The sequence below is a fragment of the Nitrospirillum iridis genome, assembly GCF_014205765.1.
GTDB lineage: Bacteria > Pseudomonadota > Alphaproteobacteria > Azospirillales > Azospirillaceae > Nitrospirillum > Nitrospirillum iridis.
This window is the reverse complement of the sequence record NZ_JACIIZ010000002.1, coordinates 171905-227911: the sequence shown is the minus strand read 5'-3', so window position 1 is coordinate 227911 and position 56007 is coordinate 171905. Positions and strand designations below refer to the sequence as shown.

General features: G+C 66.9%; 55 protein-coding genes and 1 tRNA gene (2 of these 56 only partly in view). 16 read left to right on the top strand and 40 right to left on the bottom strand.

Annotation, left to right across the window (positions count from 1 at the left end):
* The 5 genes from FHS74_RS04035 to FHS74_RS04015 form a co-directional block, all read right to left on the bottom strand.
* Positions 1 to 501, bottom strand: the 5' portion of a protein-coding gene (locus FHS74_RS04035) for a Crp/Fnr family transcriptional regulator (protein WP_184797699.1). It extends 240 nt beyond the left edge of the window; the window shows 501 of its 741 coding nt (coding positions 1-501); its start codon is at positions 499 to 501; its stop codon lies off the left edge, out of view.
* 138 nt (positions 502 to 639) lie between these two features.
* Positions 640 to 1269 carry a hypothetical protein gene (locus tag FHS74_RS04030; RefSeq protein ID WP_184797697.1) on the bottom strand — a complete coding sequence of 210 codons (630 nt, stop codon included), beginning with the start codon at positions 1267 to 1269 and terminating at the stop codon, positions 640 to 642.
* A 214-nt stretch (positions 1270 to 1483) separates the two neighbouring features.
* Positions 1484 to 1969: a 30S ribosomal protein S9 gene (gene rpsI, locus FHS74_RS04025; RefSeq protein WP_184797695.1), complete on the bottom strand. Its 486-nt coding sequence runs from the start codon at positions 1967 to 1969 to the stop codon at positions 1484 to 1486.
* 3 nt (positions 1970 to 1972) lie between these two features.
* Entirely contained in the window at positions 1973 to 2437 is a 465-nt protein-coding gene (gene rplM / locus FHS74_RS04020; RefSeq protein ID WP_184797693.1) for a 50S ribosomal protein L13, read from the bottom strand.
* A 283-nt stretch (positions 2438 to 2720) separates the two neighbouring features.
* A complete protein-coding gene (locus tag FHS74_RS04015; RefSeq protein ID WP_246462906.1) occupies positions 2721 to 3200 on the bottom strand; it encodes a PaaI family thioesterase in 480 nt (159 codons plus the stop codon).
* 105 nt (positions 3201 to 3305) lie between these two features.
* Here FHS74_RS04015 and FHS74_RS04010 point away from each other — a divergent pair, with 105 nt between their 5' ends.
* Positions 3306 to 3749 (top strand): CoA-binding protein, encoded by a 444-nt coding sequence (locus FHS74_RS04010; protein ID WP_184797691.1) that lies wholly within the window; start codon positions 3306 to 3308, stop codon positions 3747 to 3749.
* Positions 3750 to 3753: 4 nt separating this feature from the next.
* Here the strand turns inward: FHS74_RS04010 and cutA are convergent, their stop codons facing one another.
* A complete protein-coding gene (gene cutA, locus FHS74_RS04005) occupies positions 3754 to 4089 on the bottom strand; it encodes a divalent-cation tolerance protein CutA (RefSeq protein ID WP_184797689.1) in 336 nt (111 codons plus the stop codon).
* Between the two features lie 234 nt (positions 4090 to 4323).
* On the opposite strand from cutA, the gene FHS74_RS04000 reads away from it, so the two are divergent.
* Complete coding sequence (locus tag FHS74_RS04000; protein ID WP_184798257.1) at positions 4324 to 4560, top strand: hypothetical protein; 237 nt, start codon at positions 4324 to 4326, stop codon at positions 4558 to 4560.
* Positions 4561 to 4632: 72 nt separating this feature from the next.
* Entirely contained in the window at positions 4633 to 5865 is a 1233-nt protein-coding gene (locus FHS74_RS03995) for a hypothetical protein (protein ID WP_184797687.1), read from the top strand.
* Between the two features lie 75 nt (positions 5866 to 5940).
* Here the strand turns inward: FHS74_RS03995 and FHS74_RS03990 are convergent.
* The 9 genes from FHS74_RS03990 to FHS74_RS03950 all read right to left on the bottom strand — a co-directional run bounded on the left by FHS74_RS03990 (position 5941) and on the right by FHS74_RS03950 (position 14415).
* Positions 5941 to 6017 (bottom strand) — tRNA-Pro (locus FHS74_RS03990).
* Between the two features lie 221 nt (positions 6018 to 6238).
* The gene (locus tag FHS74_RS03985) at positions 6239 to 9133 is read right to left on the bottom strand and encodes a beta strand repeat-containing protein (RefSeq protein ID WP_184797685.1); all 2895 of its coding nucleotides are present in this window, start codon (positions 9131 to 9133) and stop codon (positions 6239 to 6241) included.
* A 136-nt stretch (positions 9134 to 9269) separates the two neighbouring features.
* Positions 9270 to 10055 (bottom strand): MerR family transcriptional regulator, encoded by a 786-nt coding sequence (locus FHS74_RS30265; RefSeq protein ID WP_246462905.1) that lies wholly within the window; start codon positions 10053 to 10055, stop codon positions 9270 to 9272.
* A gap of 3 nt (positions 10056 to 10058) precedes the next feature.
* The gene (locus FHS74_RS03975) at positions 10059 to 10370 is read right to left on the bottom strand and encodes an integration host factor subunit alpha (RefSeq protein ID WP_184797683.1); all 312 of its coding nucleotides are present in this window, start codon (positions 10368 to 10370) and stop codon (positions 10059 to 10061) included.
* 244 nt (positions 10371 to 10614) lie between these two features.
* Positions 10615 to 11589, bottom strand: a complete 975-nt coding sequence (locus tag FHS74_RS03970; protein ID WP_281384604.1) for a beta-ketoacyl-ACP synthase III — start codon at positions 11587 to 11589, stop codon at positions 10615 to 10617.
* Positions 11590 to 11618: 29 nt separating this feature from the next.
* Complete coding sequence (plsX, locus tag FHS74_RS03965; protein WP_184797679.1) at positions 11619 to 12689, bottom strand: phosphate acyltransferase PlsX; 1071 nt, start codon at positions 12687 to 12689, stop codon at positions 11619 to 11621.
* 37 nt (positions 12690 to 12726) lie between these two features.
* Entirely contained in the window at positions 12727 to 12918 is a 192-nt protein-coding gene (rpmF, locus tag FHS74_RS03960; RefSeq protein WP_184797677.1) for a 50S ribosomal protein L32, read from the bottom strand.
* A gap of 237 nt (positions 12919 to 13155) precedes the next feature.
* Positions 13156 to 13809: a YceD family protein gene (locus FHS74_RS03955; protein WP_246462904.1), complete on the bottom strand. Its 654-nt coding sequence runs from the start codon at positions 13807 to 13809 to the stop codon at positions 13156 to 13158.
* A gap of 30 nt (positions 13810 to 13839) precedes the next feature.
* Positions 13840 to 14415: a ubiquinol-cytochrome C chaperone family protein gene (locus tag FHS74_RS03950; RefSeq protein WP_343066850.1), complete on the bottom strand. Its 576-nt coding sequence runs from the start codon at positions 14413 to 14415 to the stop codon at positions 13840 to 13842.
* A 247-nt stretch (positions 14416 to 14662) separates the two neighbouring features.
* Between FHS74_RS03950 and FHS74_RS03945 the strand changes: the two genes are divergently transcribed.
* Positions 14663 to 15154: an outer membrane protein assembly factor BamE gene (locus FHS74_RS03945; RefSeq protein ID WP_184797673.1), complete on the top strand. Its 492-nt coding sequence runs from the start codon at positions 14663 to 14665 to the stop codon at positions 15152 to 15154.
* A gap of 256 nt (positions 15155 to 15410) precedes the next feature.
* On the opposite strand, the gene FHS74_RS03940 is transcribed toward FHS74_RS03945, so the two are convergent.
* From FHS74_RS03940 to rpiB, 12 genes are all read right to left on the bottom strand, one after another.
* Complete coding sequence (locus FHS74_RS03940; RefSeq protein WP_184797671.1) at positions 15411 to 17531, bottom strand: sodium-translocating pyrophosphatase; 2121 nt, start codon at positions 17529 to 17531, stop codon at positions 15411 to 15413.
* Between the two features lie 444 nt (positions 17532 to 17975).
* Positions 17976 to 18455, bottom strand: a complete 480-nt coding sequence (locus FHS74_RS03935) for a GNAT family N-acetyltransferase (protein WP_184797669.1) — start codon at positions 18453 to 18455, stop codon at positions 17976 to 17978.
* Positions 18456 to 18477: 22 nt separating this feature from the next.
* Positions 18478 to 18915, bottom strand: coding sequence for a hypothetical protein (locus FHS74_RS03930; protein ID WP_184797666.1), 438 nt, complete (start codon positions 18913 to 18915; stop codon positions 18478 to 18480).
* Positions 18916 to 19070: 155 nt separating this feature from the next.
* Positions 19071 to 20135, bottom strand: coding sequence for a thiamine-phosphate kinase (gene thiL, locus FHS74_RS03925; RefSeq protein WP_184797664.1), 1065 nt, complete (start codon positions 20133 to 20135; stop codon positions 19071 to 19073).
* A 28-nt stretch (positions 20136 to 20163) separates the two neighbouring features.
* Positions 20164 to 20703, bottom strand: coding sequence for a transcription antitermination factor NusB (nusB, locus tag FHS74_RS03920; protein ID WP_184797662.1), 540 nt, complete (start codon positions 20701 to 20703; stop codon positions 20164 to 20166).
* A 154-nt stretch (positions 20704 to 20857) separates the two neighbouring features.
* Complete coding sequence (gene ribH / locus FHS74_RS03915) at positions 20858 to 21322, bottom strand: 6,7-dimethyl-8-ribityllumazine synthase (RefSeq protein WP_184797660.1); 465 nt, start codon at positions 21320 to 21322, stop codon at positions 20858 to 20860.
* A 10-nt stretch (positions 21323 to 21332) separates the two neighbouring features.
* On the bottom strand, positions 21333 to 22466 hold the full coding sequence (gene ribB, locus FHS74_RS03910) for a 3,4-dihydroxy-2-butanone-4-phosphate synthase (RefSeq protein WP_184797658.1): 1134 nt from the start codon (positions 22464 to 22466) through the stop codon (positions 21333 to 21335).
* On the bottom strand, positions 22463 to 23050 hold the full coding sequence (locus FHS74_RS03905; RefSeq protein WP_184797656.1) for a riboflavin synthase: 588 nt from the start codon (positions 23048 to 23050) through the stop codon (positions 22463 to 22465). Before FHS74_RS03905 ends, ribB begins: the two co-directional genes overlap by 4 nt.
* Before the next feature lie 104 nt (positions 23051 to 23154).
* Positions 23155 to 24279: a bifunctional diaminohydroxyphosphoribosylaminopyrimidine deaminase/5-amino-6-(5-phosphoribosylamino)uracil reductase RibD gene (gene ribD / locus FHS74_RS03900; protein ID WP_246462903.1), complete on the bottom strand. Its 1125-nt coding sequence runs from the start codon at positions 24277 to 24279 to the stop codon at positions 23155 to 23157.
* Between the two features lie 81 nt (positions 24280 to 24360).
* Positions 24361 to 24822, bottom strand: a complete 462-nt coding sequence (nrdR, locus tag FHS74_RS03895) for a transcriptional regulator NrdR (protein WP_145730306.1) — start codon at positions 24820 to 24822, stop codon at positions 24361 to 24363.
* A gap of 43 nt (positions 24823 to 24865) precedes the next feature.
* A complete protein-coding gene (gene glyA / locus FHS74_RS03890; RefSeq protein ID WP_184797654.1) occupies positions 24866 to 26146 on the bottom strand; it encodes a serine hydroxymethyltransferase in 1281 nt (426 codons plus the stop codon).
* Between the two features lie 70 nt (positions 26147 to 26216).
* Positions 26217 to 26651, bottom strand: coding sequence for a ribose 5-phosphate isomerase B (gene rpiB, locus FHS74_RS03885; RefSeq protein WP_184797652.1), 435 nt, complete (start codon positions 26649 to 26651; stop codon positions 26217 to 26219).
* 528 nt (positions 26652 to 27179) lie between these two features.
* Here rpiB and FHS74_RS03880 point away from each other — a divergent pair.
* Positions 27180 to 27623 carry a Ros/MucR family transcriptional regulator gene (locus tag FHS74_RS03880; protein ID WP_184797650.1) on the top strand — a complete coding sequence of 148 codons (444 nt, stop codon included), beginning with the start codon at positions 27180 to 27182 and terminating at the stop codon, positions 27621 to 27623.
* Positions 27624 to 27845: 222 nt separating this feature from the next.
* Here FHS74_RS03880 and FHS74_RS03875 read toward each other — a convergent pair whose 3' ends face one another.
* From FHS74_RS03875 to FHS74_RS03865, 3 genes are all read right to left on the bottom strand, one after another.
* Entirely contained in the window at positions 27846 to 28049 is a 204-nt protein-coding gene (locus FHS74_RS03875) for a DUF6898 family protein (protein ID WP_184797648.1), read from the bottom strand.
* A gap of 29 nt (positions 28050 to 28078) precedes the next feature.
* The gene (locus tag FHS74_RS03870; protein ID WP_184797646.1) at positions 28079 to 28552 is read right to left on the bottom strand and encodes a MarR family winged helix-turn-helix transcriptional regulator; all 474 of its coding nucleotides are present in this window, start codon (positions 28550 to 28552) and stop codon (positions 28079 to 28081) included.
* Positions 28553 to 28828: 276 nt separating this feature from the next.
* On the bottom strand, positions 28829 to 29944 hold the full coding sequence (locus FHS74_RS03865) for an enoyl-CoA hydratase/isomerase family protein (RefSeq protein ID WP_184797644.1): 1116 nt from the start codon (positions 29942 to 29944) through the stop codon (positions 28829 to 28831).
* Between the two features lie 275 nt (positions 29945 to 30219).
* Here FHS74_RS03865 and hemB point away from each other — a divergent pair, with 275 nt between their 5' ends.
* Complete coding sequence (gene hemB / locus FHS74_RS03860; RefSeq protein ID WP_184797642.1) at positions 30220 to 31242, top strand: porphobilinogen synthase; 1023 nt, start codon at positions 30220 to 30222, stop codon at positions 31240 to 31242.
* 69 nt (positions 31243 to 31311) lie between these two features.
* Here hemB and FHS74_RS03855 read toward each other — a convergent pair whose 3' ends face one another.
* Genes FHS74_RS03855 through FHS74_RS03845 form a run of 3 tightly spaced genes read right to left on the bottom strand, consistent with a single transcriptional unit; the run spans position 31312 to position 33657 of the window.
* A complete protein-coding gene (locus tag FHS74_RS03855; RefSeq protein WP_184797640.1) occupies positions 31312 to 31701 on the bottom strand; it encodes a VOC family protein in 390 nt (129 codons plus the stop codon).
* A gap of 38 nt (positions 31702 to 31739) precedes the next feature.
* The gene (locus FHS74_RS03850) at positions 31740 to 32786 is read right to left on the bottom strand and encodes an alpha/beta fold hydrolase (protein WP_211106093.1); all 1047 of its coding nucleotides are present in this window, start codon (positions 32784 to 32786) and stop codon (positions 31740 to 31742) included.
* 10 nt (positions 32787 to 32796) lie between these two features.
* A complete protein-coding gene (locus FHS74_RS03845) occupies positions 32797 to 33657 on the bottom strand; it encodes an alpha/beta fold hydrolase (RefSeq protein WP_184797636.1) in 861 nt (286 codons plus the stop codon).
* 183 nt (positions 33658 to 33840) lie between these two features.
* Here FHS74_RS03845 and FHS74_RS03840 point away from each other — a divergent pair, with 183 nt between their 5' ends.
* From FHS74_RS03840 to FHS74_RS03825, 4 genes are all read left to right on the top strand, one after another.
* The gene (locus tag FHS74_RS03840; protein WP_184797634.1) at positions 33841 to 34974 is read left to right on the top strand and encodes a flagellar motor protein MotB; all 1134 of its coding nucleotides are present in this window, start codon (positions 33841 to 33843) and stop codon (positions 34972 to 34974) included.
* Positions 34975 to 35156: 182 nt separating this feature from the next.
* Positions 35157 to 35891 carry an arginyltransferase gene (locus FHS74_RS03835; protein WP_184797632.1) on the top strand — a complete coding sequence of 245 codons (735 nt, stop codon included), beginning with the start codon at positions 35157 to 35159 and terminating at the stop codon, positions 35889 to 35891.
* 242 nt (positions 35892 to 36133) lie between these two features.
* Positions 36134 to 36595, top strand: coding sequence for a hypothetical protein (locus FHS74_RS03830; RefSeq protein ID WP_184797630.1), 462 nt, complete (start codon positions 36134 to 36136; stop codon positions 36593 to 36595).
* Between the two features lie 149 nt (positions 36596 to 36744).
* Entirely contained in the window at positions 36745 to 39228 is a 2484-nt protein-coding gene (locus tag FHS74_RS03825) for a glycoside hydrolase family 9 protein (protein WP_184797629.1), read from the top strand.
* A 131-nt stretch (positions 39229 to 39359) separates the two neighbouring features.
* Here the strand turns inward: FHS74_RS03825 and FHS74_RS03820 are convergent, their stop codons facing one another.
* From FHS74_RS03820 to recO, 3 genes are all read right to left on the bottom strand, one after another.
* Positions 39360 to 40139, bottom strand: a complete 780-nt coding sequence (locus FHS74_RS03820; protein ID WP_184797627.1) for a CPBP family intramembrane glutamic endopeptidase — start codon at positions 40137 to 40139, stop codon at positions 39360 to 39362.
* Positions 40140 to 40330: 191 nt separating this feature from the next.
* On the bottom strand, positions 40331 to 42583 hold the full coding sequence (parC, locus tag FHS74_RS03815; RefSeq protein ID WP_184797625.1) for a DNA topoisomerase IV subunit A: 2253 nt from the start codon (positions 42581 to 42583) through the stop codon (positions 40331 to 40333).
* 74 nt (positions 42584 to 42657) lie between these two features.
* Positions 42658 to 43443 (bottom strand): DNA repair protein RecO, encoded by a 786-nt coding sequence (gene recO, locus FHS74_RS03810; protein ID WP_184797623.1) that lies wholly within the window; start codon positions 43441 to 43443, stop codon positions 42658 to 42660.
* A 312-nt stretch (positions 43444 to 43755) separates the two neighbouring features.
* Between recO and FHS74_RS03805 the strand changes: the two genes are divergently transcribed.
* Positions 43756 to 46002 (top strand): putative bifunctional diguanylate cyclase/phosphodiesterase, encoded by a 2247-nt coding sequence (locus FHS74_RS03805; RefSeq protein ID WP_246462902.1) that lies wholly within the window; start codon positions 43756 to 43758, stop codon positions 46000 to 46002.
* 59 nt (positions 46003 to 46061) lie between these two features.
* Here the strand turns inward: FHS74_RS03805 and FHS74_RS03800 are convergent, their stop codons facing one another.
* Positions 46062 to 46367 (bottom strand): DUF1801 domain-containing protein, encoded by a 306-nt coding sequence (locus FHS74_RS03800; protein ID WP_246462901.1) that lies wholly within the window; start codon positions 46365 to 46367, stop codon positions 46062 to 46064.
* Between the two features lie 233 nt (positions 46368 to 46600).
* On the opposite strand from FHS74_RS03800, the gene FHS74_RS03795 reads away from it, so the two are divergent.
* Entirely contained in the window at positions 46601 to 47152 is a 552-nt protein-coding gene (locus FHS74_RS03795) for a DUF3237 domain-containing protein (protein ID WP_211106092.1), read from the top strand.
* Here FHS74_RS03795 and cueR read toward each other — a convergent pair.
* Both cueR and FHS74_RS03785 read right to left on the bottom strand, forming a co-directional pair.
* Positions 47137 to 47553 (bottom strand): Cu(I)-responsive transcriptional regulator, encoded by a 417-nt coding sequence (gene cueR, locus FHS74_RS03790; protein WP_184797615.1) that lies wholly within the window; start codon positions 47551 to 47553, stop codon positions 47137 to 47139. The two genes, FHS74_RS03795 and cueR, sit on opposite strands and share 16 nt — an antisense overlap.
* 10 nt (positions 47554 to 47563) lie before the next feature.
* Positions 47564 to 50059 (bottom strand): heavy metal translocating P-type ATPase, encoded by a 2496-nt coding sequence (locus FHS74_RS03785; RefSeq protein ID WP_184797613.1) that lies wholly within the window; start codon positions 50057 to 50059, stop codon positions 47564 to 47566.
* Between the two features lie 502 nt (positions 50060 to 50561).
* On the opposite strand from FHS74_RS03785, the gene FHS74_RS31105 reads away from it, so the two are divergent.
* Positions 50562 to 52139, top strand: a complete 1578-nt coding sequence (locus tag FHS74_RS31105) for an EAL domain-containing protein (RefSeq protein WP_184797611.1) — start codon at positions 50562 to 50564, stop codon at positions 52137 to 52139.
* Positions 52140 to 52181: 42 nt separating this feature from the next.
* On the opposite strand, the gene era is transcribed toward FHS74_RS31105, so the two are convergent.
* Positions 52182 to 53069 (bottom strand): GTPase Era, encoded by an 888-nt coding sequence (gene era, locus FHS74_RS03775; protein ID WP_246462926.1) that lies wholly within the window; start codon positions 53067 to 53069, stop codon positions 52182 to 52184.
* 462 nt (positions 53070 to 53531) lie between these two features.
* Between era and FHS74_RS03770 the strand changes: the two genes are divergently transcribed.
* From FHS74_RS03770 to FHS74_RS03760, 3 genes are all read left to right on the top strand, one after another.
* Positions 53532 to 54557, top strand: a complete 1026-nt coding sequence (locus FHS74_RS03770) for a glycerophosphodiester phosphodiesterase (protein WP_184797607.1) — start codon at positions 53532 to 53534, stop codon at positions 54555 to 54557.
* 258 nt (positions 54558 to 54815) lie between these two features.
* Positions 54816 to 55331: a PadR family transcriptional regulator gene (locus tag FHS74_RS03765; RefSeq protein WP_246462900.1), complete on the top strand. Its 516-nt coding sequence runs from the start codon at positions 54816 to 54818 to the stop codon at positions 55329 to 55331.
* Positions 55328 to 56007, top strand: the 5' portion of a protein-coding gene (locus FHS74_RS03760) for a siderophore-interacting protein (RefSeq protein ID WP_184797605.1). It continues 76 nt past the right edge of the window; only the first 680 of its 756 coding nucleotides appear in the window; it begins with the start codon at positions 55328 to 55330; its stop codon lies beyond the right edge, outside the window. The genes FHS74_RS03765 and FHS74_RS03760 overlap by 4 nt, the downstream gene beginning before the upstream one ends.

Here is a 56007-nt window from a genome sequence, read left to right as displayed (position 1 = left end):
ACGGCGGGCGGCATGTTCCTTCAGCAGATGGGCCGCCAGGCGCTGCGGCAGGGACAGATCGCGTAGGGCGGCCACGGCCTCCACCAGCGCACGTTCGCGGGCGGCCTGCCCCGCCATCAGCGACAGGGCCAGATCAGCACCGCTACCCAGGCGGGCGCGCAACGCCGACGATGGCAGCACCAGCAGACGGACATCGCCAACCGCGCGCACAGTGAGGGACGCCGCCGCACCGGTCAGGGCCTCGGCCAGCAGGAAGGTGGACTCCGGCCCCCGCCGCTGTCCCACTTCGGTATTGCCGGCGACCAGCGCCACCGTGCCGGACAGCAGGACATGGATGTCAGCCAGTGCCGTGCCCTGGCGCGCCAGCAGATCCCCCGGCGCGAAATCCTGAACCCGACAGGCGGCCGCCAGGGCGGACAGCACATCCGGCGTCAACCGGGCGAACGCGGGCAGTCCCGCCAGGCTTGCGGTCACCCCGCCCCTCGTCACATCCACCGTCATCCGACCCAACCCCATCTTGCCCCACCGGGTGTCCCCGCAGGCGGCGGCCACCTTATGCCTTCGGCCAAAATCCCTGTAGTCGAGCCTTTGCCGTAGGCCTTTTGGATACGCGCCGTCTGGAAACGTTCCAGCTTCCAGTCAGCCGTCGCGGCGGCGATAGCGCCTCCGCTCGCGGGCCATGGCCACGCTGCGCAACACCTGGCGCCAGACCATGAGCAGCACGGGAGCCGCGACAGCCCGCACCCCGTGGCCGATGCCGACGACAACCCGCCAGGCAGGCAGCGCCTTCAGACGGTCGATCCATCCCACGATCCAGCCGTGAACCCGGGCGAACCATCGAATGGTCAGCAGCTTGTGCCGGCTGCGCTGGAACAGCCGTTCCACCGTCAACAGCTTCAACACCTCCGCCCCGATGATGAGCAGAAGGCCCGTGCGGGTCTTGCCCTGGGCGATCAGGAAGGCGCCCAGCGGCTTCACCGGCTCCAACACGATCAGGGGCACCAGGAACAACACCAGGGTCGCACGGGGCCCCAGCCGGTCTATCAGACGGCCCAGCGCCTGGAAAGGCGACCACCGCCCCATCCATGCGGCGAACGGCCGCACCAGGGGCAGGAAACAGACATCGACCAGGACATAGAGCAGGGCCGCGACCACCGCCAATGGGGTCAGCAGGCGCCGTATCCACAGGCGCGCCCGCGGGCTGGGGCGCCAGCCGAGCGCGCGGCGTATGCCGCCCGGCTTACGACCCGCCGGTTCGCGATCAGGCATCCGTTCCGTCCTTCCTTGGGTTCAGGGACGAACCCTTGACCTCAGGCTGACGGTGGGCTGAACGCCGGTCCGCGCGCAAGGTCCACTTGGTGGCATTATTGTGGAGCCTTCTCGCACAAATCGCGTGCGCCCAAAAGGAAAAGGCGCCTTCCCCGGTGGGGAAGACGCCTTTCCAAACAGCAATCCAAAAACGCCGGGGCCAGGTGGCCAGTGATCAGCGCTTGGAGAACTGGAAGCTACGACGGGCCTTGGCCTTGCCGTACTTCTTACGCTCGACGACGCGCGGATCACGGGTCAGCAGGCCGGCGACCTTCAGCGACGGGCGCAGGGCCGGCTCGAAGTAGGTCAGGGCCTTGGAGATGCCGTGGCGCAGCGCGCCGGCCTGGCCGGACAGGCCACCACCGGACACGGTGCAGACGACGTCGTACTGCTCAACCCGGCCCACGATCTGGAAGGGCTGGTTGATCATCATGCGCAGCACGGGACGGGCGAAGTAGACGGTGATGTCACGGCCGTTGACTGTGACCTGGCCCTTGCCCGGCTTAATCCAGACGCGGGCGACCGCGTCCTTGCGCTTGCCGGTGGCGTAGGAGCGGCCCTGCGCGTCGATCTTCGGCTGGGCCGGCTCGGCCACCGCCTCAGTCGTCACAACGGCGGCGCCCTGCTTCAGGTCGGCCAGGCTGTTGATGGTCTGTGCCATGGATTAGGCACTCCTCTTATTCTTCGGATTCAGGGCGGCGACGTCCAGCACCTCGGGGTTCTGAGCCTCGTGGGGATGGGTCGAGCCCTTGTAGACGCGCAGGTTGCTCATCTGCCGGCGGCCCAGCGGGCCACGGGTGATCATGCGCTCAACGGCCTTCTCGATGACCCGCTCCGGGTACTTGCCGTCCAGGATCTGGCCCAGGGTGCGCTGCTTGATGCCGCCAGCATACCCGGTGTGCCAGTAGAAGATTTCGTCGCTGCGCTTGTTGCCGGTCAGCTTCACCTTCTCCGCATTGATGACGATGATGTTGTCACCGCAATCCATGTGGGGGGTGTAGGTCGGCTTGTGCTTGCCGCGCAGGCGCATGGAAATGATGCTGGCCAGGCGGCCCAGCACGAGGCCGTCGGCATCGATGAGAAGCCACTTCTTCTCGATCTCAGACGGCTTGAGAGACAAGGTTTTCATCCGCGCACTCACTCAAAATGAGGTCCGGGCCAAAAGAGGCCCCAGGGCACCGCTCCTGGGACCGGCACCGAAGTGGGCGGTTTTTATGTCGGGTCGGGCTGGGTGTCAACGGGAAAAAGCGCCAGTCCGTCAATCGCTTACCATTGAGGTATCATAATACCATAGATCGAATACCATTGATTCCATTGACTATTTTCAAACGACGAAATCGAGACCATCCCCATTTTCCCAATGAAACCAGGGCGTTGGACGCCCGCCCGCGATGGCGCCCAGGGCCCGGGCGTCAGCCCCGTGGAATCGCATAGGTGCCTGTCGCGTGGGCGACCGGGTCGTCCTCCCCCTCGGAATGGAGGGTGACTTCGCCGTACGCCAGGCTGCGCCCCATGCGCACGATGCGGGCGTGGGCGACCAGGGGCTTGGGCGACGGCCGGCGCAGGAAGGTGATGTTCATGTTGCTGGTGACCGCCAGCACAATGTGTCCCGCCATGCTGAGCACGGCGCCGTAGAGCGCCACGTCGGCCAGCGCGAACATCGTGGGGCCGGAAACGGTACCGCCCGGGCGCAGCAGATCATCGGACACCGGCATGGTCAGGGTGATGGTGCCATGCCCCATCTCATGGGTGCGAATTCCGGCGCGGTGGGCTTGGGGCAGGCCCTTTTCCAGCAGGCGGTCGAAATCCGCCGGCGTGAACACGGGCGCCTTGCCCATGGCCGCCAGCTTGTCGTCCATCGTGCCCTGCGCGGTGTCCTCATCGGCCGTCATTCCCATATCCCTCCCCAATCCCATTTATGATGTTCCGGTATACCCGTCCCCGGGCGCCCCTCCCACCCCGTTGGACATCCCCATTTGCCGAAGGATCCGCCCCTGATGAGCGACACGATCACCGACGACGTCCTGCGTGACATCTTCATGAAGACGAAGACAGTGGCCATCGTCGGCATATCGCCCGACCCGGCCAAGCCGTCGCACTATGTGCCAGCGTTCATGCAGCGGGAATACGGGTACAAGATCATCCCTGTGCACCCGGCCCACGCCGGAACCACCATCCTGGGAGAGCCGGTGGTGGCCACCCTCGCCGACCTCCCGGATGGCGTGGACTTCGTGGAAATCTTCCGCGCGGCCCCGGCCATCGGCACCTTCGTGGTGGAGGCGGCTGAACGCGGCATCCCCTACATTTGGATGCCGCTGGGCGTCAGCCACGCGGAGTCGGCGGCCCAGGCACGGGCGCTGGGCGCCACCGTCATCATGGACCGCTGCCCCAAGATCGACCTACCCCGCCTGTTCCCTCACGGGCTGCCGGATCGGGGTTGACAGTTCACGCTTGATCGGTGGCGTCGGGGGCCGCAGACGCGGCGATCCACTCCAGGAAGCCCGGATTGCCCGACACCACCGGCAGAGCGATGACGCAGGGCGTGTCGTAGCTGTGCAGTTCCTTGACCCGTCGGGTCAGGGCCTCGAACCGGTCAGCGCGGGTCTTGGCGATGAAGGCCACCTCCGCCGCGTTCTCCACCCCGTCCTTCCAGCGATAGATGGATTGGATGCCGCCCAGGATATTGACGCAGGCGGCCAGCCGCTCCTCCACCAACGTCCGTCCTATGGTCTCCGCCTCCGCCACCGAGGCCGCCGTCATATAGACCAGGAACGCCGCCATCACCCACCTCTTGCCTTGTAAGGACCGCGGGCTTGAGCCCGCCGGCGCCGCGGCGCCTGACACGCCGGCCGTTTGACGCCCGGTGTCGTCAGGGTAAGATACCGGCAGGCCCGGCGCCATCGCCTAAAAAGGCGCGCGGCCCGATTGATGACGGGGGAAGGCATGGCGCGCGGCAAGGCGGCGGGGCCGGAAACACCCACCCAGGAGACGGCGCCAACCGCCGCCCCCCCGCTCATGCCCACGGCGGTGCAAAAGCGCTGGCTATGCCGAGGCCTGGCGCAAGCCGGAGGCAAGCTGCCCCTGTTCTGGGCGGACGGCAGCAAGGTCAGCGCCGCCACGGTCAAGGCCTGCCTGGCGGCCGGTTGGGCCGCCCCCTGGTTCAGCAACCCCTTGAAACCGGATTGGCTGGTCTGCCGCCTGACCGACGCGGGTCGGGCCGTCTGCGTCGGCGCCCATACACTTAAAAAGTGATATTCATACCGGAGATACCTTCATTCAAGGCGGGCATGGCCGTCCTTGAAATCAGGTTTTTGAGGACGCCCAATGTTCCGACACTCAAGCAAGAACAAGCCTTCAAGCACGCGCCAGCCCGGTCGCGCCAGTCAGCCGGCCGGCGCCCCTGACGCCACCACCGGCATGGCACCGCCTTCCCGGATCGGCGGCGGTCTGGCGGCGATGGGCGCCGATCTGAACCGAGGGCCGTCCGTCACCGCCCTACGTCAACTCACCGCCACCCTCGCCGGCCGCGCGCCAACGCCCGGTCAGGACGTGGTCCAGCGCCAAGTGATCTTCACCGGCGGCAGCCCGGACGAGAGCACCTGGCGCCCCCTGAACATTGAAAGCATGAGCGATGTTCGCCATTTCCTGACGGAGGTCCAAGGGGACATACATTCCCTTGGCTTCAAACTCCAGAATGGGGGGATCGCGCGGGTCCATGAATGGCTGACGGGCGACCAGCCCATCAAGTTCGCCGACAAGGCGGCCCTGATCCAGAAGCTGTTCGAGCTGGATTTCTGCTTCCGTCCACAAAAGCACGCGTCGTCGGGGCCAAAGACTTTAGGCCCCCGCCCCACCTTTCAAGGGGGCGCCAACGCGATGGCGTACGGCAAAGACCATGGCGACACCGCCCGGCGCCATGTGATCTCATCCAGCACGCTTGGATTGGCGATCGAGAAATCGCAGGCCAACCTGCAAGTGGTGAACGGCTTCCTTGAGCGATGGGGAGGACAAGCCGTTCAGGAGCAGACACCGGCCGCCCTCCATGTCGCCAAGCGTCAGGCCTGGACCATCGCGCACAATCACGTCGGAAACCTGTGGGTCGGCCCCTCGCCGATCAACACCGCGATTGGCTTCATCCGCGGCCCATTCCTGGCCGCCGTTAAAATTCTTCAGCACCAGGAGGGGCCGTTCCCCGTGCAGGAGTTGGTCGACTACTATGCCCAACCGCAGGGTCCGATGAACAAGGCCGCCCAGAAGGAATGGCAGGACCTTGCCGAAATCCTCACCCCCGCCCTTGAGGGACTGGCGGATTCGGATGGCAAGATTGAAAGTCCGGAAGAGGCCATCGACCTGATACTGGATTTCGCGCGCAACGCCGATTTGGACATGCCGCAGGAGAAGCAAAACCCCGGGTACCATTCGACGGTGACCGGACTCTATTCGATGATCCTGGGGGCGGTACAGACCGGTGAGGATATATTTCAGCCCGACGCCGCGCTGGACCTGTTCATGCGAACCCGGAACGGCGAGGAAGATACCGCGATGGAGGTGGAGTGAGCGCCCCATGCTGGCGTGGCCCAAAAGCAATCAGCCCCGCCGGGTGACCCGGCGGGGCTGATTGCTTTCGAGAGATGGTCGGAGCGACAGGATTCGAACCTGCGACCCCCAGACCCCCAGTCTGATGCGCTACCAGGCTGCGCTACGCTCCGACCTCTCGAGTGAACCGCAGCGTGGGCTGCTGTTCGGGCGCGGACTATATCCATGAGGTTCCCAGGATGCAACGCCCATGCGTCCTCTAAGTTCAAAAAAATGAATTTTTCTATAAATGTGTTATTTATCAATTAGTTATGATTCATTTTTCAGGCCAACCCCTCCGCTGCCCCCCCAAAAAAGGGGAACGGCGGAGCGAAATCCGCCTATGTCCTGGGCGTCAATGCCAGTAACCGCTGAAGGTGCCGCCGTAATAGGCGTTGTTCGTGCTGGTCGACGTCGTGGTCAGCGGGTTGTAGCCGGCGTGGCCGCCGGCGAAGGTGGTCATCTTACCCAGAAGGCTGGTGACGTCCGTGGGCGTCAGCACCACGCCATCGCTGGCCTTGATGGTGGCGACCTCGCTGCTGGTGCTGCTGAACCAATTCGACAGCTTCACAACCTGGGCCGTTCCCAGCTGATCGACCACCAGGTCATTGCCGGAGCGCTGCAGCCAGACCTTGTCATGGGTGACGATCAGGTCCAGTTCGCCGCTGGGCCCCACACCGTTACTGGAAAGCGCCAAGGTCGCGCCTGTGCTTTTGGCGACGATCGTGTTTCCGGTCCCGGTCAACGCCAGCGTCTCACCCGTCGTCGTCAAGGCGATGGTATTGTTGGCGCCGCTCACGCTGGTGCGGGAATTGGCCGGCGTTGCCACGGTCACAGCGGCACCGTTGGCCGTCACCGTGTCCATTCCCCCGGCAACGGTGACGGTGGCGCCGCTGCCCACGGTCACCGCGACATTGGATCCATTGATGGTCGCCCCGCCGTTCGCCGCGACGGCGACGGTGTCGCCGGCGATGGCGTTGACGACATGGCCGCTACCGCTGAGCTTCAGGGTCGCCCCCGTCGTGGTCAGGGAGATCGTGTCCCCGCTGCCGCTCACCGTCTCGACATAGCCGCTGGGCGTCGTCACGGTCAGCGCCGCGTTGTTCGCCGTGATCACATCGTTGTTGCCGGTGATCCGCACGGTGGCGCCGGTCCCCAGGCCAAGCGTCATGGCCGACCCATTGATGGTGGCGCCGCCACCCGACGCCACGGCGATCGTGCCCCCCAGAGTCCCGTTGACCTGCTGGCCGGTGCCGCTGAGGGCCAGCGTCTCCCCCGCGACCGCCAGGGTGATCAGGTCGTTGGCGCCGCCGATGGTGGTGGTGCTGCCCGTTGGCGCCGCGACCGTCACCGTGGCGCCGGTGGCTGTTATCACATCCCCGGCCCCCGTCACCTTCAGGGCGCCCAAATTGGCCACGCTGATGGTGTTGCCGTCGCCGGCGATGGTTGCCGTGGCGCTGGCGGCCAGGGTGATGGTATCGCCGGCCGCCGTCACGGCATTGCCGCTGCCGCTGAGGGCAAGCGTGTCGCCGCCGACGGTCATGGCGATCGTATTGTTGTTGCCGCTGACCTTTGCGGTCGCCCCGGCCGGCGCGGACACGGTGAGCGACGCGCCCGTCGCGGTGATGGTGTCGCCGCTGCCCATGATCGTCGCCATGCCGCCGCTGGCGATGGTCACCACGTTGTTGGCGCCATAGAGCGTAGCGCTCGCGGCGGCGGCCACGTTGATGGTGCCGCCGGCCGCCGTGGTCACCTGGTTGCCCGTGCCACTGAGGAACAGCGTGTCCCCAGCGCCCTGAACCGTGACAACCGCACCGGTCGCGCTGATGGTTTCCACGCTGTTGGTCGCGGTGATGACCACCGTTTCACTGCTCTTGGCGCTGCCCAATACGGTATTGCGGCCCCCCGTCAGGGTGACCATCCCACCCGTTCCCGTCAGCGACAGGATGGCGCCGGTGTTGGCGATCAGCGTGTCGTTGTTGCCCGTGGCCAACAGCGTGCCGACGCCGGCCAGCGTGTCGGATACTGTCGCACCGGCGGCCGTCGCCCGACCCGTCACCAGATTGATGGTCATGCCGTTGGCGTCGTAGCGGACGGTCGCGGCGGGAGAGCCGGTCAAGGTCGCCCCCGTCCCCGCGCCCACCAGCACCGAGGAACCGGCGGTGGAGGCGACGCTGGCGCCCCCCAGCGCGATCAGGGTGTCGCCCACCCCCGAAACGGTGGCCCTGGCCCCATCGCCGACGGTGACGATATTATTGTTGCCCAGGATCGAGGCCGCGGCGCCCTGGCTTACGGTGACGATGTTGCCGTTGCCGTTGACCGTGTCAGTGCCGGCCACGGTGACGGTCTCGCCCGAGCCCACCAGGCTCTGGCCGCTTCCCGCCAGGGTGAAGGTCGCGCCCGATCCGGCGACCGTCAGGATGGCGCCACTCCCCGACACGGTGATGGACGCGTTGGACGGGTTGGTGAGGGTGGCGGCGCCACCGCTCAGGAAGTTCAGCGACGTGCCGGCACCGTTCACCACCATGGCGGCGCCCGTGGTGATCGTCCCGGACGCGACGTAGATACGGTTGATCGCGGCCTTGACGGCGCCGGAGATGGTGACATTGGTGGCGCCGGCCAACAGGCTGATGGTGTTGCCCACCGCCTGGACCTGCACATTGCTGCCCCCGACCGAAAGCTTGTTGGTCGAGTCGTTCATGAAGATGGTGTCGCCGACACCTGTCACGGTCTCGATCAGGTTGCCACCACTGAAGACGATGGTGGAATTGCGGCCCAGTTCGGTGACGATATTACCGGAACTGCTGAGGTTGAGCGTCGCCGCGCCGTTCAAGGAAACCAGGTTTCCCCCGCCTCCGACGGTCAGGCCCCCGCCGCTGGCGACCGTCAGATAGTTGGCGGCGCCGGTGTAGCGGGACGAAAAGCCCGTGAACAATATCCGGTCACCGGAATAAGCGTCGTAGACGATATTGTTGTTGTCGATCTCAACGGTATTGCCGCCGCCGACAATATTGATCACGTCCGCCGTGGCGGAAACCACCGCCGACCCGCCCCCGACGTTGATCGTGTTGCCAGCAAAACTATCGACGATGGTATTGCCGCTGCCGGTGATGGTAACGGAAGCACGGACGACCGACTGGAGAAGGGTTATGGTGTTGTTCGCACCAACGATCGTGTTGCCGGTGCCTTGCACCACGATGGTTCCGCTGTTGACCAGCGTCGCCTGATTATTCCCCGTGATGCTCGCCATCCTGACATTCCCCTATCGGCATTGGGGAAGCATATGGCCACGAATTTAATCGTTGCATAGGCCATAAGCATATTCGCAGCAGAAATGCGCACATGCGGGAAGCGGCCGATGACGCCCACGCTGGCGACGGACGCGCCTACAGCACCCGGCGCAGGAGATCGCGAATCTCCTCAAGGTCGGCTAGCACCAGGGCCAGGGCCTCACGCTTGGCGGTGGGCAGCCCCCTCTCCACCTTCTCGGTGACCACTCGACGCGCCGCTTCCGGGGACCGGGCCGGCGCCGACACCGCCTCCAACGGGGTTGGCGGGGTACGCGCCCATTCAGGATCGGCTTCGGGATCATGGTCGAACAGACCGATGATGCGCAGCTTGTCCTCCGGCCTGGGGCCTGGCGCGGACGGGAGCGCGGTCGGCGGCGACGCCGACTCCCCTTCCAGCGACGCGGTGGCGTCCGGTTCCTCCGCGCTCAAGGTCGCCGCGGTCGCTTCCACCCCGTCATCGGCGGCCGGCGACATACGGGCGCTCCCGGTGCGCAGCAGGCGCTGCACGCCCTTGATGGTGTAGCCTTCCTTGTAAAGCAGCACCTGGATCCGGCGCAGCAACTCCACATCGTCCGGCCGGTAATAGCGCCGGCCACCGCCCCGCTTCAGCGGACGGATGTGAGGGAACTTGGTTTCCCAGAAGCGCAGCACATGCTGCGGGACATCCAGTTCGGACGAAACCTCGCTGATGGTGCGGAACGCGGTGGGCGATTTGCCACGGCCACGGTCCACCGGCGGCGCCCCGGCATCAACGGTATCGAACTCCGCCCCGTCCTCGCCGCCGCCCGCCCCGCCGACCTCGGGAATACCGTCATCGGGCAGCCCGTCGCTGGTGAGACCATCGCCGGCGGTGAGGGGCTCTGGCGCGGGCGTCCCGGACATGGCTTAGCGCTCGTCGGCCGTCAGGACGTCGTTGATGCGGTTTTTCAGCACGTGGCTGGCGCGGAACACCAGGACACGGCGCGGCAGGATCGGAACCTCCTCCCCGGTCTTGGGGTTGCGGCCGACGCGTTCGCCCTTGGCGCGGACGGAAAAACTGCCGAAGGAAGAAATCTTGACCATTTCCCCCCGCCCCAGCGCGGAGGCGATCTCATCCAGCACGCTCTCCACCAGATCGGCGGACTCGTTCCGCGACAGCCCCACCTCTTGGTAGACAGCCTCGCTCAATTGAGCGCGCGTGACGGTGTGATCTCCCATGGGTGCCCTCCCTCAACCAGTGGCCCCTTTGCCAACTGCGGGAACGGTAATGCCCAGCGGGAAAGCCGTCAATTCCAAAGGTTTGCCAAAGTGTTGTCAGATTCGGATAGACCGTCCGTCCGGCTTGGACGGTGCTGCAGGGCACCCAAGAATGGTGCGCCGCGAAAGCGCCGGGGAACACGAACCCGGAAAAGCCCGCGCCGCGCGGGCCAGCGCCCCAGACTACGAAGGTAAGCCGCCGTCCTTAGAACCGGACCAGCGCCGCGCCCCAGGTGAAGCCACCGCCCATGGCCTCCAGCAGGACCAGTTCGCCCCGCTGGATGCGGCCATCGGTCACGGCCTCGCACAACGCGAGGGGAATGGAGGCGGCGGAGGTGTTGCCATGATGGTCCACGGTCATCACCACCCGGCTGGGGTCCAGCTTCAGCTTGCGGCCGGTGCTTTCGATGATGCGGCGGTTGGCCTGGTGCGGGACCAGCCAGTCCAGGTCGCCGGGCGTCAGGCCGTTGGCCGCCAGCGCCTCCCCCACCACCTCGGCCAGATTGACCACGGCGTGCTTGAAAACTTCCTGCCCCGCCATGCGCACGTGGCCCACGGTCTGGGTGGAGGACGGGCCGCCGTCGACATACAGCAGGTCGTGATGGCGGCCGTCGGAATGCAGATGGGTAGACAGGATGCCCCGATCCTCGGATGTCCCCTGCCCCTCCTCCGCCCGCAGCACCACCGCACCGGCGCCGTCACCAAACAACACGCAGGTGGTGCGGTCTGTCCAATCCAGGATGCGGGAGAAGGTCTCGGCCCCGATAACCAGCACGGTGCGGGCCTGGCCCGCTTTGATGAAATTGTCGGCGACCGACAGCGCGTAGATGAAGCCGGAGCAGACGGCCTGCACGTCGAACGCGGCCCCCCGGGTCATGCCCAGGGCGGCTTGCACCTTGGCGGCGGTCGCGGGAAAGGTCTGATCCGGCGTGGCGGTGGCCAGTACGATCAGATCCACCTCGTCCACCGCGACGCCGCCATGCGCCAAGGCCGCCTGGGCGGCCTTCAACGCCAGGTCCGATGTCTTTTCGCCCTCGGCGGCGATGTGGCGGCTGCGGATGCCGGTACGCTGGGTGATCCACTCGTCGGAGGTGTCGACCGTCCTGGCCAGCTCGTCGTTGGTCACGATGCGGGCCGGCAGGTAAGAGCCGCAGCCCACGATCACGGAGCGCATCACCATCGTTCAACCAGCCGTCATGAAAAGGGCCGTCACTGGGCGACGGCCTGGGGGTCGGTACCGGAAGCGGCGGCCGCTGCCTGCAAGCTCTCCTGAAGCAAGGCCAGTTCCTTGCGGATCTTGTCGTCAAAGCCGTGCTGGACCAGGTCGACCGCCACGCAGATGGCGTTGGCGAAACCCAGCGCATCGGTGCCGCCATGGCTTTTGACGCATACGCCCTGGAGTCCCAGGAACATGGCGCCGTTGTAGCGCCGGGGATCCAGACGCTGGCGCAATTTATTGAAGGCGGTGCGGGCCAGGAGATAGCCCAGCTTGGCCAGCAGCGACGACTGGAAGGTGCGGCGCAGGTACTCACCGAACAGTTTGCCGGTACCCTCAGCCATCTTCAGGGCCACGTTGCCCGTGAAGCCGTCCGTCACCACGACATCAACCGTGCCGGCCGCGATATCGTCGCCTTCCACGAAACCGTGGAAGTTGCGGGCCAGCGGTGTGGCGCGCAGGGCGGCGGCGGCGGCCCGGATGTCCTCATGGCCCTTCTGCTCCTCCGAACCAACGTTCAGAAGGCCGATGGTGGGCTCCAGCAGACCCAGTACCGTTTGCGCGAAGACCGTGCCCAGGACGGCGAACTGCACCAGATTATCGGCGTCGCATTCCAGGTTGGCACCCAGGTCCAGCATCACGCAATCGCCCCGGGTGGTGGGCAGCATGGTGGCGATGGCCGGCCGGTTGATACCCGGCAGGGTCTTCAGCACGAACTTGGCCATGGCCATCAACGCGCCGGTGTTGCCGGCGGAGACGACACAGGCCGCGTCACCGGAGGCCACGGCATCAATGGCCAGGCGCATGCTTGAGCCACGACCAGAACGAAGGGCCACGGATGGCTTCGCATCCATGGCCACGACGTCGGCGGTATGGCGAACCTGGGAGATCGCCTTCAGTGCCGGCCGGCTTTCGAGCAGCGCTGTGATGCGCTGCTCATCACCGACGAACAGGAAGTCCACGTTCGGGCAGCGTTCGCGCGCGATATTCGCGCCGTCCACCACCATGTCCGGGGCGTGATCGCCGCCCATCGCGTCTAGGGCGATTCGCAGGCGTGTGCTCACCGGACAGCGACCTCCTCAAGCACCGGGGCGAACCGGATCAGGCGGCAGCGGCAGCAGTGTCGACGACGACCTCACGGCCATCGTAATGGCCGCAGGAGCCACAGACATGATGCGGACGGGTCAGCTCACCGCAGTTGGAGCATTCGTGGTGCGCACCAGCGGAGATGGCGTGGTGCGAACGGCGCATGTCGCGGCGAGACTTGGAGGTCTTTTTCTTAGGAACGGCCATGATCGTCTACTCTCTACTCGGTTCAGACGACCACCCACGTGCCGTCTTGCTAACCATCGTCAGGCCCCATGCTGTAGCGAAACCGCCATCCTTTTCCCACCCCTTTTTATTGGGGGCGGGCTTGCGGAAAACAACATGAGGCCAAACGACAAGGAACCCGGTCCAGCCCTGGACCGGATGAAACAGGGCGCTTTCATTACTTGAAATCCCAGCGGAGGGCAAGCGCCAAAGACCAAATTAAGTTTTGGGACGCAGCTTCGCAAGGGCGCCAAAGGGGTTGGGCTTCCCGTCCCCGGCATCGCCGGCTTGAGTCGCGGCCCCGGCGAGCGGCGACTCCGGCTCATCCTCCGCCCCGGCCTTTTCGGGCGGTGGCTCGTTGGGCGCATCGGGAAACTCGCCCTCCCCCTCCCAATCCTCGACATGGACGAAGCGTTCGGCGTCCGCCTTGCGGGGATAGGGATCGAGGGCCAGCGACAGGTGCTGGGCCACCAGCTCACCGATGTCGATGCGGCCGTTCTCGATGGCCTCAGGCGGGTCGACCTCATCATCCAGCCCCAGGGTTTCCAGGTCCGCCTCGTCCTTGGGCACGAGATGGGCGGGGGCGAACAGGGCCTGGAAGGTATCGCGGACGTGTGCTGGCAGCGGCTCCAGCGTCACCACGCAGCTCTGGACCACCTGGGCCTCCAGCTCGCCGGTGACGCGCACCATCTGGCCGCCGCGGATGCGGCGCAGGCGCACCAGGGCCGTCAGGCTGTCCAGCGAGACGAGATCCAGGCGCTTGGCCAGGGCCACCCGCTCCGCCGGCGTGGCGGTGATCTTCTCCACGCTTTCGCGGGACGAGACCTTGTCGGCGAAGACGGGACGGGAAAATTCAGGGGTCATGTCAGCCATGACGCGCAACTCCATAAGAAACGAATGGCTTCACAGCCGCGGCGAAGCGGGAAAGGCCGGACCGTCCACCAGCAGGGACTCGCGCGGTTGCGCCGCCAGACGGCCGGCCGCCGCCAGGACATACAGGGCCATCGCGGCCACTTCGGGCCCGTCCGGGAGGGTGGAGCCGAACAGGTTACGGTCCAGCGCCTCCTCCAGCGCCTTCCGGCCGCCCTCCCCCGCCTCCACCTTGAGGGCCGATTCGTAGGCGTCGGCCCGGCCGTAGAAATGCTTGCCCAAATCCTTCACCTTCTTGCCCACGACCATCTCGCTGGCGCCCAGTTCGCGCAGGCTGAAATCCAGGTCGGTGAACATATGGTCGAACAGGGCCTGGTTGAGATCGGCCAGGGCGGCGCCTTCCGCCGCCAGGCGGCGCATGACCAGCCAGGCGTGCAGGGTCACCACCTCGAACCGCCCCTCCACCGTGTCGGGAACGCCCCGGCCTTCGCCCGCCGCCGCCGTGTAGAATTCCGGCTGACGCGCCTGATCGACGATGCCGGCGTAAAGGCGCAGCACGGCCGCTTGGCGGCGGGGGCTGCGGAACAGGCGTTCAATCAAGGCAATCACGGTGAGAAACCCGGCTTTCGTTGACAGGACAAAGCGGCTGGTGCGATTGTCACCGGCCAGATGGGGGGCGGTCGTCCACCGGTCAAGCGCGACGATGGACGTCTCGCCGGACAGGAAAAGGCCAGCGCCCCCTGGCCGATTGGTCCTCTTTACCGGATTATCGCATTCCGTGCGACGGATGACGGATGCCTCAATCGTGGAACGGGCCGACCCGCGATCAACGTTCTTGGGATTAACGTCTTAGACCATGCCGAACAAGACCCTTAAGTTGCTGTCTCCCGCTGGCCTTCTCAGCCTGGGCCTTGTCGGGATCGGGCTGACGGCCTGCACGCCCACGATCAACAATCGCGGCAACCTGGTGGAGGACCGTCGGCTTGCCGACGTGCGTCCCGGTACCAGCACCAAGGAAGACGTGCAGAAGGCGCTGGGCTCGCCCAGCACCACCAGCACGGTCGACGCCAACGTCTGGTACTACATCGGCGCCATCACCGAGAACGAGGCCTTCTTCGATCCGGAAATCGTCCAGCAGCGGGTGGTGCAGATCAGCTTCAACGACCAGGGCGTGGTCAACACCGTCGGCGACGTGGATCTCAGCCAGCAGGAAGAGATCAGCCCCGAGGATCGCGAGACCCCAACGGCCGGTCACGACGTCACCTTCCTGGAGCAGCTCATGGGCAACCTGAACCGCACCAAGAAGAAGGACGACAAGAAGAAGAAGGGCGGCGGCGGCGGGGGTTGATCCCAGCGCGCCCCTGAAATGAGGAAAAGCCCCGAGGACGACGCCCCGGGGCTTTTTTTGTCGGAAAATGGATAATACCAGTGGTACGAGATTCTGAGCTCGTGCCGCTGTAGCCCGCGACGGCGGGCGCCGGAGATTCGCGGGGAGCCGAAGGCGGACTGGAAATCGAGGAAGCCAAGCGACCGGATGGTCGCGCCCGGCGATTGAGGGACGGCATTTGACCGGTCAAGGTCAAATGCCGTCGGTATAAGGCCGCTCAGCCGTGGGCCAAGATGGCCAGCAGCAGAAGCGCCACGATGTTGGTGATCTTGATCATCGGGTTCACCGCCGGGCCGGCCGTGTCCTTGTAGGGATCGCCCACGGTGTCGCCGGTGACGGCCGCCTTGTGCGCGTCCGACCCCTTACCGCCATGGTGCCCCTCCTCGATGTACTTCTTGGCATTGTCCCAGGCGCCGCCGCCCGAGGTCATGGAGATGGCGACGAACAACCCGGTGACGATGACGCCCAGCAGCATGGCGCCCACCGCCGAGAACGCGGCCCCCTTGCCGGCGATGGCGTTGATGACGAAGTACAACACCACCGGCGCCAGCACCGGCAGCAGCGAGGGGATCACCATCTCCTTGATGGCGGCGCGGGTCAGCAGGTCCACCGCGCGGCCATAGTCGGGCTTGGACGTGCCGGCCATGATGCCGGGATTTTCCCGGAACTGGCGCCGCACCTCCTCCACCACCGAGCCGGCGGCACGCCCCACCGCCGTCATGCCCATGGCCCCGAACAGATAGGGCAGCAGCCCGCCCAGGATCAGGCCCACGACAACGAAGGGGTTGTCCAAGCCGAAGTTCAGCGTGCCCGACAGGTCGGCGAAGTAGGGATACTCCGTCGGGTTTGCCATGAAGAAGTGCAGGTCCTCATTATAGGCGGCGAACAGCACCAGGGCCCCGAGGCCGGCGGAGCCGATGGCATAGCCCTTGGTCACGGCCTTGGTGGTGTTGCCCACGGCGTCCAGGGCGTCGGTGGTCACCCGCACCTCCGCCGGCAGATCCGCCATTTCGGCGATGCCGCCGCCGTTGTCGGTGACGGGACCATAGGCGTCCAGCGCCACGACCATGCCAGCCAAGGCCAGCATGCTGGTCACGGCGATGGCGATGCCCAGCAGCCCCGCCATCAGGTGGGTGGTCAGGATGGCGGCGCAGATGACCAGGGCCGGCAGCGCCGTCGACTCCATGGAAATGGCCAAGCCCTGGATGACGTTGGTGCCATGGCCGGTGGTGGAGCTTTGCGCCACCGATCTTACCGGGCGGTAGTTGGTGCCCGTATAATACTCGGTGATCCAGACGATCAGCGCCGTGACCAGCAGGCCCACAACGGCGCAGCAGTACAGCGTCTGGCCGGTGAACTCCTTGCCATTGACGGAAAAGGCGGTCGCCAGGTGATCGGGCAAGACCCAATAGGTGACGCCCCATATGCCCACCAGCGACAGCAGGCCGGTGGCGATCAGTCCCTTGTACAGCGCCCCCATGATGCTGCCCGCCCCCAGGCGCACGAAATAGGTGCCGATGATGGAGGTGATGATGCAGACGCCGCCGATGGCCAGCGGGTACAGCATCATCGGCGCCAACAGGTCCGATCCGGCGAAGAACATGGACGACAGCACCATGGTGGCCACGGTGGTGACGGCGTAGGTCTCGAACAGATCGGCGGCCATGCCGGCGCAGTCACCCACGTTGTCGCCGACGTTGTCGGCGATGACAGCGGGATTGCGGGGGTCATCCTCCGGAATGCCGGCCTCGACCTTGCCCACCAGGTCGGCGCCCACGTCCGCCCCCTTGGTGAAGATGCCGCCCCCCAGGCGCGCGAAGATGGAGATCAGCGATGCGCCGAAACCCAGGGCGACCAGGGCGTCGACCAACGGTCGCCCGGTGATGCCCAGGTGGGAAAGCAGTCCGAAATAACCGGACACGCCCAGCAGGGCCAGGCCGGCCACCAGCATGCCGGTGACAGCCCCCGAGCGGAAGGCGATGGACAGGCCCGACGCGATGCCGTGGCGCGATGCCTCCGCCGTGCGGACATTGGCCCGGACCGACACGTTCATGCCGATATATCCCGCCGCCCCCGACAGCACCGCGCCGATGACGAAGCCCAGGGCCACGTACCATTTCAGGGTGATGTACAGCAGGATGGTCAGGACCACGCCGACGATGGCGATGGTGCGATACTGGCGGTTGAGATAGGCCCCCGCCCCCACCTGGATGGCGGCCGCTATTTCCAGCATGCGCGCATTGCCGGGGCTTGCCGATAAGACGGACCTGGCGGTGAAAAGACCATAGAGCACGGCCAAGGCGCCGCACCCCCACACGAAGGGAAGCACTCCTGTCATGTCGTTTCCTTTTCCCTGACTGGTTTCCCAGGATTCGGCGCCCCCCCAATTCTGATGCCGGGGTCGGTCGTCGTTAGCCTGAAAAAAGTGGCATGGATTCAGGGCCTAAGCAATCGCCCGCGATCAGCTTCTCCCAAATTTGGAAGAGTAAAAGCTAAAATGTCCACCCAGAACGCGAAAACACCCGGAAGAGAACATGCCCCCGTAGCTGGTCCGTCGACTTGTTAACTTTTGCCAGCGATTGCCATACCCGGTGCGGGGATGATTATGAAATCATCTAAAACACTTGACGTATCGGAGTAATCCGACGGTACAGGAGCGGACGGTAGCATCGCCCGATTACCCACCCCATGCCGCCGGGGTGGAGTGGGGCGCGGCGTCACGCCGTCCCGAGCATCCCCCGACTCCGATGACCCGCCAACGCGACCGGACTTCGAGGTCCTCTCACAGCACCAGCGTATAGAATCGGGAATCCACCGCCATACGGGGGAAACCCGCAGGCAGGGCGTCGGGCGCCACCACCTGGAATCCGTTCTTCCCATAGAAGCGATGGGCCGCCAGGAACTTGTCGGTCGTTCCCAGATAGAGGGCGCGCAGGCCCTGTGCCCGGGAATGATCCAACAGCACATTCAGCAGGCCGGCCGCCAACCGGTGCGGCGCGCCGCGGTGGCTGGCCGCGACGAACATCTTGCGCAGGGCCCCGGCGCCATCGCCGATGTCCTTCAGGGAAACGGTGCCGACCACACGCCCATCATCCACCGCCACCCAGAACTGGCCGGCACCCCTCTGGTAAAAGCCGGGGATATCGCCCAGGTCCGGCTGTTCGGCGTAGGTGATGGGAACGCCAAATTCCTCCCGCTGGATGGGCACGATCAGATCGGCGATGCCCGACTCGTCGCCGGGCCGGTAGGGGCGGATGTCCATGGCGGCGCCTCCGGGATGATCATCAATAGGCGGGGTGCTGGTTCGCCGCCTGGATCAGCACGTCGTCCACCACGCCGTCGCCCATGACCTTGTTGGTGGCTTCGATCAACCAGCGGCGCACCTGCACCACGTCGATCACCTGGCCGGACTTGATCTGTTGCTTGCCCAACTTGCCATACAGCGCCTCGATGTAGGCGTTCTGCAGGCGATAGCGCTGTGCCTTCACCGTCTCCTTCACCTCGTCGCTGGCCACCTGCAACTGGACCTGGAGCAGCAGGTTCTGTTCGATCTGCTTGTCGCCCATGACCGGCAGGACGAAGGGCCCGATATCCACGAACTGGGGCGGCCCCGCAGGCTTCTTTTTCTCTTCCTCGACCTTGGGCTGGCCCTCCTTGCGGACCAGGAAAACATAGCCCCCCACGCCAGCACCGACGAGCAGCAGCAAAGCCAAGACCAACATGACGATTTTTTTCATAGATGAGATATCCGACAGAAGGAACGCGGGCGCAGAAACCATCGCCGCGCGCCATCCTGGCGCCCGGACGTTAAAAAACCATGCGCATCCCAGGGCGCACCCAGGGGCACAACGTCCCCGCTCCTCAGGATAGACCAGGATCAGAAGTGCTGCCACCCGGCGGCGCGGGGGGTGATGTCCCGGCCCATGGCATCCACCAGCCGGGCGGGACCGGTGCCATCCGTCCAGCCGCCGCCGGCCGCCAGGGGCCGCAAGGCCCCGATCTCGGTGACGGTGAGCTTGGCCTTGGCCGCCGCCGCCATCAGGGCGGGGCGGGCGGCGGGCGGGGCGGTGAACACCACCTCGTAGTCCTCCCCACCGGTGACCAGGTCGGTGATGGCGCAAGCGTTGGCCGCGAGCATGCGGCGGGCCGGCACCGACAAGGGGATGCGCTCCGCCTCCAGCACCGCCATCAGGCCGCTTTCGCGCGCGATATGGCCCAGATCAGCCAGCAGGCCGTCGGAAACGTCGGCTGACGCCGTCGCGCCAGCCCGCAGCACCGGCCCGAGTCCCAGGCGCGGTCGCGGCCGGTGGAAACGGTCCAGCAGGAATTCCCGGTCCTCTTCCGGCACGGGGCCCTTGCGTCCTTGGGCCAGGGCCAGTCCCAGCGTGGCGTCGCCGATGGTGCCGGTGACGAAAACCAGATCGCCCGCCCCCGCCCCTTGGCGGTGGACGGCCGCCCCGCTGTCGACCAGGCCGAGCGCGCTGATGACCAGCGTGATCGGACCGTCGGTGACGGTGCTGTCCCCGCCCAACAGGTGAATGCCGAATTCCGCCTGGTCCGCCGCCAGGCCGCTGGCAAATCCCGCCAGCCAATCCTCAGGCAGGGCCCGGGGCAAGCTGGTGACCAGGCTGTAGGCCAGGGGATCGGCGCCTTTGGCCGCAAGGTCGGACAGATTGGTGCGCAGCAACTTGCCGGCCACCAGGGCCGGCGCATCGTCGGGGAAGAAATGGACGCCGGCCACCATGGCGTCGGTGGTCACCACCAGTTCCTTGCCTGGCGGCACGCGGACATAGGCGGCGTCGTCGCGCAGGGCCATGGCGCCGGGGAACCCCTGGGCCAGTGGGCGGAAATAGCGGGCGATGCGGTCGAACTCACCCAGCGGCGCCGTCCCCCCGGGAGGGACGGCGACAGGGGCGCGGGACTCGGGGCCGGTATCCACCATCCGCCTCTATCCGCCCCTTCCTCAGCCGTCAGTCCTGACCGTTGGTGCGGGCCGCCAGTTCGTCCGGGCGAACGATGCGGGCCACCTTGTCCAGAACGCCGTTGATCATGCCGGGTTCCCGGCCGGCGAAAAAGCCATGGGCCACGTCGATGTAATCGTTGATGACGATACGGGCGGCGGTGTCGCCGCCGGCCAGCAACTCCCAGGCGCCGGCGCGCAGGATGGCCCGCAGCAGCAGCTCCAGCCGGTCCAGATGCTGGCGGTCCAGGGCCTGGGTCAGCACCGGGTCGATCTCATGCTGGCGCGAACTGGCGCCCCGCACGATGGCGGCGAACAGCTCACCATCGGCGGAGACGTAGCGGTCGCCGTCCAGTTCCTGCCCCAGGCGGTAATTGGCGTACTCGGTGATGATCACCTCAGGCGAGCTTGACGTCAGCTCGATCTGATACAGGGCCTGAACGGCGTTCAGGCGGGCGACGCTGCGCCGCGCCTTGGCGGAGCCGGCGCGCTTGGGCGGGGGAAGCTTCACTTCCGGCGCGGGGGTGGTGACCTTTTTGCGGGGTGCCATGATCTCGGAAACGCTTTTCGCCAGGAAGGGACAGGATAGTCGAAAGTAGGGAAAGATGGGGCAGCCGGCCAACCGAAAAATTAGGCGGCATAGCGGGCCTGCCCAGGAAGCGGACGCGGCCGGCGGTGGAGGAGCTCCCTGACTGTCCGGCGTCCTAACGCGTGTTCAGCCTGAACTGACGCTTCAACTCGATCATCTCAAGACAGGCGCGGGCGGCTTCAGCCCCCTTGTTCTTCTGCGCCATCGACGCGCGGGCCCAGGCCTGCTCCCGATTCTCCACCGTCAGCACGCCGTAGCCCAGCGCCAGGGTGTGGCGCAGCACCAGATCGTTCAGGCCCCGGGCGCACTCGGCCGCCACGGTGTCATAGTGCGTGGTCTCCCCCCGGATGAGGCAGCCCAGCGCGACATAGCCATCGAAACGGCGGCGGCCGGAATAAAAGTCCATGGACTTCACGGAATACTGGATGGCCGCCGGCAGTTCGAAGGCCCCCGGAACCTGGAAATGCTCATACGTCGCCCCGGCCTTGGCGATTTCCGCCGCGGCCCCGCGCACCAGTTCCTCGCCGATATCCTCATGGAACCGGGCCTCGACGATCATCAGGTGGGGGGCTTCGGCCAATCCCGGCTCCTCAGGCGAGGGAGGGGCGCGGGGGAATGGCGCGCTGGCTGTGGATGGTCAGGCCATACCCGTCCAGTCCCACCGGGGTCTTGGGATTGTTGGTCAGCAGATCCAGTTCCTTGACCCCCAGGTCCAGCAGGATCTGCGCGCCCACGCCATAGTCGCGCAACTGTCCGCTGTCCGGCGCGCCGGCGCCATCCAGCGCCCGCAGCCGGTCCAGCAGCGAGAAGGGTTGGGCGTCCCGGATGACAACGATGACGCCCCTGCCCTCGCGCGCCACGGTCGCCATGGCGATGTCCAGGTCGCCCGCGCCCTGCCGGCGCACGTCGCCCAGCAGGTCGTGCACCACCTCAAGCGCGTGCATGCGGGCCAACACCGGCCGGCCATCGGCCACGTCGCCCATGACCAGGGCCAGATGCTCGGCCGCCGTGATGCGGTTCTTGTAGACGTGGACGGTGAAATGACCGCCGTGACGGCTTTCGATGCCGGTGGTGTAGGTGCGCTCCACCAGCGTTTCGGTACGGCGGCGATAGGCGATGAGGTCGGCGATGGTGCCGATCTTCAGTCCATGTTCGGCGGCGAAGGGCAGCAGGTCCGGCAAGCGGGCCATGGTGCCGTCATCCTTCATGATCTCGCAGATCACGCCGGCCGGCAGCTTGCCGGCGAGCCGGGCGAAATCCACCGCCGCCTCGGTATGGCCGGCACGGACCAGGACGCCCCCGTCGCGCGCCACCAAGGGGAAGATGTGGCCGGGGGTGGCGATGTCCTGCGGGCCGCTGGCGGGGTCGATGGCGACGGCGATGGTGCGGGCGCGGTCGGCCGCCGAAATGCCGGTGGTGACCCCTTCCCGCGCCTCGATGGAGACGGTGAAGGCGGTCTGGTGGCGGGACGCGTTGTCCCGCGACATCAGGGGCAGGTTCAGCCGGTTGATCTGGGCCGTGTCCATGGACAGGCAGATCAGGCCGCGGCCATGCCGCGCCATGAAATTCACGGCGGCGGCATCGCAGCATTCCGCCGGGATCACCAGGTCGCCCTCATTCTCCCGGTCCTCGTCATCGACCAGGATGAACATGCGGCCGGCGCGGGCCTCTTCGATCAGTTCCTCGGGGGAGGACAGGGCCACGACGGCCGGAATGTTGCTCATTTCGTTTCCACCAATCGGGCGACGTAGCGCGCCAGCATGTCCACCTCCAGGTTCACCACGCCGCCCGCCTTCAGGTGCTGGAACGTGGTCTTTTCCTGGGTATGGGGAATGATGTTGATACCAAAGCGCGTGCCCTCGACCGAGTTCACGGTGAGCGACACGCCGTCCAGCGCCACCGAGCCCTTGGCGGCGATGAAGCGGGCCAGTTCCGGCGGCGCGTCAAACCACCAGCGCTGGCTGTCGCCGTCCGGCTGAACATCGACGATGCGGATCACGCCGTCGACATGGCCATAGACCAGGTGCCCGCCCAGTTCGTCGCCCAGGCGCAAGGACCGCTCCAGGTTCACGGGCGTGCCGGCCTGCCAACCGCCGGTGGTGGTCTTGGAATGGGTCTCGGCGGAAACGTCCACCTTGAACCAGTCCGCGCCCTTCTCCACCACCGTCAGGCAGACGCCGTTGCAGGCGATGGAAGCGCCGATGGCAACCGTCTCCAGGTCGAACCCGGTGGCGATGGTGAAACGGGTATCGCCACGCCGTTCAACAGCGGTGACCTGCCCGACATCCGTGATCAGTCCGGTAAACATGGCCGACAAACTAGAACCGGGCGATGCGGCTGGCGAGTACAAAATGGCGGTTATTTGGGCATGCGGCCGCAGGGCGGTTAAGCGTTTCGCCAACCGCCGGGCGGTCAGGCGATGCGGCGATAGCTCTCGGCCTTGTCATCGCCGGCCGCACGCACGTCCACGAGAGTGAAGCGCGGCGCGCCGTCCAGCCGCTCCAGCCCGAACCCCTGGGCCGCGGCCAGGCCATCGCCGCCGATGACCTTGGCCGCGCGGTACCACTCCAGACGGTCGACCAGATCATCCTTGAACAAGGACGCCGCCAGTTGCGCCCCACCCTCCACCAACACGCGGGTCAAGCCCCGGGCGCCAAGTGCCGCCAACACCGCTGGCAGCGGCATGAGGCCATCGGCGTCGGGATCGATGTCGATCAGATCGACGCCGCATTCCTGATACGCCCGCCGGCGGGCGGCATCGCCGCCGCTGAGCGTCGCCACCCACACCGGCACACGCCGCGCGTCGCGTACCAAGCGGCTGGTCAACGGCAGACGCAGGCGACTGTCCACCACCGCGCGGATGGGGGAGCGCTCCTCCAGCCCCGGCAGCCGGCAGGTCAGTTCGGGATCGTCGGCCAGGGCGGTGCCGATTCCCACCATGATGGCATCGTGGATGCTGCGCAGGCCATGCCCCCAGGAACGGGCGACGGGCCCCGTGATCCACTGGCTTTCATGGGTGCGGGTGGCGATGCGGCCGTCGAGCGTGGTGGCCAGTTTCAGCGTCACCATGGGCCGCCCCTCCGTGACGCGGCGCAGGAAGCCCTCGGTAACCAGCCGGGCCTCCTCGTCCAGCAATCCCACCTCGACGATGATGCCGGCGTCGCGCAGGCGGGCGATTCCCCGGCCGGAGACGCGGGGGTCGGGGTCGCCGATGGCCACCACCACCCGGGCCACGCCCGCGGCGATCAGGGCGTCGGCGCAGGGGGGCGTCTTGCCGACATGGCTGCAGGGTTCCAGCGTGACATAGGCCGTCGCCCCCTCCGACGCGTTGCCGGCGTGGGCCAGGGCCATGGTCTCGGCATGCGGTCGGCCGCCCGGCTGGGTCCAGCCCCGCCCCACGACGCGGCCGTCCTTCACCAGCACACAACCCACCGCCGGGTTGGGCGCGCACCGGCCCAGGCCCCGCGTGGCGAGAGCCAGGGCCGCGCGCATGTGCGCGACGTCATCTGCGGTGAAATGGGTGTGGGACGTTGTCATGGGATGCGGCCTCTCCTCCTTCATCAGGATGGGCCGTCAGGCGGGGCCAGTTCAAGCCCCGCCCGAAGTGCCGGAAAAACGTCAGGCTTCCGGATCGGTCTTCAGATGGCCGACGAACTCATTGAAATCGGCCACCTCACGGAAGTCCTTGTAGACCGAGGCATAGCGGATGTAGGCGATCTGGTCCAACTGGGCCAGCGTATCCATCACCATGCTGCCGATCTGCTTGGACGGGATTTCCGTCTCACCGGACGATTCCAGCTGGCGAACGATGGAGTTCACCACCCGGTCGATGCGGTCGGCGTCCACCGGCCGCTTGCGCAGGGCGACCCGCATGGACCGCAAGACCTTCTCGCGGTCGAAGGGTTCGCGCTGCCCGGTCGCCTTCACCACGGTCAGCTCGCGCAGTTGCACGCGCTCGAACGTGGTGAAGCGCGCGCCGCAGGAGGGGCAGAAGCGGCGGCGGCGGATGGCGGAATTATCCTCGGTCGGCCGAGAATCCTTCACCTGGGTGTCGTCGTTACCACAAAACGGGCAGCGCATTACTCCTGGTCCCCCTCCTGGAACGGCTGTTTCTCAGCCTATGTTAGTAGATCGGGAAGCGGTGGCAGAGCGCCTGCACCTTTTCCCGCACCCGGGCCTCGGCGGCGGAGTTGTCGCCGTTGGACTTGGCCAGCGCGTCCAGCACCTCGATGATCATCTCGCCGACCTGGCGGAACTCCTCGGTGCCGAAGCCGCGCGTGGTGGCGGCCGGGGTGCCCAGACGGACGCCCGAGGTCACCATCGGCTTCTCCGGATCGAAGGGCACGCCGTTCTTGTTGCAGGTCATGCCGGCGTGTTCCAGGCTGACCTCGGCATCACGGCCGGTCAGCTTCTTGGGACGCAGGTCGACCAGGACGATGTGGCTGTCGGTCCCGCCGGAAACGATGTCCAGGCCGCCCTTGATCAGGACATCGGCCAGCACCTGGGCGTTGGCCTTCACCTGCGCGGCGTAGTCCTTGAACTCCGGCTTCAGGGCCTCGCCGAAGGCCACGGCCTTGGCGGCGATGACATGCATCAGCGGGCCGCCCTGCAGGCCAGGGAACACGGCGGAGTTGATTTTCTTGCCGAGATCCACGTCGTTGGACAGGATCATGCCGCCACGCGGACCGCGCAGGGTCTTGTGGGTGGTGGTGGTGGTGACGTGGGCATGGGGAATCGGGCTGGGGTAGACGCCGGCGGCGACCAGGCCAGCGTAATGGGCCATGTCCACCATCAGGTAGGCGCCGATCTCATCCGCGATGCGGCGGAAGCGGGCGAAATCGATCTCGCGCGGATAGGCGGAGGCGCCGGCGATGATCAGCTTGGGCTTGTGCTCACGGGCCTTGGCCTCCATCGCGTCGTAATCGATGCGGTGGTCATCCGGGCGCACGCCATAGCTGACGACGTTGAACCACTTGCCCGACTGGTTGGCGGCGGAGCCATGGGTCAGGTGGCCGCCGTGGGTCAGGTCCATGCCCATGAAGGTGTCGCCCGGCTTCAGCAGGGCCATGAACACCGCCTGGTTGGCCTGGGCGCCGGAGTGCGGCTGCACATTGGCGTAGGCGCAGCCGAACAGCTGCTTGGCGCGGTCGATGGCCAATTGCTCGGCCACGTCGACATACTCGCAGCCACCGTAGTAGCGCTTGGAGGGATAGCCCTCCGCGTACTTGTTGGTGAGGACCGAGCCCTGGGCCTCCAGCACCGCGCGGGACACGATGTTCTCCGACGCGATCAGCTCGATCTGATCCTGCTGACGGTGCAGTTCGTCACCGATGACGCGGGCGAGATCGGGATCGGCCGCCGCGAGCGTATCGCTGAAGAAACCGGCGCTCTGAGTAAAAGCCATTCTGACAACCCTCTATGATGCGGATCCACGATCGCAGGACCCGCGCCGGGGCGCCGGTCCCGGGTGCGCCTCAGCCCAGCATGGCAACGCGCCGGGCGTGACGTCCCCCTTCATACGGCGTGGATAGGAAAGCCAAGGTGCAATCGCGCGCCACCTCCAGCCCGACGATGCGGGCGCCCAGCACGAGGACGTTGGCGTCGTTGTGCTGGCGGCAGAGGCGGGCGGTGGTGATGTCGTGACACAATGCCGCACGGACGTGGCGATGCCGGTTAGCGGCGATGCTGATGCCGATGCCGGTGCCGCAGATCAGGATGCCGGACTGCGCCCGCCCATCGGCCAGGGCCGCGGCCACGGCGTCGGCGAAATTGGGATAGTCGACGCTGGCGGGCCCGTCGGTGCCGAGGTCGAGCACGGCCACGCCCTGCTCCTCCAGCAACGCCTTCAGCCCGGCCTTCAACTCAGTGCCGGCGTGATCGGAAGCGATGGCGAACGTCTTGGCGGTCATGAGGCCCAACACCCGTTTTTCAAAGGCGCTACCGGGGGCACGCCCCACCGGCCCGCCCCATCGGCGCCATCCCAGTCCCGGCGTGGCCGCCAATGGTGAGGCGCCACAAGAAGTGGGGGCTGAAAACCGTGTGGACACTACCAGATGCGCCCCGCCCGCACCAGTTCCGGGATCCGCAGCCGTTGCAGCCAGGATATGCCCAGCACGCCGATCTGGCGACTGAACCGGATAAGCGCAGAGACCACTGCACATTTGTTCAATATAGCCACCTGCGACCGCAATAGGGGCCCAATGTAGCAACCCAACCGTGAAGCCCACAATCCGTCTAAAATTGTCCGGATGTGACGGACATCACAATGAAGGGCCGGAGAGCCAACTATCCCCCCTCAAACAAAACAGGATAAACACTTTAGAGAAGCTGGGAAGAACAGGCCTACATCGACAGGCCGATCCGAATTAACATTGACATGGCATTATGACTGTGCGAGGGGTAGCGACACTTCGTTCCAATGTGTCAAGGCAGTTGAAATGATTGAACAACAGGACGGCGATCTGCGCACGTCTCAACTTCTCCGGATGACGTCGGAAATCGTTTCTGCCTATGTTGGCAAAAATGCCCTGCCGGCTCAGCAGATCCCTGAGATCATCAGCACCGTGTACGGCTCACTGGCCGGGCTCGACACGCCGCAGGTTGAGGCGCAGCCGGAACCGCAGCGTCCCGCCGTGCCGGTCCGCAAGTCGGTGACCCCCGAATACATCGTCTGCCTGGAAGACGGCAAGAAGCTGAAGATGCTGAAGCGGCATCTGCGCTCCACCTACAACATGACGCCGGACGAATACCGCGCCAAGTGGGGCCTGCCGGCGGATTATCCCATGGTCGCCCCGAACTACGCCGCCCAGCGGTCGGAGTTCGCGAAGAAGATCGGCCTAGGCAAGGCCCCGGCCGATCAGCCCCGCCGCCGCGCCTCCTGAGCCGTCGACGGACACGGCCCAGCCTCCGGCTGGGCCGCCCAAACGAAAACCGCCGCCCTCCCGGGACGGCGGTTTTTGTTTGGCGCTATAGCCGGCTGCGTTTAATCGGAACCACAGCCGGCTATAGCTCAGTCTGTCCGCGAGCGGCTTCACGCCCAAAGGCGATTCCGCCTTCGGGCGATCCGCTCTAAGCGAAGATAAGGCTACGGAAAGAAAAAGGCGTCAAACCAAGATACCCCTGGGCCGCTTCTTCTTGGCCAGGACATAGCGCAACTTGGCGACCACCACGCGGCGCAGATGCTCACGCGGAAGGTTGGCCGGCCCCTGGATGGAAACCTCCACGCCCGTATTGGCGTCGATGGCCGTCGCCTTCACGATCTGGCCAATCCGATGGTATTCGACATAGACCTCGTCGTTCCCGGCCATCCCCGGTTTCCCGATAAAAACGCGGCGACTTAGGCGGCGGAGCTGGCCGGATAGTTGGTGTAGTCCAGGGCCGAGGTCCAGAACCGCTCCAGCTTGCGCATCAGGTCGTTGGCCTTGTTCAGCTCCTCGGCGGACAGGCCGGCCTCACCCAAGGCGCCCACTTGCCGCTCGAACAGGGTGTTGATCTTGTCCCGCAGGGCAATGCCTTTTTCCGACAGGCGCACGCGCACGGAGCGGCGATCATGGGCCGACCGCTCCTGCGTCAGATAGCCGTTCTCATGCATCTTCTTGACGTTGTAGGAGACGTTGGAGCCCAGGTAATAGCCACGGGCGGTCAATTCCCCCACCGTCAGTTCATCCTCGCCTATATTGTAGAGGATCAGGCTCTGAACGTTGTTGATATCCTGCACGCCCTGGCGGTCCAACTCCACCTTCAGCACCTCCAGAAAGTGCCGATGCAGCCTCTCGATCAACAGGATGCTGTCGTAATAAGGTTGCTTCAAAGCCCTCTCCTTCAACTAAACCGTCGATATAGCAGTGTTCGACGGGCAAAAAGACCGCTAGGAACCGGGGGGATACGCAGATTCCATTGAACGGACAAGAGTCTAGCGCATCACCCCCGGGTAATCGACCCGATAATGTAAGAAAAGCTCAGAATCTCCCGACCTGGCAGCGCCGTCCCTACCCCCAAAGGATAGGTGAGGCAATCGTTTGTCCGACATATCCCTTCCGGATGGGTACGGCGCGCGCCTCGGCCGGATCACCGCTAAGTGCGTATCTCAATCGGCGAAGTCGAGATCGCCCTGGGGGACAGGCTCGAAGTGGCGCGCCACCTCAGACTCGGACACCTCGGCAAGGGTGGCGGGTAGCCATTTCGGCTGACGGTCCTTGTCCACGAGTTGGGCCCGGATCCCCTCGTAGAAGTCGTGGCCGGCCATCACCGCCTGGGTCATGCGGTATTCCATGACCAGCACGTCCTCGATCTCCATCGCCACGCCCCGGCGCAACTGTCGCAGCGTCACCTTCAGGCTGGTGGGCGACATGCGGGACAGGGTTTTGACCGTCTCCGCCGCCCAGGCGTCGTCGAAGCCCTGGGTCTCATCGCACAGGCAGGCCAGGATGTCCTCCACCGTCTCGGCGGCGAAGCTGCGGTCGATGGACGGCAGGTGGGCGGCCAGCGGCGCCTCACCGGGGAAGACGGCATGGCGCGCCAGCACACCGTCGACCGTCGCCAGGGCGTCGGCGCCATAGGTCGCCGCCGCCAGTTCCTCAATCACCGCGGGCAACCGGGCCGAGGGGATATGGTGGGTGCCGATGCCGGCATAGCCGGCGTCGGCGGCGCCCAGCCGCGCGCCGGTCAGCGCCAGATAGGTGCCCAGTTCGCCCGGCAGGCGGGAGAGGAAATAGCCGCCGCCGACATCCGGGAACAGGCCGATGCCGGTCTCCGGCATGGCCAGCATGGTCTTTTCCGTCGTGACGCGATGGCTGCCGTGCACCGAAAGGCCGACGCCGCCGCCCATGGTGATGCCGTCCAGCAGGGCGACATAAGGCTTGGGATAGCGCTTGATGCGGCGGTTCAGCCGGTATTCCTCCCGGAAGAAATCGCGGGCGACGGCGCCGTCGCCTTCCCCGCGCAGCAAGGCCTTGCCACTGTCCCAGACGGCCCGGACATCGCCGCCCGCACAGAAGGCCCGGTCACCGGCCCCCTGGATGACCACCGCCTTGACAGCCGGATCGCGCGCCCAGGCGGCCAGCTGCGGATCGATGGCCCGGATCATGTCCAGGGTCAGGGCGTTCAGCGCCTTGGGCCGGTTCAGCAGGATATGGCCAATGGCGCCCCGCACGGCGCAGATGACATGAGGCTGGTCCGCCCCGGCGTCCACGATCTCGTTCATTTCCTCATCCCCCAGGTTAGGCCCTTGAACCAGGTCCTTTAAATTTATGGCTTATCGTCGGGGCGCGATAGCGGCTGGCGGCCGCTCCCCGGACGCGATCATAAGGAGGGACGCTGGCGCGCGCCAGTCCGGCGGACGTCCCGCGACCGGGCAGGGCTGCGTTGCCGGCGGCGGGCGGCAGAGTCTCCCACCCGGTCTTGAGGGGCGGGGGGACGGGGCGTAGCATCCCCGAATATCCCGCCCGCGGATATCCCACACGGACTTGGAGCCTTCCCATGGTCGATCATTCCTCCCTGCCCCGCCGCTTCGGTGGCGATCCCCGCCAGCGTCCGCGCCGCAACCGCGTCGACGCCTGGACGCGCCGGCTGGTGGCGGAGACCCGGCTGTCGGTCGATGACCTGATCTGGCCGGTCTTCGTGGTGGACGGAGAGAACTGCCGCGAGCCGGTGCTGTCCATGCCGGGGGTGGAGCGGCTGAGCATCGATCTGCTTGTCCCGGCCGTGGCCGAGGCCCGCGATCTGGGCATCCCCTGTGTCGCCCTGTTCCCCTGCCTGCCGGCGGACATGAAGGACCCCATGGGCAGCGAAGCCACCAACCCCGACAATTTGATGTGCCGCGCGCTGCGCGCCATCAAGCGTGAGGTGCCGGACATCGGCACCCTGGGCGACGTTGCCCTGGATCCCTACACCAGCCATGGCCATGACGGCATCGTCACCGACGGCCATATCCTGAATGACGAGACGGTGGCCGTGCTGGTGCAACAGTCGCTGGTCCAGGCGGCGGCCGGCTGCGACATCATCGCACCGTCCGACATGATGGACGGCCGCGTGGGCGCCATCCGCGACGCGCTGGACGAGAGCGGGCATGAGCTGACCCGCATCTGCGCCTATGCGGCCAAGTACGCCTCCGCCTTTTATGGCCCCTTCCGCGATGCGGTGAAGACCGGCGGCCTGCTCAAGGGCGACAAGCGCACCTATCAGATGGACTCCGCCAACACCAACGAGGCCTTGCGCGAGGTGCAGCTGGACCTGGAGGAAGGGGCGGACATGGTCATGGTCAAGCCGGGCCTGCCCTACCTGGACATCGTCCACCGGGTGAAGGCGGAATTCGGCGTGCCCACCTTCGCCTATCAGGTCAGCGGTGAGTTCGCCATGATGAAGGCCGCCGCCCAGAACGGCTGGATGGACTATGAGAAGTCCTTGCTGGAGACGCTGCTGGCCTTCCGCCGCGCCGGCGCCGACGCCATCCTGACCTATGGCGCCGTGGACGCCGCCCGGCTGCTGCGCGGCGGCCGCTGACGCCAGCCGCCGACGGGCACGGGCGTGGCCCCGGGCAGGCGTCCCGGTCCACGCCCGTCCCCCGCCCCGCTATTCGGGATCGTGGCAGACGGCTTCGATGTTGTGGCCGTCCGGATCCAGGATGAAGGCCCCGTAATAATTGGGATGGTAGTGGGGGCGCAGTCCGGGCGCGCCGTTGTCGCGTCCGCCGGCGGCCAGCGCCGCCGCATGGAAGGCGTCGACCGTCGCCCGGTTGGCCGCCGCGAAGCAGATGTGCAGGGCGCCGCCCTGGAGACGCCGGCCGGTTCCGATCCAGAAATAGGGTTTGCCGCCGCTGCCATAGCCGGCATGGGCGCCGGCCCCCGTCATCTCCGCCGTGATATCCATCAGTCGGGTGACGCCCAAGGGGGCGAGGGCATGATCGTAAAAGGCCGTGGACGCCGCGAAGTCAGCGACGGAAATGCCAATGTGATCCAGCATGGGAATGACCCTCCCAGATGTTTATTATCGCATCCCCATCATGCCAGCGTTTCCAGAAAACGCATCAGGCATCGATCAACCCAGGTGCCGGCAAGGCCGCCCGGCTGTTCCCCTACCGGTCGCTCCCCCATCGGCTGATCGCGATCACCGTGGAACCCGACATGCCCCCCCTGGGGGACGATCAGGGGGATCAGCGCCGGATGGGCCGCCCAGTCGAAGGCGCGATAAGGGTCAGGGGCGATCCAGGGATCGTCCAGGGCATGCACCACCAGGGTGGGCCGGCTGATTCCACGCAGGAACCGGAGCGCGCTGTTGACCCGGTAATACTCTTCCGCGTCGCGCCAGCCATTGGCTGGCGCCACATAGCCGTCGTCGAAGTCGTAAATGGTGCGGGCGCGGACCACGGCCGCCAGCCACCCGGCCTCATCGCTGCCGGGCGCGGCCGGCATGGCCAATGTCTCCGCCTTCATCTGGCGCAGCAGCCAGAGATGGTAGGGGCGGTTGCGGGCCTTCAGGAAGCGGCGGGAGGTGGCGGACAGGTCGATGGGCGCCGAGACCGCCATGGCCCCGCGCACCGCCGGCGGCAGGCCCGGCTCCCCCATCAATTTCAGCACCATGTTGCCGGCCAGCGAATAGCCCGCCACGACGATGCCGCCCGCCGTCAGGCCGGGATGGCCGGCGGCCAGCCGCGCCAGCACGGCGCGGGCGTCGGCGGTGCGCCCGGCGTGATAGCGTTGGCGCGTGCGGCCGACGAAGGGGCCGGCGCCGCGCAGGTTCAGGCGCAGGGCGGCATGACCACGCGCCAGCGCGGCGGCGGCGGCGGAACGGATGTAGGGACTGTCCTCCGACCCGGCGAGACCATGGACCAGCACCACCAGGGGGCGGTCGCCGACCGACTCCGCCGGCTGGTGCAGCGTGCCGGCCAGGCAGTCGCCGGTGCCGTCATCCATGGGGAAGAGCAGCGCCTCCCCCACGGGCAAGGGATGTCGGGGGCGGCGCAAAGTGTTGCGCAGGGTCTGGAGATCGGGGCCCCACCACGGCGCCCGCGGCCGGAAGGGCGGATAGCCCGGGGGCAAGGGCGGCACGGAATCCAAGTCAGCGCAGGAAATCGCGTACCGCCGCCAGTTGCGCCGGGTCCATCAGCGCCGGGGCGTGGCCCGCGTCAGCCACCCCGAACAGCGTGGCCTTGGGGCCGCGCTCCGTCATCGCCTGCGCGATCTCCGCCGTCAGCAGGTCGGACTGCAGGCCGCGGATGGCCAGGACGGGACAGCGGATCATGGACCATACCGGCCACAAATCCACATCGGTGATGGGGTTGGTCTGGAAGGCGCGGGCGATGCCGGTGTCGTAGGCCAGGCCCAGGGTGCCGTCGGGACGCGTCCAATAGCCATGATCGGCCAGATGCTGCCACTGTCCGTCCGTCAGGTCGCCGAAGGGGGCGTAGAGGGCGCTGAGATAGCGCTTCACCTCCCCCACCGAGTGGAACACCGGATTGGTGCCGACATAGGTGCCGATCCGGTCCAGCGCCGCCTTGGGCACGAAGGGGCCGACATCGTTCACCACCAGGCGGGTGATGGGGGTGTCGGCCTGGGCCGCCAGCATCATGCCGATAAGCCCGCCCATGGAGGTGCCGACCCACTGCACCGTTTCCACATCCAGGCGCGCGATCAGGGCGGCCATGTCCGCCAGGTATTGCGGATAGCCGTAGAGGTCGGGGTTGGCCAGCGTGCCGCTCCGGCCCCGGCCCACCACGTCGGGGCACACCACGCGGGCCCCCAGGCTATCGGCCAGATCCGCCGCCAGGACGTCGAAATCCCGTCCATTGCGGGTCAGCCCATGGCAGCAGACGATGGTCCGCGTGCCCCCCCGCCCAGCGGGCAGCCATTGCGTGTAGGCCAGGCGGTGAAAGCCCAGGGCGGAGAGACCCCTAAGGGTGTGTTCGGTCATGGTCGCCATGGAATAAAGCGATACCATGGGCCTGCGCGCAGGAAAAGGGCGGCCCTTGGCGATGGGCGCGCCCGTGACCATATGGCGCCGACGGCGGACGGCCGACGTGACGATCGCGCCATTTAGGATCTGTCGCGCCAGCCCCGGCCCCGGTTACACTGCGGGCCTGATTCAGCATAAGGGGATAGTGGCTTGGCCAGCGCGGGTGGCGATGAAAAAGCGCCCATCATCATCAAGAAGGTGAACAAGGGCGGCGAGGGACACCACGGCGGCGCCTGGAAGGTCGCCTACGCCGACTTCGTCACCGCCATGATGGCCTTCTTCCTGCTGCTGTGGCTGCTGAGCGTGACCACGGCGGAGCAGAAGCTGGGACTGGCCGACTATTTCAGCCCCGCCACCCCGTCAAAGCAGGAAAGCGGCGCCGGCGGCGTGCTGGGCGGCAAGACCATCACGGTCAATGGCGCCGCCATGAACAACAGCTCCCCCACCTCGGTGGCCGTCCCCCTGCCCTCGCGCCCCCAGGCGGCCAACGCCTTCCAATCGGTGGAGGACGCCACGGACGAGGCCCAGGGCAAGCCTGACGGCAAGGACGACAAGACCAGCGGCACCACCGACTACAACGGCGGGCGCAGCGACGGCAGCAAATCGGGCGACGGCCGGCTGGACATGGACCAGAACGGCGACGGCAAGGTGGACGAGCAGGAGTTGAAGCAGGCCCTGGCCCAGCATGAGGAACAGCAGTTCAAGGAAATCGAAAAGGATGTCCGCCAGGCCATCCAGCAGGTTCCGGAACTGAAGGACCTGCAGCAGAACGTCATCATGCAGCGCACGCCGGAGGGGGAGCGGCTGAACCTGGTCGACCAGGACGGCTATTCCATGTTCCCGTCCGGCAGCGCCAAGATGAACGCGCAGACGGCCCAGTTGCTGTCGCTGGTGGCCCAGGCGGTGGCGAAGCTGCCCAACAAGGTGTCCATCACCGGGCACACCGACAACACGCCGTTCGCCAACGGTTCCGGCAGCTACGGCAATTGGGAACTGTCGTCCGACCGCGCCAACGCCAGCCGCCGGGCCCTGGCCGCCGCCGGCGTGGCGGAGGATCGCATCGCCTCCGTCGTCGGCCTGTCCGACCGTGACCCGCTGTTCCCCGAGGATCCCAAATCCCCGCGCAACCGGCGCATCAGCATCACCGTGCTGCGGGAACATCCCCTGACCGCCACAGGGACGCCGCCGGCCACCACGCCGGCCGGGGCGCCCGCGAGGCCGGATGGCCGGCCCCTCGCGCCGCCGCCCTCCGTCACCACCCGGCCGGGGGGGGCACCGCACTGAATCCAGGGCCATCGCCCGAGGCAACGAAACGCGTTTACCCCGAAAGGGAATGCCTCTGGAACGCCCCTACATCTCTCGGTAAAGTTCATCGGATCGCGTCATCAGGTATGGTTCTTGAGTAGGCCTCCCATCGATCGCCCCCGGGCGTCCCCCGTGGCTCTGACCGTCTAAGAAAGGCGCGGATGTCCGTCATCCCCCCCCATTCCCGGCCGCTGCAGCAGTTCTACCGCTCCGGTCCCATGCCCTGCCCCTATCTGCCGGGCCGGATGGAGCGCAAGCTGTTCACCCGCCTGGTGGGACAGCAGGCCAGTGGGGTCAATTCGGCGTTGTCGCGCGCGGGTTTCCGCCGCAGCCACGACATCGTCTACCGGCCGGTCTGTTCCGGCTGCGCCGCGTGTGTGCCGGTGCGCATTCCGGTGGCGGACTTCACCCCCAACAAGACCATGCGCCGGGTGATGCGCGCCAACGCCGATCTGACGACCGACATGCAGGCGGCCACGGCCACGGCGGAGCAGTTCCAGGTCTTCGCCACCTACCAGGCCGCCCGCCACAGCGACAGCGACATGAGCCGGATGGGCATGACCGACTATACGGCCATGATCGAGGAGGGGCAGGTCGACACCCGGCTGTACACCCTGCGCGACCCGGCCGGCGCCCTGATGGGCGCCATCCTGACCGACCGGCTGGATGACGGATTCTCCGCCGTCTACAGCTTCTACAACCCGGATTTGCCGGAACGCAGCCTGGGCACCTACCTGATCCTGACCCTGGTCGAGCAGGCCCGGCGGGACAGCCTGCCCCACGTCTATCTCGGCTATTGGATCGAGGGCAGCCGCAAGATGGACTACAAGCGTCGCTTCCAGCCGCTGGAGGCCTTGGGCCGCGACGGCTGGCTGCCCCTGCCGCCAGCGCCCTGACCCGCCGGATAGGCACCGCACTCCCCTGTCCTTTTGATGAAGGGGGCGATGGCTCTGTCAAAAACCCTCGCATAATGCAAGCCCCGTCTTTCATTGAGCAACGGACGGGCTTCGGACCGCGAGTCGGATGGGCCGGAGCCGGCAGCGATTAACGGCATGTTTCTTGCTGCGTTGCGAGATGCTCGGCAGTGGAGTCCATCGGGGACGTCGCGCCGGCTGGAAGAAGGGATGACTTGGTCCCCATGCGTGCGTTCAGCGGCATCGTCCGCCCCGCATTCCTGGCCTTGATTATGGCGTTGCCGGCAGTAAAGCCGGCGATGGCGCTGAACATCGCCGTCAAGGGGGTGGTGGAATCCAGTTGTTTCGTGTCGGTCTCCACCGGGGATACCAGCCTGTCGCCCGACGGCGGCAACGTCATGCTGGGCGACCTGGGCGAACGCTGCAACGAGTCCGCAGGCTATACCGTCGTGCTGTCATCCACCAACGGCGGCGCCCTGGTCGACGCCAATGGCAACAAGATCCCCTACACCATCTCGTACGACCAGGTGGACGGCCGCCCCTTGAGCGAGCCGCAGGTCCTCAACCGCCTGGACCCGCAGACCGAGTTGCGCACGGGCGCCATCCTGCTGAGCCTGCCGCGCCAGGTGGTCCACCAAGGCGGCTTCTACAGCGACACCCTGACCATCACGGTCCGCGCCCGCTGAATCAGCGCCCGCCGACGGCTCCCCTCACTCCCGATCTATTGCCTGAGGCCTATCGCCTGAGGGTTGTGCCTCGCCCCGCTTTGCCGCAAACTGCCCTCAAATGGTACCGTTAACAGAGAAATGTTAGCGCTAACGGGAGGGACGACACGATGCGGACCGTTTGGTTTGCCGCCGCCTTGGCCATTCAGCCTTGGCTCATCCAACCTTGCCTTGCCGCCGCGCCCCCGGGGCTGACCATCAGCCCGAATGAGACGCTGGAGATGCCGGGGCTCAGCGTCATCGTTGACCAGATGCACTTCCATCCGGTGTTCCGCGATGAGAAGAACGCCGGCATCCAGATCATCCTGCATGGCGAGCGCATCGCCACCGACGGCGCCATCCGGCTCAGCCCCACGCCGGAGCAATGGGCCCCGGTGCCCGCCTTCGTGAAGCGCGAGCGCGGCCCTGACGGGCTGACGGTGTTCAGCGATTTCACCGAGCAGAAGCTGAGCTACCGCCTGGTGGTCACGCCGGAGGGCACGGGCTTTCGCGTGGCGGTGGACCTGGATCAGCCCCTGCCGGCCGATCTGGTCGGCAAGGCCGCCTTCGGCCTGGACTTCCTGCCCACCAGCTATTTTGGCAAGACCTATGTGTTGGGCGACGCCACGGGCATCTTCCCGCGCACCCCGGGCGGCCCCATGGCCAAGGACGGGTCGGGCGATCCGCTACCGCTGGCGGCGGGCGGCCAGTCCATCGTGCTGTCGCCGGAGGATCCCCTCACCCGCGTGACCATCACCTCCGACGGGGCGCCACTGTCGCTGTATGACGCGCGCAACCGCGCCCAGAACGGCTGGTTCGTGGTGCACGCGCTGATCCCGGCGGGGAAGACGACCAACGCCCTGGTCTGGCATGTGCAGCCCAACGTCATCAAGAACTGGACCCGTGATCCCGTGGTCGCCTTCAACCAGGCGGGCTACACGCCGGAGCGACCCAAGGTCGCGACCATCGAACTCGACCCGCATATGAAGGCGCCGGCAGACATCACGCTGGTGCGCATCGGCACCGACGGCACGCGCACGCCCGCACTCAAGGGCACCATCAAGCCCTGGGGCAAATGGCTGCGCTACGACTACGCCACCTTCGATTTCTCCGCCGTGCGCACGCCCGGCGTCTATGCCATCTCCTACGCCGGGCACCTGTTCAACCCCTTCCGCATCGCCACCGACGCCTATGCCCACCTCTGGCAGCCCTCGCTCGACACCTACCTCGCCGAGCAGATGGACCACATGGCGGTGCGGGAGCAGTACCGCGCGTGGCAGGGCCTGTCCCACATGGACGACGCCCGCCAAGCCGCACCCAATATCCAGCATTTCGACGGCTACAAGATGGGGCCGCACCTGGACTCGCCGTTCCAGCCGGGCGAACACATCCCCGGCCTGAATGTCGGCGGCTGGCAGGACGCCGGCGACTACGACATCCAGACGTCCGACAACGCCTGGGTGGTCCGTGATCTGGTCTGGGGCCGGGAACTGTTCGGCCTGGACTGGGATGAGGACACGATCGACGAAGCCGCGCGCTCCGTGGAAATCCGCAAGCCCGATGGCGTGCCCGACGTGCTGCAGCAGATCCGCCACGGCACCTTGCAGTTGCTTGCGCAGTACAAGGTCTTCGGCCATGCCATTGTCGGCATCATCGAGCCCACATTGAAGCTGTACACCCACCTGGGTGACGCCGGCTCGCAGACCGATCGCCTGATCTATGATCCCAAGCTGGGGCCCAACGAGACCAACGGCCTCTATTCCGGCGTCCCCGATGACCGCTGGGCCTTCACCTCCGACGTGCCGGCCGACGATTATCATGTGGCCGGCGCCCTGGCCGCCGCGTCCCGCGTGCTGGGCGACATCGATCCCGACCTCGCGGCCCAGGCGCTGGCCGCCGCCAAAGTGATGTGGGCCAACCAGCAGGACCCCAGCGACCGCATGGACCGGCCGGAACGCGGCGACTGGAACGCCGGCGTGCTGGACATGGCCGCCGTCTCCGCCACCGTCGATATGGTGATCACCACCAAGGGCGAGGCGCCGTACGTCGCCAAACTGAAATCGCTGCTGCCCACCATCAAGCAGCGCTTCCAATGGCTGGGCGGTGTCGCCACGCTGGCCCTGCCCTACATGGACGCCGACTACCGCGCCCAGCTGTCGCGGTTCACCGCGGAGGCCAAGACCGCCATCGATGCTGAGGCCGCCAAGACGCCCTTCGGCGTGCCGGTGGCCATGGGCACCTGGGCCGGTTCGGGCCAGGTGGCCGGCTTTGGCACCACCATGTACCTGCTGCACCGGGCGTTCCCGCAGATCATCGGCACCCAGTACACCCTGGACGCCCTGGATTACATGCTGGGCCGCCATCCGGCGACCAACCTGTCGCTGGTGTCCACGGTCGGCACCGAGTCCAAGATGATCGCCTACACCCACAACCGGGCGGACTATTCCACCGTGCCGGGCGCCATGGTGCCGGGCGTGCTGGTCGTCCAGCCGGACTTCCCGGAACAGAAGGTGCAGTGGCCCTTCCTGTGGTTCGAGAACGAATCCACGGTGGCGACCACCGCGTCCTACATCCTGGGCGCCAACGCCGCCATCGCCGTGACCAGGGAAAGGTGAACTCGGTCCACGCGGACAAGGTGCCATTCGGCGATCGGGTGGCACCGCCGCGCTCCTGCGCGAGACCATGGAACGATCATTTTCTTCAGCGGCGTCACGGAATCGCTGGCGCAAATGACGCGGAGCGGGATTTAGCAATCCGCATCATGACCCCGCGATCTCTGCCCGGCCTCCAACGCCCAGCGCTCAAGCAAGGGCTGCACCAGCAACCCGAACATATCGATCGCGATATGCAGGAGGATGGGCGCCAGCAGACTTCCCGTCGCAAGGTAGAGCAGGCTCAGCACGGCGCCAGCCAGCGTCGTGGCCAATACACCGGCCCATCCTTGGTACAGATGGACCAGGCCGAAAGCCGCGCCCGAGAGAATGAAGGCCACACCCGGATTGCCCGTCACCAGGGTGATCAGCAGGGGCAACAACAGCCGGAACGCCAACTCCTCCGTGACACCGGCATTGACGGACAAAGCCGCCGCCCATAACCGCTCGGCGCCGTTGCGGGGCAACAGGGCCTGCACGTCCCCCGGCACCGCCGATCGAAGCGGGCGCGTTGGGGATTGGCGCGTCAGCCTGGCATGCACCAGCGTGGGGATCAGTCTGCCCGCCAGGAAAGCGCCCCCTACGAACATCAAGAAGACTCGGTCCGCCAAGGCCTCGCGAAACGGCGCGACGATATCGCCGGACGCCAAAGCGGCGAATTCAGAGGGTGGCTGCCATAGCTGCGGCAATCGGCCCAGCAAAGCCAAAGCGACGATGGTACCCACCCCGAACAGCAAGGCGCTGACCACCACCCAGGAGCGGAAGAAGGCCTGCCGTACCCGCGTATCCGCTGCCTTCTTGAAAGCGGCATAGGCCGTCATGTCTCGGTAGACCCAGACCGCCAGTGTCCCGAGGAACAACACCAACAGGATCAACGGAGGCACTGTCATTTCCTAATCCCCCTTCTCCTTTGAGAAAGATGGAACAGGAAGGCCACCACCTGAAGTGGATATTTTAGTCGTTGGCTTTGAGTGGATGACGGAGAGCACGGTCGCGGCGGCGCTCATCATCCTGAAAGCACCGACGCCGGAGTGGCTTCCCACTCCGGCGTTTTCAGCGCGCGCAATCAGAAGCGGTTGTTGCGGGGGAAGCCGTTGGGCGGCAGCTTGCCGACCGAGCCGCGGGCGCCGCGCCAGGGCGACAGGTCCGTCTCCACCCGCGTGCGGTCGCCGGCCCCGCCCATCTTCCACGACAGGCCCTTGGCCCCCTCGAAGACGCAGACGTCGGACAGGCTGGCGTCCTTGTACTTCTGCAGGGCCACACCCTTGCCGCGCACCATGACGGGCAGTTCCTCCAGGGCGAAGACCAGCAGTTTGCGGTTGTTGCCGATGACGGCGATGGTGTCGCCCTCCACCGGCACGCAGGCCAGCGCGGTGGCGCCGTCACCCACGTTCAGCACCTGCTTGCCCGAGCGGGTCTGGGCCACCACCTCGTCGGTATCCACCTGGAAGCCGCGGCCGTCGCTGGCCGCCACCAGCAGGCGCTTGCCCGGCCGGTAGGGCATCAGGGTGACGATGTCGGCATCGCCCAGATCCACCATCAGGCGCACCGGCTCGCCAAAGCCGCGCCCCCTTGGCAGGCGGTCCACGCCGATGGTGTGGAACTTGCCGGTGCTGGAGAAGACCAGCAGCTTGTCCGTCGTCTCCGCATGCAGGACGAAGCGCTCGGCATCGCCCTCCTTGTACTTGGCCTCCGCCGTCTCCGCCGCCGGCAGATGTCCCTTCACCGCCCGGATCCAGCCCTTTTCCGACAGGAAGACGGTGACCGACTCACGCTCGATCATGGCCTCGACCGGCACGATCACGTCGGTGGGGGCGTCGCCCACGGCGGTGCGGCGGGCGCCCAGCACGGTGGCCTGGCCAAAGCGCTTCTTGGTGGCCGCGACCTCGGCCGCGATGGCGGACCAGCGCTTGCCCTCATCATCCAGCAGGGACAGCAGTTCCGTCCGCTCGGCCGACAGGCTGTCGTGCTCCTTGCGGATTTCCATCTCTTCCAGCTTGCGCAGGGAGCGCAGGCGCATGTTCAGGATGGCCTCGGCCTGCACGTCGGTCAGGCCGAAGGCCTTCATCAGCTCGACCTTGGGCTCATCCTCCTCGCGGATGATGCGGATGACCTCATCCAGGTTGAGATAGGCGATGAGGTAGCCGCCCAGCACCTCCAGCCGGTGGTCGATCTTGCCCAGGCGATGGCGCGACCGGCGGACCAGCACCACGTTGCGGTGGTCGAGATACGCCCGCAACACCTCATGCAGGGTCATGACGCGCGGCACCTGGTCGGCGTCCAGCACGTTCATGTTCAGCGGGAACTTCACTTCCAGGTCGGTGTTGCGGAACAGCTGTTCCATCAGCACCGCCGGGTCGACGTTGCGGCTCTTGGGCACCAGCACCAGCCGCACATCCTCCGCCGACTCGTCGCGCACATCCTCCAGCAGGGGCAGCTTACGCTCCATGAGGAGTTCAGCGATCTTCTCCACCAGGCGCGACTTCTGCACCTGGTAGGGCACCTCGGTGACGATGATCTGCCAGGTGCCCTGGGCCAGCTTCTCCGCCTCCCACTTGGCGCGCAGGCGGAAGCCGCCCCGGCCGGTGCGGTAAGCCTCGCGCACCGAGTCCCGGCTTTCCACCAGCGTGCCGCCGGTGGGGAAGTCGGGGCCGGGCATCAGGGTCACCAGCTCATCCACCGTCACCGGGCGGCGGCGATCCTCCGCCGCCAGCAGTTCACGGTCGATGATCAGGCTGAGCGCGTCGCAGATTTCCCCGGCGTTGTGCGGCGGGATGCTGGTCGCCATGCCCACGGCGATGCCGGCCGAGCCGTTGGCCAGCAGGTTGGGGAAGGCCGCCGGCAGCACCACCGGCTCCTCGCCGTCGCCGTCGTAGGTGGCGCGCAGATCGACCGCATCCTCGTCGATGCCATCCAGCAGGGCCTTGGCCACCTCGGTCAGGCGGGCCTCGGTGTATCGCATGGCGGCGGCGTTATCGCCGTCGATATTGCCGAAATTGCCCTGGCCCTGGACCAGGGGATAGCGGGCGGCGAACTCCTGCGCCAGGCGCACCAGCGCGTCATAGACGGAGGCGTCGCCATGGGGATGGAACTTGCCGATGACGTCGCCCACCACGCGGGCCGACTTCTTGGGCGGGGTGTTGGGTTCCAGCTTCAGCTGGCTCATGGCGAACAGCAGGCGGCGGTGCACCGGCTTCAGCCCGTCGCGCACATCGGGCAGCGACCGCGACACGATGGTCGACAGGGCATAGGACAGGTAACGCTCGCCCAGCGCGTCGGCCAGGGGCTTATCGAGGATCTCGGTGGCGGCATCGGTCATGATGCGGCGACACTACCAGATATGGTGCGGCGATTGCCAGACATGGCGCATCCATGGGCCATGTCCCGGAAAGCTCACCTTTCCGGGACCTCCGCCGCCTCCACCGGCGGTGGCGCCAGGCCGTGGACGCGGAGATAGCGGTCCACCAGGCGCTGGCGGGCCGGCGGCACCTCGGCATGGCGCTGGGCGAAAACGTGGCGCTCCAGGAAATAGCCGGTCAGGCGCAGGCCAGCCGCCACATCCTCCTCCCCGCCGCCGTTGAAACCCAGGCCGATGAGGAAGCCTGGCAGGGGCAGCAGCTTATCGCGGTAGGGTTCCCCCGCCGACAGCGACACGGCACGGCCGGTGCGGGGGCTGACATAGGCCAGGTGGTCATTGGCGGCGCCGGCGGGCAGGCCGGTGCGGGCGCATTGGCTGAGATCCAGGCCGAACCCCGCCTCCTCCAGCAGGCCCACCTCCCACCGCACGTAGACGGCGGGCCAGATGTCCAGGTCCAAGGCGGCGAACAGGGCCACGGTGGCATCATAAAGGCCGGGATGGGCCTCCCGCTCCGCCAGCATGGCGTCGATCAGGGCGGTGGCGGCGATGATGGCGGCCAGGCGCAGGGGATCATCCAGGTACAGCCCGGCGGGGGAGCGCACAGGCTCCACCGTCCACGTGCCCAGCTGGTCGGCGGTGCGGGCCCGCCAGCGGGCGCTGACCTGGGCGCCCGGTTCCAGCACGCCCCGATAGCGGTGCGACTGTCCGCCGTGCAGCACGCCGGCGTGCCGGCCATGCTCACGGGTCATCAACACCACCAGCGCGGCGGTATCGCCGAACGGGCGGGCCGAAAGCACGATGGCGTCGTCAGTCCATTCCATGGGACCCTTCTAGCAGACAGGCGTCGGTTCGCCTAATGCCTGAAAAACCGTAAAGCCTGAGAAACCGTAGCGTAAACGCCCGCTCGCGCACCATCGGGACAGTGTATGCCAATGGCACGGCCGCCTGATGCCGGCCGATGGTGTCCACGCCGCGCTTTTTAGTATAACCTGCATTAATAACCATTGAACCGAGCGGCGCGTGTACAGCCCACCTTTTGGCCATCGTTGGAGTTTGGGGGCTGGTTCACCACGCGGACTGGCAAAGGGGCCCGTCATGTCTGGGACGGCGCACCCCCTGAAGGGCGCCTGGCCATGACCCCCAGCAAACCCGCCCGGCTGGGCGCCCCGTCACCCCACACCCCATCCGCCCCCACCCCGTCTTCCCCCGCCCCGCCGGCCCCCACCGCATCGGCGGACGAGTCCAGCCGACTGACGCTGGAGCGCTACACCCTGGCGGCGGCCGCCACCAACGAGGGCCTGTACGACTGGGACCTGCGCACCGACCGGGTCTTTTATGCCGAGTCCTGGAAGGCGCTGCTGGGCTATGCCGAGGATGAGATCGGCACGTCACCGGATGAATGGCTGAGCCGGGTGGACCCGGATGACCTGATCTGGCTGCAGGCCACGCTGGACGCCCAGGCCAGCGCCGGCGGCAAGCCCTTCCAGATCGAATACCGCATAACCCACCGCGCCGGCCACGTGCTGTGGATGATGTGCCGCGGCATCGTCGTGCTGGACGACGACGGGGAGCCTATCCGCATCGTCGGCGCCCATCGTGACATCACCGACCGCAAGAACGCCGAGGAACAGCTGCGCCTCAGCGAGGAGCGCTACGCCCTGGCGGCGCAGGGCGCCAACGACGGCCTTTGGGACTGGCACGTGGCGACCGACCAGCTCTACTGTTCCCCCCGCTGGACGGCCATGCTGGGCATCAATGGCGGCGCCCGCACCAGCACCATGGAGGACTGGTACGCCCAGATCGACGGCGAGGACCGGCCCCGCCTGCGCGCGGCGGTCGACACCCATCTGGCCGGTGGCAGCGCGCACCTGGAAGAGGAGGTGCGTACCCGCCACGCCGACGGGGCGGAGCTATGGGTGCTGATCCGCGGCGTGGCCATCCGGGATGAGGCGGGCGAGGCCATCCGCATGGCCGGCTCCATGACCGACATCACGGCGCGCAAGCGGGCGGAACAGCAGCTGCTGTTCGACGCCTTCCACGACGGCCTGACCCGCCTGCCCAACCGCATGCTGCTGCTGGACCGCGTCGGCCAGGCGCTGGGCCGTCGGCGCCGCCCGGAAGAGGCGCAGTTCGCCGTGATGATCTTCGACATCGACCACTTCAAGACGGTGAACGACAGCCTGGGCCCCCTGGTGGGGGATGAGGTGCTGTGCGCCGTGGGGGCGCGGCTGGATGGCGCGCGGCGCAGCGGCGACACGGTGGCCCGCCTGTCGGCCGACGAGTACGGCGTGCTGATGGACGGGGTGCTGGACGTGAAGGCGGCGGTGGACGCGGCCGAACGCCTGGCCATGGCCGTGGCGGAACCGCTGGTGCTGCAAAACGGGCAGGAAGTGGTGATGGGCGTGACCGCCGGCATCGCCCTCTCCGGCTCCGGCTACGCCTCGGCCGGCGACATGCTGCGCGACGCGGGCCTCGCCATGTACCGGGCCAAGACCAGCGGCCGCAACCGGGTGGAAATGTTCGACGACGCCCTGCGCGAGCGGGCGCTGACGCGCCTGCGGCTGGAATCGGACCTGCGCCACGCGGTGGAGGGTCGGCAGTTCCGCCTGTTCTACCAGCCCATCGTGCGCTTGTCCGACGGCAGCGTGGCCGGGTTCGAGGCGCTGATGCGCTGGTTCCATCCCCAGCGCGGCATGATCCCGCCCAGTGATTTCGTGCACCTGGCGGAAGAGACCGGCCTGATCCTGAAGATGGGCCGCTGGGCCCTGGTGGAGGCGACGCGCCAGCTGGCGGAATGGCAAGGCCGCTTCAGCCCCGACTTGTTCATGAGCGTCAACGTCTCCGGCCGCCAGCTGATGGAGGATGACCTGGTGGCGGTGGTGACGGAAACCCTGGACGCCCACCGCATCACCCCCGGCACCCTGAAGCTGGAGATCACCGAAAGCCTGCTGCTGGACGACCCCGGCCGCTGCCTGGGCATCATGGAGGCCCTGAAACGCCAGGACGTGAAGCTGTCGCTGGACGATTTCGGCACCGGCTTCTCCTCCCTCAGCTACCTGCACCGCTATCCCATCGGCACCCTGAAGATCGACCGCAGCTTCGTCCGCGCCGCCGGCGAAAGCGACCGCCGCAGCGCCATCGCCCGCATCATCACCCTGCTGGCCCAGGCCCTGGATCTGGAAGTCATCGCCGAGGGCATCGAGAAGGAAACGGAGGCTGACTTCCTGCGCGGCCTGCACTGCCAGTTCGGCCAGGGTTTCTACTTCTCCCCACCGCTGCCCAAGGAAGCGGTGGAGGAACTGATGGACGCCCGCAGCCGGGAGCGTGAGGCCCTGGCCGGGCTGTCGGCGCTCCGGGGGTTGCCGCCCAAGGGGCGGTGAGCGCCCGGAACGACATTGGCGGAACGGGCCAAAGGTAAGCATGCCTCTCGCGGGCATACCTAATTTTGCAGCCGCCGCCGGATGTCCCGGTAGGCGGCGGCGATCAGCGCCGTGAGCGCCGCCGCGTCATGCGCCTGCCCCCAGTGCAATTTCACATGGCGCATGCGCTTGCCGGTACCCTGCAACAGGCCGGCGGGGTCGTCCAGGTCGGCGCCGTGGAAGAAGCCCACGCTGGCATGCGCCGTGTAAGCGCCGACATAGGCGAAGGCCGCGTCACCCACGCAGACCGTGGGCTGGCGGTCGTGAATCAGTTCAACCACGTCCGGGCCGCAGCCGCGCAAGACCTCGAACCATGGCTGGATCATGAGGCGCAGAGGATCGCCTTGGGCAAACCAGGCGTCGACCTCAGGCGCGCGCCGCACAGCGCCCGGTAATCGGAAGATGGCGTCCATCGACGCAGTTTGCGTGGGCCGGACGGAAATGTCGAGGCGATGGCACCATCACGTCACAATGCCGGGGCATTGCAATGCCAACCGTACTTATCCATAATTATTAATATAAATAAGCAATGGGGCCAGGGATGGAAAAGGCGGGCACGATGGACCGGCGAACGCTTTTGCAGGTGGCAGCGACAGCCGGGGTCGCCCCGGCCACCATGGCGGGACCCGCCGATGCCGCCCCCCCGACCGCCCTGCCCCCCACCCCGCTCAGCACCGTGCCCCTGCGGTTGCCCGCCACGGAATTCACCTATGAGGCGGTGGTGGAACTGGAACCGATGGTTCCACTGGGCAAGTCGCCGCTGGGGGAGCGCCGCATCATCCCCATCACCGGCGGCGTGTTCCAGGGGCCGCGCATCCGGGGAACCGTGCTGGCCGGTGGCGCCGACCGGCAACTGACGCGGTCCGATGGCGTGGTGCTGCTGAACGCCCTTTATGAACTGAAGACCGACGACGGCGCCATCATCACCGTCAACAACCGGGCGCTCATCGACGCGCCGCCGGGCCAGGTGGCTTACGCGTACTCCGTCCTCGACTTCACCGCGCCCGAGGGGCCCCACGCCTGGCTCAATCGGGGTATTTTCGTCGGCACCGTCCATGGCCTGCCGCCGGAGCGGCACGCCGTCCTGATCCGGGTCTACAGGGTGGTGTGAACGGCCTCCGGCGTCGCGCCCCCCAAATCCTCCAGGATGGGACAGTCCGGGCGGTCATCGCCGGCGCAGCAGTGGGCCAGGTGGCGCAGCGTGTCGGCCATGGCCTGCATCTCGCGGATGCGGGTGTCCAGGTCGGCCAGGTGGCGCTGGGCGATGGCTTTGACCTCGCGGCTGGGGCGGTCGCGGTCACGCCACAACGACAGCAGCTGGGCGATCTCCGTCATGTCGAAGCCCAGGGTGCGGGCGCGTCTGATGAAGCGCAGTTCGTTGACCTCGCGGGCGTCGTATTCGCGATAGTTGCCCTCCGACCGGCTGGCCGGACGCACCAGGCCCACCGCGTCGTAATAGCGGATCATCTTGACGCTGACGCCCGACGCCTTGGCGGCCTGGCCGATATTCATAGGCGTGCCCTCACAGGGGCCGGAAGCGGCGCAGCCGCAACGCGTTGGTCAGCACGCTGACGCTGGACAGCGCCATGGCGCCGGCCGCCACCATGGGGGACAGCAGCAGGCCCCACAGCGGGTACAGGGCGCCGGCGGCCACCGGGATCAGCACCACGTTGTAGCCGAAGGCCCAGGCCAGGTTCTGGCGGATGTTGCCCAGGACGGCGCGGCTGAGCGCGATGGCCGTGGCCACACCCCGCAGATCGCCGCGCACCAGCACCACGTCCGCCGCCTCGATGGCGATGTCGGTGCCGGCCCCCATGGCCAGGCCCACGTCGGCGGTGGCCAGTGCCGGCGCGTCGTTGACGCCATCACCGGCGAAAGCCACTCGGCCGTGGCGACGCTGCAGGTCCTTCACCGCCGCCACCTTGCCTTCCGGCAGCACCTCGGCGGCCACATCGTCGATGCCCAGGGTCCGGGCCACCGCCTCCGCGGTGCGGCGGTTGTCGCCGGTGACCATGATGACCTTCAGGCCGGCGGCGTGCAGGGCCCGCACCACCTCGGCCGCCTCCGGCTTCACCGGATCGGCCACGGCCAGGATGGCGGCGAGATGACCGTCGATGGCGACATAGAGCGGGCTCTTGCCCTCCCCACCCAGTCGCGCCGCCGTCTCGGCCACGGGTGCCACGCCGATGCCCAGGCGGGCCATGTAGCGATCAGCGCCCACGGCGACGACGCGCCCATCCACCCGCGCCTGCGCCCCGAAGCCAGGCACCGCCTGGAAGCCCTCGGCCACCGGCGGCGTCAGGCCGCGCGCCTGCGCTCCGGCGACGATGGCCTGGGCGATGGGATGCTCGGACCGGCCCTCCACCGCCGCCACCAGGCGCAACACCTCGCCGTCCTCAAACCCGTCCACCACCGCCAGGTCGGTCAGGGTGGGCCGGCCCAGGGTCAAGGTGCCGGTCTTGTCGAAAGCCACGGTGGTCACGTCCCTCAAACCCTGCAAGGCGTCACCCTGGCGGAACAGGATGCCCAGTTCCGCCGCCTTGCCCGTACCCACCATGATGGAGGTGGGCGTGGCCAGGCCCATGGCGCAGGGGCAGGCGATGATCAGCACGGCCACCGCGTTGACCAGGGCATAGCTGAGCGCGGGCGCGGGCCCGAAGAAGTACCAGGCGGCGAAGGTCAGCAGGGCCGCCACCATGACCGCCGGCACGAACCAGGCCGTCACCCGGTCCACCATCGCCTGGATGGGCAGCTTGGCGCCCTGCGCCGTTTCCACCATGCGCACGATCTGGGACAGCAGCGTGGCCGCCCCCACCTTCTCGGCCCGAAACCGGAAGGCCCCGGCCTTGTTGACCGTGCCGCCAACGACGGCGGCGCCCGGCCCCTTCTCCACCGGCAGCGGCTCGCCCGTGATCATGCTCTCATCGACGTAGGACGATCCGTCCAGCACGGCGCCGTCCACCGGCACCCGCTCCCCCGGGCGCACCAGGATGATGTCGCCCACCACCACCTCGGCGATGGGCAATTCCACCACCTGGCCCCGCCGCTCCACCCGCGCCGTCTTGGCCTGCAGGGTGAGCAGATGCTTGATGGCCTCGCTGGTGCGGCCCTTGGCCCGCGCCTCGAACAGGCGCCCCACCAGGATCAGGGTGACGATGACGCTTGCTGCCTCGAAATAGACGTTGTCGGTCCCGGCCGGCAGCAGACCGGGTGCCACCAGGGGCGCCACGGTGGCGACGGCGGAATAGAGGAAGGCGGCGCCCGCGCCCAGCACCACCAGGGAATTCATGTCCGGCGTGCCGCGCAGCAGATTGGGGACGCCCTTGGCGAAGAAGCGGCCGCCCGGCACGGCCAGCACGAAGGCCGCCAGCACCAGGCTGACCCAGCGCCACGGCTGTTCGCCCACCGTGGCGGCCAGCCAGTGGTGGAAGCCGGGGACGGCGTGCCGCGCCATCTCCACCGCGAACAGGGGCAGGGTCGCAGCGGCGGCCACAGCGGCCGCGCCCCTCAGGGCGCTGATCTCCGCCGCCCGCGCCGCCCGCTCCCGGTCCGTCTGGCCGGCGCCGTCATTCGCGCCTATGGGCCGGGCGTCATAGCCGGCCTTGGCCACGGCGGCGATCACCGCGTCGAGGTCCGCCCCGTCCACCAAAGTGAGGCTGGCCCGCTCCGTCGCCAAATTGACGGCGGCCTCCACCACGCCCGGCGCCGCGCGCACCACCTTCTCCACCCGCGCGACACAGCCGGCGCACGTCATGCCCTGGATGGCCAAGTCGACGGTGTGGGTACCGGGGTCGTACCCCGCCTTGCGGATGGCGTCGACCACATCGGGCAGCCGGCCACCCCGGTCCAGCTGAACATGCGCCCGCTCCGCCGCCAGGTTGACGGCGGCATGGACAACCCCCGGCACCGCGGCGATGGCCTTCTCCACCCGTCGCACGCAACTGGCGCAGGTCATGCCCGCGACGGGGATGTCGATGGGCTGGGGGATGGACGGGGTAGCGGCGGCGGAATGGGACATGCCGGTCTCCTGGACGCGATGTCCCCTAGCAATAGACCCTCCCACCATAGGAGGGTCAAGCGCGCGTCGCGGTCGCGGCGATCCGTGACGGCGACGAGTGGAGCCCCAAAATTGAATAAAATACCAAATAAAATAGAAACAAGTTTTCGCTGAAATGATTCCGCTTTGTCCAGTCGATGAAGTGCGTTACCCACAGGATTTTTTATCCAATAGTGGCGCCTCCCCAAAAGGCGGCTATATTTTTAGAAAAAACACCTTATAACCTATCCCAAGGGATAGTAAGCGGCGCCCCGCGTTCTGCCGATTCTCCCTTGTGGAATCCTGATATCTGGATCTTCCCCGAATAAGCGGGCTGATCTGGGAAGAAATAGTGCGGTCACAGATCAACACCGTCGCCCGACGGGGCTAATTGACTAGGGCAGGTAGAATGAAGCGTACCAAGCGTTATCTTGGGTTTGCTTTCGCGAACGCCGACCTTCTCCTTGAAGTTGATTCGCTGGGTGTGATTCATTTTGCCACCGGCGCCTGCCTGGCGCTGATGGGCATGACGGATGCCGATCTCATCAACCGTTTGTTGTTCGACTATCTGGCACCGGCGGATCAGGCGCTCGTGCGGCGCGTGCTGGCCACCCTTCGGGAGAACGACCGGGCGCCGCCGCGATTGATCCGCCTGCGGCACCAAGAGGGCGGCGCCCTGCCCTGCACCATGGCGGTCTACCGCATGCAGGACTCCCCCCTGCTGAACATCACCTTGAGCCAATATGGCAACCGAGAGCAGCCGGTGGCGCCTGCGGATGGCGATGTCGACGCCCAGACGCAGCTGTTGATTCCCAACGCCTTCACCAAGGCGGCGGTGGCCTCTTTCGCCGCCGAGGACGGCGGGACGTCGAAGGCCCTGACGCTCGTCCAGATGAGCAACCTGCAGCAGATCCGCGCCCATCTGACCGAGGATCAGGACCGCGTGCTGATGACCGAGATTGGCGCCGTCCTGCGCCAATACAGCGGACCGGAGGCCGTGGCCGGACGGTTGGCGGAAAATCGCTTTGGCGTCATGACGCCGACCGACCTGGCCGACCTGATCGCGCGCGACATCGTGCAATTGGCCCATGACCTGGGCCTGGACCAACCGCTGGAGGTTGATGCGCGCACGCTGGACGCCACCGGGTTCGCCCTCAGCCATCCCGACCGCGCCCGCCTCATGCTCTACGCGCTACGCCGCTTCGCCGAGGACGGGATCAAGGACATGGACGCCCTGTCCTCCTCCTCCTCCATCGTGGCCGACTTCGCCCGCGACGCGATGGGCCGGTTGGCCAAGCTGCGCGGCGACCTGAAGGGCAGCCGCCTCGCCCTGTCGTTCGAGCCCATCCATGACCTTTCCACCGGCAGAACCCACCATTTCGAGGTGCTGTGCCGCATCAACGGCGAACGTCCGGGTCCCTCCATCACCTTCGCGGAGGAGGTGGGCGTCATCAACGACGTGGACATGGCGGTCTGCGGCATGGCGATGCGGGAGTTGGAGACCGCGCCGGGCGACATATCGCTGGCGGTGAACCTGTCCGCCGCCTCCGTCTCATCAGACCTGTTCATGCAGGCGCTGATGGCCCAGTTGTCCACCCGGCCCAGCCTCGCGGGGCGGCTGTTGTTTGAAATCACCGAAACCGGGCGCCTGGATGACCTGGCCCGCGCGCGTAGCGCGCTCAACGGGCTGCGTCAGCGCGGGTTTCCGGTATGCCTGGATGATTTCGGCGTCGGCATGGCCTCCTTCACCTATGTCCGCGCCCTGGAGTTCGACTATGTGAAGCTCGACGGTTCCTTCGTCAGCCGCATGTGCGAAAGCCACCGGGAGGAGTCCATCGTCGTCTCCATGCTGACGCTGTGTCGCAGCCTCAAGGTGACCGCCATCGCGGAACATGTGGAAACGGCGGAGCAGGTGCTGCGCCTGCGCAGCCTGGGCTGCGCCATGGGCCAGGGCTGGTTCTTCTCCAAAGGCATGTCCCGGCCCAAGCGCCGCGACATCGACCTGTCGTCCCTCACCCGCCCCTCGCGCTGGACACCGACGGTGCAGGATTTCAGGGCCTGAAATCCCAGCCGCAGTGTCCGGATCGACAGGGTGTCCGCGCCCTCACGCGTTGAAGTCCAGCCCCCACTGGCTGTAGCTGTCCGGCTTTTCCGCCCAGTCCTCGCGCACCTTGACGAACAGCATGACGTGCACGCGGCGGTCCAGGATCTCCTCCAGCTCCGTGCGCGCGGCGGCGCCGACCGATTTGATCTTGGCGCCGTTCTTGCCGAGGACGATGGCCTTCTGGTTGGGGCGCTGGACGTAGATCAGCTGGCTGATCTTGACGGAACCGTCGTCGAACTCCTCCCACGCCTCGGTCTCCACGGCGATGGCATAGGGCAGTTCCTGGTGCAATTGCAGGAACAGCTTCTCGCGCGTGATCTCGGCGGCCAGCAGGCGCATGGGCATGTCGGACAGCTGGTCGTCCGGGTAGAGCCACGGGCTTTCCGGCAGGCGGTTGGCCAGGTTGTCGAGCAGGTCCGGCAAGCCGTTGCCAGTCAGGGCGGAGATCATGAAGATGTCCGTGAACACGCCCGTCTCGTTGAAGCGCGCCGCCAGTTCCAGCAGCCGCTCGTAGGGGATCAGGTCGATCTTGTTCAGGATCAGGATGGCCTTGCGCTTGGACTGGGTCAGCCGCAGGATGATGCCGTTGGTGTCGTCATCCACGCGGCGCGACGCGTCGACCAGCACGGCCACCACGTCGGCCTCTTCCGCGCCGGACCAGGCGGCGGCCACCATCGCGCGCTCCAGCCGCTTCTTGGGCGTGAAGATGCCGGGCAGGTCCACGAACAGGATCTGGGCGCGCTTGTGCATGCCGATGCCCAGCACGCGGGAACGGGTGGTCTGCACCTTGGGACTGACGATGGAGACCTTGCTGCCCACCGCCGCGTTCAGCAGCGTGGACTTGCCGGCGTTGGGCGCGCCCACCAGGGCGACGAAGCCGCAGCGCATCGGGGCCAGGGGCTCACCCTCGTCCTCTTCGCCGTCCTCGTCCTCATCCTCGAAGTCGTCTTCGTCGTCCACATGGTCTTCCTCACCCTCCGGCGCTTCCGTTTCCGGTGCTGCCTGGTCGTGGACGTCCTGGGCGGCGTCCTTGTGGGGGTCGGGGAGAAGGCCGTCCTGGCCGTGTTCGACGTCGCTCATTACCGTAATTCCTCGAAAAGAGGGCCTGTCCTCAAGAAAACGGCGGGCCGGGACGCCCCTTGGCACCCGCCCGCCGCCGCATGGGCGGGTTCATGACACAGCCGGGGCCGCAACACCAGCGGCCGTCCGGCATCCAAGGATTGCGTGCGGCCGATCCATACGCCACCGCCTCGGAAATTTAACACGAGGGCCGGGAACGCGCAGGCTATAGCTCAAAAACCAAAGGGTTAACGCCCCGTCCCGGTCCCAGTCTATCAGGAGCCCGCCCCGATGTCCCTGCCGCACCGCCTGGCCCGACGCCATCTGGCTCTTCTGGGCCTGCTGGCCCTTCCCCTGGTCCCCGCCACGGCTTCCGCCCGCGACCTGGATATCGAGGCCCACCGTGGCGGCCGCGCGCTGTGGCCGGAGAACACGCTGCAGTCCTTCGCCCACGCCCTGTCGCTGGGCGTGACCACCCTGGAGATGGACATGAACATCACCAAGGATGGCGCGGTCATCATCTCGCATGAGCGGCACCTGAACCCCGACCTGGCCAAGGGCCCCGACGGCACCTACGTCACCGCCCCCACCCCGGCCTTCTTCAGCCTGACGCTGGACCAGATCAAGACATACGACGTGGGCCAACTGCGCCCCGGCAGCGCCTACGGCAGCCATTTCCCCGACCAGCGCCCCATTCCTGGCACGCCTATCCCCACCCTGAAGGAGGTCATCGACCTGGTGAAGCGGTCGGGCAACAAGACCGTGAAGATGAACATCGAGACCAAGATCGATCCCAGCCATCCCGAGGACAGCCCCACGCCGGAGGTATTCGTGGATAAGGTGCTGGATGTGCTGAAGGCCGAGAAGTTCGAGGACCGGGTGCTGATCCAATCCTTCGACTGGCGCACCCTGCAGGTGGTGCAGAAGAAGGCGCCGCACATCCCCACCGTCTACCTGACGGAGCAGGACCCGCGCGAGCCGTCGGTCAGCCTGACCGCGAAGCTGCCGTGGACGGCGGGCTTCGATCCCGTGGACCATGGCGGCAGCGTGCCCCAGGCGGTGAAGGCCGCCGGCGGCAAAGTCTGGTCGCCGCTCTACACCGACATCGACGCCAAGCTGGTGGCCGATGCCCATGCCCTGGGCCTGACCGTCATCCCCTGGACCGTGAACAAGCCGGAAGACATGGCCCGCCTGATCGACATGGGCGTGGACGGCATCATCTCCGACCAGCCGGTGCTGTTGCGCGCGGCCGCCGCCGCCAAGGGCATCACCCTGCCCAAGGCCACCCCGGTGGAGGCCGTGCCGGCCAAGCGCTGAGCCCACCCCTCACATTCCACACCCTGCGCCCCCGGCCGGTTCGCCCCGTCGGGGGCGTTTTTCTTTTCAGCCCCTCTTGTCGGATTGCTATCGTTCGCTATATCGTACGATATGTTTTCCGATAACACATCGTCACCTCCCCCTTTCCTGGCCATGGGCGGGCATGGGGGCGGGTTTGGCGGCGGGCATGGGCGGGGCGGTCCCGGAGGTGGGCCTCACTGGCGGCACGGCGGCGGCTTCTGGGGCGGCGGGGGCGGCATGCCCGGCGGCGGCCGCAAGCTGTCGTCATCCGACCTGCAACTGGTCCTGCTGGCCCTGCTGGAGCAGAAGGCCGCCCACGGCTATGAGCTTATCCGCGCGCTGGAGGAACGCTCCGGCGGCTTCTACGCCCCCAGTCCGGGGGTGATCTATCCCGCCCTGACCTATCTGGATGAGATTGGCCACGCGGTGGCGGAGCCGGAGGGCAACCGCAAGCTTTACCGCCTCACCGACGCCGGCCGCGCCCATCTGGACGGCCACCGGGGCACGGCCCTGGCCATCCTGGAGGCGCTGGGGCGCATCGGCGGACGCATGGACCAGGTGCGCGAAGCCTTCGCCGGTGTCACCGACGCCGACCCCGAAGCGTCGGAGGAACTGCACCGCGCCCGCCACGCGCTGAAAAGCGCGATGTACGCCAAGCGTGGATGCGACGCGGCCGAAGCCCGGCGCCTGGCCGACATCCTGCGCCGCGCCACGGCCGAGATTTTGAACAGCGACACACGAGAGACCGAATGACTGACAGTCAACAGCGGCACCAGATTGGCCGCATGCGCTTCGACACCCGCCGCCGCACCCTGACGGTGGTCAGCGTGACCCACCTCACGCCTAAGATGCTACGCGTGGTCCTGACCTCGCCCGAGCTGGCGGACTTCGACAGCCGCGGCGCAGACGACCACATCAAGCTGTTCTTCCCCGGGCCGAATGGCGAGCCGCTGATGCGCGACTACACCCCCCGCGCCTTCAGCCGGGAGGAGCGCACCCTGACGCTGGACTTCGCCCTTCACGACGCCGGCCCGGCCACCGCCTGGGCCATGGCCGCCAAGGTGGGCGACACCCTGGAGGTCGGCGGCCCCCGAGGCTCCATGATCGTGCCGGACGATTTCGACTGGTACCTGCTGATCGCCGATGAGACGGGCCTGCCCGCCATCGGCCGCCGGCTGGAGGAACTGCGCGCGGGCGTGCCGGTCATCACCGTGGTGGCCGTGGACAGCGCCGCCGAGGCGCAGGCCATCGAGACCAAGGCGCAATGGACGGCGCATTGGGTGACCCGCGATAGCGCGGGCGCCAACGACGCCGATACCCTGCGCCGCGTGGTGGAGGGGCTGACCCTGCCGCCGGGCGACGGCTATGTCTGGATCGCGGCGGAGGCCACGGTGGCCAAGGCCCTGCGCGGCCATGTCGTCGACACGCT

What these genes read in the sequence shown, in the direction of transcription:
- FHS74_RS04030 (WP_184797697.1), bottom strand. Translation starts at nt 1,269, where the DNA reads ATGCCTGATCGCGAACCGGCGGGTCGTAAGCCGGGCGGCATACGCCGC.
- rpsI (WP_184797695.1), bottom strand. Translation starts at nt 1,969, where the DNA reads ATGGCACAGACCATCAACAGCCTGGCCGACCTGAAGCAGGGCGCCGCC.
- rplM (WP_184797693.1), bottom strand. Translation starts at nt 2,437, where the DNA reads ATGAAAACCTTGTCTCTCAAGCCGTCTGAGATCGAGAAGAAGTGGCTT.
- FHS74_RS04015 (WP_246462906.1), bottom strand. Translation starts at nt 3,200, where the DNA reads ATGACGGCCGATGAGGACACCGCGCAGGGCACGATGGACGACAAGCTG.
- FHS74_RS04010 (WP_184797691.1), top strand. Translation starts at nt 3,306, where the DNA reads ATGAGCGACACGATCACCGACGACGTCCTGCGTGACATCTTCATGAAG.
- cutA (WP_184797689.1), bottom strand. Translation starts at nt 4,089, where the DNA reads ATGGCGGCGTTCCTGGTCTATATGACGGCGGCCTCGGTGGCGGAGGCG.
- FHS74_RS04000 (WP_184798257.1), top strand. Translation starts at nt 4,324, where the DNA reads ATGCCCACGGCGGTGCAAAAGCGCTGGCTATGCCGAGGCCTGGCGCAA.
- FHS74_RS03995 (WP_184797687.1), top strand. Translation starts at nt 4,633, where the DNA reads ATGTTCCGACACTCAAGCAAGAACAAGCCTTCAAGCACGCGCCAGCCC.
- FHS74_RS03985 (WP_184797685.1), bottom strand. Translation starts at nt 9,133, where the DNA reads ATGGCGAGCATCACGGGGAATAATCAGGCGACGCTGGTCAACAGCGGA.
- FHS74_RS30265 (WP_246462905.1), bottom strand. Translation starts at nt 10,055, where the DNA reads ATGTCCGGGACGCCCGCGCCAGAGCCCCTCACCGCCGGCGATGGTCTC.
- FHS74_RS03975 (WP_184797683.1), bottom strand. Translation starts at nt 10,370, where the DNA reads ATGGGAGATCACACCGTCACGCGCGCTCAATTGAGCGAGGCTGTCTAC.
- FHS74_RS03970 (WP_281384604.1), bottom strand. Translation starts at nt 11,589, where the DNA reads ATGGTGATGCGCTCCGTGATCGTGGGCTGCGGCTCTTACCTGCCGGCC.
- rpmF (WP_184797677.1), bottom strand. Translation starts at nt 12,918, where the DNA reads ATGGCCGTTCCTAAGAAAAAGACCTCCAAGTCTCGCCGCGACATGCGC.
- FHS74_RS03955 (WP_246462904.1), bottom strand. Translation starts at nt 13,809, where the DNA reads ATGGCTGACATGACCCCTGAATTTTCCCGTCCCGTCTTCGCCGACAAG.
- FHS74_RS03945 (WP_184797673.1), top strand. Translation starts at nt 14,663, where the DNA reads ATGCCGAACAAGACCCTTAAGTTGCTGTCTCCCGCTGGCCTTCTCAGC.
- FHS74_RS03940 (WP_184797671.1), bottom strand. Translation starts at nt 17,531, where the DNA reads ATGACAGGAGTGCTTCCCTTCGTGTGGGGGTGCGGCGCCTTGGCCGTG.
- FHS74_RS03935 (WP_184797669.1), bottom strand. Translation starts at nt 18,455, where the DNA reads ATGGACATCCGCCCCTACCGGCCCGGCGACGAGTCGGGCATCGCCGAT.
- FHS74_RS03930 (WP_184797666.1), bottom strand. Translation starts at nt 18,915, where the DNA reads ATGTTGGTCTTGGCTTTGCTGCTGCTCGTCGGTGCTGGCGTGGGGGGC.
- thiL (WP_184797664.1), bottom strand. Translation starts at nt 20,135, where the DNA reads ATGGTGGATACCGGCCCCGAGTCCCGCGCCCCTGTCGCCGTCCCTCCC.
- nusB (WP_184797662.1), bottom strand. Translation starts at nt 20,703, where the DNA reads ATGGCACCCCGCAAAAAGGTCACCACCCCCGCGCCGGAAGTGAAGCTT.
- ribB (WP_184797658.1), bottom strand. Translation starts at nt 22,466, where the DNA reads ATGAGCAACATTCCGGCCGTCGTGGCCCTGTCCTCCCCCGAGGAACTG.
- FHS74_RS03905 (WP_184797656.1), bottom strand. Translation starts at nt 23,050, where the DNA reads ATGTTTACCGGACTGATCACGGATGTCGGGCAGGTCACCGCTGTTGAA.
- ribD (WP_246462903.1), bottom strand. Translation starts at nt 24,279, where the DNA reads ATGACAACGTCCCACACCCATTTCACCGCAGATGACGTCGCGCACATG.
- nrdR (WP_145730306.1), bottom strand. Translation starts at nt 24,822, where the DNA reads ATGCGCTGCCCGTTTTGTGGTAACGACGACACCCAGGTGAAGGATTCT.
- glyA (WP_184797654.1), bottom strand. Translation starts at nt 26,146, where the DNA reads ATGGCTTTTACTCAGAGCGCCGGTTTCTTCAGCGATACGCTCGCGGCG.
- rpiB (WP_184797652.1), bottom strand. Translation starts at nt 26,651, where the DNA reads ATGACCGCCAAGACGTTCGCCATCGCTTCCGATCACGCCGGCACTGAG.
- FHS74_RS03880 (WP_184797650.1), top strand. Translation starts at nt 27,180, where the DNA reads ATGATTGAACAACAGGACGGCGATCTGCGCACGTCTCAACTTCTCCGG.
- FHS74_RS03875 (WP_184797648.1), bottom strand. Translation starts at nt 28,049, where the DNA reads ATGGCCGGGAACGACGAGGTCTATGTCGAATACCATCGGATTGGCCAG.
- FHS74_RS03865 (WP_184797644.1), bottom strand. Translation starts at nt 29,944, where the DNA reads ATGAACGAGATCGTGGACGCCGGGGCGGACCAGCCTCATGTCATCTGC.
- hemB (WP_184797642.1), top strand. Translation starts at nt 30,220, where the DNA reads ATGGTCGATCATTCCTCCCTGCCCCGCCGCTTCGGTGGCGATCCCCGC.
- FHS74_RS03855 (WP_184797640.1), bottom strand. Translation starts at nt 31,701, where the DNA reads ATGCTGGATCACATTGGCATTTCCGTCGCTGACTTCGCGGCGTCCACG.
- FHS74_RS03845 (WP_184797636.1), bottom strand. Translation starts at nt 33,657, where the DNA reads ATGGCGACCATGACCGAACACACCCTTAGGGGTCTCTCCGCCCTGGGC.
- FHS74_RS03835 (WP_184797632.1), top strand. Translation starts at nt 35,157, where the DNA reads ATGTCCGTCATCCCCCCCCATTCCCGGCCGCTGCAGCAGTTCTACCGC.
- FHS74_RS03830 (WP_184797630.1), top strand. Translation starts at nt 36,134, where the DNA reads ATGCGTGCGTTCAGCGGCATCGTCCGCCCCGCATTCCTGGCCTTGATT.
- FHS74_RS03825 (WP_184797629.1), top strand. Translation starts at nt 36,745, where the DNA reads ATGCGGACCGTTTGGTTTGCCGCCGCCTTGGCCATTCAGCCTTGGCTC.
- parC (WP_184797625.1), bottom strand. Translation starts at nt 42,583, where the DNA reads ATGACCGATGCCGCCACCGAGATCCTCGATAAGCCCCTGGCCGACGCG.
- recO (WP_184797623.1), bottom strand. Translation starts at nt 43,443, where the DNA reads ATGGAATGGACTGACGACGCCATCGTGCTTTCGGCCCGCCCGTTCGGC.
- FHS74_RS03805 (WP_246462902.1), top strand. Translation starts at nt 43,756, where the DNA reads ATGACCCCCAGCAAACCCGCCCGGCTGGGCGCCCCGTCACCCCACACC.
- FHS74_RS03800 (WP_246462901.1), bottom strand. Translation starts at nt 46,367, where the DNA reads ATGATCCAGCCATGGTTCGAGGTCTTGCGCGGCTGCGGCCCGGACGTG.
- FHS74_RS03795 (WP_211106092.1), top strand. Translation starts at nt 46,601, where the DNA reads ATGGACCGGCGAACGCTTTTGCAGGTGGCAGCGACAGCCGGGGTCGCC.
- cueR (WP_184797615.1), bottom strand. Translation starts at nt 47,553, where the DNA reads ATGAATATCGGCCAGGCCGCCAAGGCGTCGGGCGTCAGCGTCAAGATG.
- FHS74_RS03785 (WP_184797613.1), bottom strand. Translation starts at nt 50,059, where the DNA reads ATGTCCCATTCCGCCGCCGCTACCCCGTCCATCCCCCAGCCCATCGAC.
- era (WP_246462926.1), bottom strand. Translation starts at nt 53,069, where the DNA reads ATGCGCTGCGGCTTCGTCGCCCTGGTGGGCGCGCCCAACGCCGGCAAG.
- FHS74_RS03770 (WP_184797607.1), top strand. Translation starts at nt 53,532, where the DNA reads ATGTCCCTGCCGCACCGCCTGGCCCGACGCCATCTGGCTCTTCTGGGC.
- FHS74_RS03765 (WP_246462900.1), top strand. Translation starts at nt 54,816, where the DNA reads ATGCCCGGCGGCGGCCGCAAGCTGTCGTCATCCGACCTGCAACTGGTC.